The 57,671-nt window shown below is 44.7% G+C and carries 41 protein-coding genes and 1 tRNA gene (2 of these 42 running past the window's edge); 23 read left to right on the top strand and 19 right to left on the bottom strand.

The annotated features are described in order from the left end of the window. From BM265_RS01165 to BM265_RS01150, 4 genes are all read right to left on the bottom strand, one after another. Positions 1-1,245 carry the 5' portion of a hypothetical protein gene (locus BM265_RS01165; RefSeq protein WP_074959649.1) on the bottom strand. 3,456 nt of this gene lie to the left of the window's left edge, so the window shows 1,245 of its 4,701 coding nt (coding positions 1-1,245); the start codon lies at positions 1,243-1,245; its stop codon lies beyond the left edge, outside the window. A 42-nt stretch (positions 1,246-1,287) separates the two neighbouring features. Then, a complete protein-coding gene (locus BM265_RS01160) occupies positions 1,288-2,067 on the bottom strand; it encodes a hypothetical protein (protein ID WP_074959648.1) in 780 nt (259 codons plus the stop codon). A 287-nt stretch (positions 2,068-2,354) separates the two neighbouring features. Then, positions 2,355-2,696 (bottom strand): DUF6572 domain-containing protein, encoded by a 342-nt coding sequence (locus tag BM265_RS01155; RefSeq protein ID WP_074959647.1) that lies wholly within the window; start codon positions 2,694-2,696, stop codon positions 2,355-2,357. Between the two features lie 55 nt (positions 2,697-2,751). Continuing rightward, positions 2,752-4,833, bottom strand: a complete 2,082-nt coding sequence (locus BM265_RS01150; RefSeq protein ID WP_074959646.1) for an EAL domain-containing protein — start codon at positions 4,831-4,833, stop codon at positions 2,752-2,754. Between the two features lie 434 nt (positions 4,834-5,267). Here BM265_RS01150 and BM265_RS01140 point away from each other — a divergent pair, with 434 nt between their 5' ends. The 3 genes from BM265_RS01140 to BM265_RS01130 all read left to right on the top strand — a co-directional run bounded on the left by BM265_RS01140 (position 5,268) and on the right by BM265_RS01130 (position 8,878). After that, a complete protein-coding gene (locus BM265_RS01140) occupies positions 5,268-5,558 on the top strand; it encodes a hypothetical protein (RefSeq protein ID WP_074959644.1) in 291 nt (96 codons plus the stop codon). Positions 5,559-5,960: 402 nt separating this feature from the next. Continuing rightward, a complete protein-coding gene (locus tag BM265_RS01135) occupies positions 5,961-6,536 on the top strand; it encodes a phosphatase PAP2 family protein (RefSeq protein ID WP_074959643.1) in 576 nt (191 codons plus the stop codon). Positions 6,537-6,718: 182 nt separating this feature from the next. Next, on the top strand, positions 6,719-8,878 hold the full coding sequence (locus BM265_RS01130) for a substrate-binding domain-containing protein (protein WP_074959642.1): 2,160 nt from the start codon (positions 6,719-6,721) through the stop codon (positions 8,876-8,878). 148 nt (positions 8,879-9,026) lie between these two features. Here the strand turns inward: BM265_RS01130 and BM265_RS01125 are convergent, their stop codons facing one another. Continuing rightward, complete coding sequence (locus BM265_RS01125; protein ID WP_242940743.1) at positions 9,027-11,204, bottom strand: carbohydrate binding domain-containing protein; 2,178 nt, start codon at positions 11,202-11,204, stop codon at positions 9,027-9,029. A gap of 425 nt (positions 11,205-11,629) precedes the next feature. Between BM265_RS01125 and BM265_RS01115 the strand changes: the two genes are divergently transcribed. Further along, positions 11,630-13,255 (top strand): leucine-rich repeat domain-containing protein, encoded by a 1,626-nt coding sequence (locus BM265_RS01115; RefSeq protein ID WP_177219519.1) that lies wholly within the window; start codon positions 11,630-11,632, stop codon positions 13,253-13,255. Between the two features lie 265 nt (positions 13,256-13,520). Here the strand turns inward: BM265_RS01115 and BM265_RS01110 are convergent, their stop codons facing one another. After that, positions 13,521-15,581: a fibronectin type III domain-containing protein gene (locus BM265_RS01110; protein ID WP_074959639.1), complete on the bottom strand. Its 2,061-nt coding sequence runs from the start codon at positions 15,579-15,581 to the stop codon at positions 13,521-13,523. Between the two features lie 631 nt (positions 15,582-16,212). Beyond that, positions 16,213-16,773 (bottom strand): DUF6630 family protein, encoded by a 561-nt coding sequence (locus tag BM265_RS01105; protein ID WP_074959638.1) that lies wholly within the window; start codon positions 16,771-16,773, stop codon positions 16,213-16,215. 279 nt (positions 16,774-17,052) lie between these two features. Between BM265_RS01105 and BM265_RS01100 the strand changes: the two genes are divergently transcribed. From BM265_RS01100 to BM265_RS01080, 5 genes are all read left to right on the top strand, one after another. Next, positions 17,053-19,287 carry an EAL domain-containing protein gene (locus tag BM265_RS01100; RefSeq protein ID WP_081358328.1) on the top strand — a complete coding sequence of 745 codons (2,235 nt, stop codon included), beginning with the start codon at positions 17,053-17,055 and terminating at the stop codon, positions 19,285-19,287. 143 nt (positions 19,288-19,430) lie between these two features. Beyond that, complete coding sequence (locus tag BM265_RS01095; protein WP_242940742.1) at positions 19,431-21,071, top strand: ABC transporter ATP-binding protein; 1,641 nt, start codon at positions 19,431-19,433, stop codon at positions 21,069-21,071. Positions 21,072-21,240: 169 nt separating this feature from the next. Next, positions 21,241-21,915 (top strand): response regulator transcription factor, encoded by a 675-nt coding sequence (locus tag BM265_RS01090; protein ID WP_074959637.1) that lies wholly within the window; start codon positions 21,241-21,243, stop codon positions 21,913-21,915. Then, entirely contained in the window at positions 21,912-23,273 is a 1,362-nt protein-coding gene (locus tag BM265_RS01085) for a sensor histidine kinase (protein ID WP_074959636.1), read from the top strand. Before BM265_RS01090 ends, BM265_RS01085 begins: the two co-directional genes overlap by 4 nt. A 172-nt stretch (positions 23,274-23,445) precedes the next feature. Further along, a complete protein-coding gene (locus BM265_RS01080; RefSeq protein WP_074959635.1) occupies positions 23,446-25,398 on the top strand; it encodes a carbohydrate-binding domain-containing protein in 1,953 nt (650 codons plus the stop codon). 349 nt (positions 25,399-25,747) lie between these two features. On the opposite strand, the gene BM265_RS01075 is transcribed toward BM265_RS01080, so the two are convergent. Beyond that, positions 25,748-27,673, bottom strand: coding sequence for a BspA family leucine-rich repeat surface protein (locus tag BM265_RS01075; RefSeq protein WP_081358327.1), 1,926 nt, complete (start codon positions 27,671-27,673; stop codon positions 25,748-25,750). Positions 27,674-28,222: 549 nt separating this feature from the next. Between BM265_RS01075 and BM265_RS01070 the strand changes: the two genes are divergently transcribed. Together BM265_RS01070 and BM265_RS01065 are read left to right on the top strand one after the other, a co-directional pair. Beyond that, entirely contained in the window at positions 28,223-29,803 is a 1,581-nt protein-coding gene (locus BM265_RS01070; protein ID WP_242940741.1) for a glycosyl hydrolase 53 family protein, read from the top strand. A gap of 361 nt (positions 29,804-30,164) precedes the next feature. Next, entirely contained in the window at positions 30,165-30,716 is a 552-nt protein-coding gene (locus BM265_RS01065; protein ID WP_074959633.1) for a hypothetical protein, read from the top strand. Between the two features lie 160 nt (positions 30,717-30,876). On the opposite strand, the gene BM265_RS01060 is transcribed toward BM265_RS01065, so the two are convergent. The 9 genes from BM265_RS01060 to BM265_RS01020 all read right to left on the bottom strand — a co-directional run bounded on the left by BM265_RS01060 (position 30,877) and on the right by BM265_RS01020 (position 47,326). After that, positions 30,877-32,697, bottom strand: a complete 1,821-nt coding sequence (locus tag BM265_RS01060) for an ammonium transporter (protein ID WP_074959632.1) — start codon at positions 32,695-32,697, stop codon at positions 30,877-30,879. Between the two features lie 415 nt (positions 32,698-33,112). Then, positions 33,113-33,712, bottom strand: coding sequence for a cytidylate kinase-like family protein (locus tag BM265_RS01055; RefSeq protein ID WP_074959631.1), 600 nt, complete (start codon positions 33,710-33,712; stop codon positions 33,113-33,115). Between the two features lie 16 nt (positions 33,713-33,728). Then, positions 33,729-35,081 carry an ArsB/NhaD family transporter gene (locus BM265_RS01050; protein WP_074959630.1) on the bottom strand — a complete coding sequence of 451 codons (1,353 nt, stop codon included), beginning with the start codon at positions 35,079-35,081 and terminating at the stop codon, positions 33,729-33,731. A gap of 34 nt (positions 35,082-35,115) precedes the next feature. Further along, positions 35,116-35,517 carry a hypothetical protein gene (locus BM265_RS01045; RefSeq protein WP_074959629.1) on the bottom strand — a complete coding sequence of 134 codons (402 nt, stop codon included), beginning with the start codon at positions 35,515-35,517 and terminating at the stop codon, positions 35,116-35,118. Between the two features lie 197 nt (positions 35,518-35,714). After that, positions 35,715-38,852, bottom strand: a complete 3,138-nt coding sequence (locus tag BM265_RS01040) for a response regulator (protein ID WP_074959628.1) — start codon at positions 38,850-38,852, stop codon at positions 35,715-35,717. Between the two features lie 6 nt (positions 38,853-38,858). After that, a complete protein-coding gene (locus BM265_RS01035; protein WP_074959627.1) occupies positions 38,859-42,269 on the bottom strand; it encodes a transporter substrate-binding domain-containing protein in 3,411 nt (1,136 codons plus the stop codon). A 25-nt stretch (positions 42,270-42,294) separates the two neighbouring features. After that, the gene (locus tag BM265_RS01030; RefSeq protein WP_143098641.1) at positions 42,295-45,168 is read right to left on the bottom strand and encodes an amino acid permease; all 2,874 of its coding nucleotides are present in this window, start codon (positions 45,166-45,168) and stop codon (positions 42,295-42,297) included. A 35-nt stretch (positions 45,169-45,203) separates the two neighbouring features. Further along, positions 45,204-45,572, bottom strand: a complete 369-nt coding sequence (locus BM265_RS01025; RefSeq protein WP_074959625.1) for an Hpt domain-containing protein — start codon at positions 45,570-45,572, stop codon at positions 45,204-45,206. 59 nt (positions 45,573-45,631) lie between these two features. Further along, a complete protein-coding gene (locus BM265_RS01020) occupies positions 45,632-47,326 on the bottom strand; it encodes a putative bifunctional diguanylate cyclase/phosphodiesterase (RefSeq protein WP_074959624.1) in 1,695 nt (564 codons plus the stop codon). A gap of 452 nt (positions 47,327-47,778) precedes the next feature. Here BM265_RS01020 and BM265_RS01015 point away from each other — a divergent pair, with 452 nt between their 5' ends. The 3 genes from BM265_RS01015 to BM265_RS01005 all read left to right on the top strand — a co-directional run bounded on the left by BM265_RS01015 (position 47,779) and on the right by BM265_RS01005 (position 49,362). Beyond that, positions 47,779-48,537: a DUF4261 domain-containing protein gene (locus BM265_RS01015; protein WP_074959623.1), complete on the top strand. Its 759-nt coding sequence runs from the start codon at positions 47,779-47,781 to the stop codon at positions 48,535-48,537. Position 48,538: 1 nt separating this feature from the next. Beyond that, positions 48,539-49,192 (top strand): HAD family hydrolase, encoded by a 654-nt coding sequence (locus BM265_RS01010; RefSeq protein WP_074959622.1) that lies wholly within the window; start codon positions 48,539-48,541, stop codon positions 49,190-49,192. Positions 49,193-49,288: 96 nt separating this feature from the next. Next, positions 49,289-49,362, top strand: a tRNA-Arg gene (locus BM265_RS01005). A gap of 305 nt (positions 49,363-49,667) precedes the next feature. On the opposite strand, the gene BM265_RS01000 is transcribed toward BM265_RS01005, so the two are convergent. Beyond that, entirely contained in the window at positions 49,668-50,066 is a 399-nt protein-coding gene (locus tag BM265_RS01000) for a dockerin type I repeat-containing protein (protein ID WP_242940744.1), read from the bottom strand. Between BM265_RS01000 and BM265_RS19920 the strand changes: the two genes are divergently transcribed. Then, on the top strand, positions 49,999-50,184 hold the full coding sequence (locus tag BM265_RS19920; protein WP_207646939.1) for a hypothetical protein: 186 nt from the start codon (positions 49,999-50,001) through the stop codon (positions 50,182-50,184). The genes BM265_RS01000 and BM265_RS19920 overlap by 68 nt on opposite strands. A 245-nt stretch (positions 50,185-50,429) precedes the next feature. Here BM265_RS19920 and BM265_RS00990 read toward each other — a convergent pair whose 3' ends face one another. Beyond that, entirely contained in the window at positions 50,430-50,798 is a 369-nt protein-coding gene (locus BM265_RS00990) for a metal-dependent transcriptional regulator (protein ID WP_074959619.1), read from the bottom strand. 266 nt (positions 50,799-51,064) lie between these two features. Between BM265_RS00990 and BM265_RS00985 the strand changes: the two genes are divergently transcribed. The 8 genes from BM265_RS00985 to BM265_RS00950 form a co-directional block, all read left to right on the top strand. Next, on the top strand, positions 51,065-51,622 hold the full coding sequence (locus BM265_RS00985; protein WP_177219518.1) for a DUF3793 family protein: 558 nt from the start codon (positions 51,065-51,067) through the stop codon (positions 51,620-51,622). Between the two features lie 28 nt (positions 51,623-51,650). After that, entirely contained in the window at positions 51,651-52,055 is a 405-nt protein-coding gene (locus tag BM265_RS00980; protein ID WP_074959617.1) for a flavodoxin, read from the top strand. 210 nt (positions 52,056-52,265) lie between these two features. Beyond that, entirely contained in the window at positions 52,266-52,478 is a 213-nt protein-coding gene (locus tag BM265_RS00975; RefSeq protein WP_024857038.1) for a FeoA family protein, read from the top strand. 11 nt (positions 52,479-52,489) lie between these two features. Continuing rightward, positions 52,490-52,708 carry a FeoA family protein gene (locus tag BM265_RS00970; RefSeq protein WP_074834167.1) on the top strand — a complete coding sequence of 73 codons (219 nt, stop codon included), beginning with the start codon at positions 52,490-52,492 and terminating at the stop codon, positions 52,706-52,708. Between the two features lie 56 nt (positions 52,709-52,764). Next, positions 52,765-55,176 (top strand): ferrous iron transport protein B, encoded by a 2,412-nt coding sequence (feoB, locus tag BM265_RS00965; protein ID WP_074959616.1) that lies wholly within the window; start codon positions 52,765-52,767, stop codon positions 55,174-55,176. Positions 55,177-55,188: 12 nt separating this feature from the next. Next, positions 55,189-55,365 carry a FeoB-associated Cys-rich membrane protein gene (locus BM265_RS00960; protein WP_074959615.1) on the top strand — a complete coding sequence of 59 codons (177 nt, stop codon included), beginning with the start codon at positions 55,189-55,191 and terminating at the stop codon, positions 55,363-55,365. 73 nt (positions 55,366-55,438) lie between these two features. After that, positions 55,439-55,738 (top strand): DUF6110 family protein, encoded by a 300-nt coding sequence (locus tag BM265_RS00955; RefSeq protein ID WP_074959614.1) that lies wholly within the window; start codon positions 55,439-55,441, stop codon positions 55,736-55,738. Continuing rightward, positions 55,738-57,671, top strand: the 5' portion of a protein-coding gene (locus BM265_RS00950; RefSeq protein ID WP_074959613.1) for a heavy metal translocating P-type ATPase. Its footprint extends 139 nt past the window's final position; only the first 1,934 of its 2,073 coding nucleotides appear in the window; its start codon is at positions 55,738-55,740; its stop codon lies off the right edge, out of view. The genes BM265_RS00955 and BM265_RS00950 overlap by 1 nt, the downstream gene beginning before the upstream one ends.

The following is a 57,671-nucleotide window of genomic DNA, read 5'->3' as shown; positions in this document are numbered from 1 at the left end:
ATAAAGGTACATGAAATTAGTGGTATCTACTCTTTGTATAAAAGCATAAGATGCATCGGCATCGTTTGTTTCATCTGACATTCGCACATAATAAGAAGAGTTATTGCCTGCACTTACCGTTACAGGATAAGGTGATGTAACAGGAGAATGTGTTTCTGTGCCGTCTGTATTGTGGGTAATTGTATCCTCTGATACATAGTCCCGTGTCGTTTTGCCCTCAAGATCATTATACTCTCCCAGCAGCCTGTCGTACATTGCTTTCATATCTATGGTATTGCCCCATGCATTTCCCTGACCGCTGTTGCCGAAACGTCCCGAGCCGTCTTCGATCTTAGGATCATTGACCTTTACAGTTTCCAGCTTCAGGTTTCTGCGGTATGGCTCTTCACAGTAACCCACAAGGGCATAATCCGAAAGCTTATCGGTATACGAAAGCGCAGTATCAGCACTGCTGCTTATAGTGGAAGTCCCTGCCACCGTGACATTATCCATCACACCGTTAACATAGCCTGCAGCTATGCCTGCCAGCGCCTGAGTGCTGACCGTCTCTATCGCCACATCCTCGATAGTAAGATCGCTTACCGATGGTGCAGAGGAAGAAGCGGTGTAGTCTTCGGTATAGTCACCTATGACTCCGAACAGACCAACTATCTCCAGATCGCTTTTAAGCTCGTCATTATCAAGTGCATCACGCGGTATGCTGAACTTTCCGCTGCTCCATTCGTTGTTGAGTTCTGTTGTATCGTTTGAAATTTTCAAACCGCTTATGGTATAGCCGTTACCGTTGAAATTGCCCAGGAACGGATCTTCTTCATTTCCAACAGGCGGAAGTACCAGTCCGCTGGCATCTATATCACTGGTCAGCACAAAATATGTCTGCTCTCCGTCCTCATCGTTAAAGTATCCCAGATATTGCAGCCAGGCAAAATTATAAAGCTGGATCGCATTGTCGATCTGGTAAGGACCCCTACTGCTGTAACCAGTATCATTGTCATTATCGTATGAAGGATATGCTGTGTCAGGATCTTTATAATCATCAGCAGTTGTGCCTTCATCCGGTGCAGTTCCGTTTCCGCCGTTGAAATAAGCTGTCCTCACAGAACCGCGATAAGTATCAACGGGTATGTAGTCTTTTTTCTTTGCAAACCAAGCAAAAACCGATATACCCGCAGACAATGCCAGAAAGAGCGCAACGGTCACAGCAAATACAGATTTTTTCTCTTTTTTTCTATATAACATATCCATTCGCAACTCCTTTCTGTAAAGTAATATATTATTTTTACTGCCTTACTGAGGATATACCTTAATGATATCGCAGTCATTATAAACACTAACAGATTCTGTTAGTGTAAGGCTCGTTCCCTGTATGACATTTCTTACACTATCATCATCATAATTCATAAACAGCCATATCACAGATTCCTCGTCGGCTGACTGTGTAAAAGTCATAAGATCGATATTATTTGAATTATTTGAAAACTTCAACTCATCAGGGGCATTTGCTGAATCAAAATAACTGAGAGCATTGCTCCACAGATCATCAAGATCATCGTCATCAAGTATATCATCAAAATCACAGTTATCTTCAACATCACACTGAAACTTTGAGATATCGGATATGCAAAGCTCATTAGTATGACCTGTCTGGTTCCTGGTCAATCTGAGCACTGCCTGCCGTCCTGCTTCTACTTCTCCTTTAATATCTATCCTTAGAAGTACTCCTGCGTATTTATTTCGTTCGCTGAATATCATATCGTATTCACTTAGCAGAAGACCGTTTGATTCTTCAACATCAAATGAGTCTATCTCAGTGCATTTATCGGTATACAGGTCATACCTGAAAGCGCGGTACTCTACTTCATAGCCTTTGATATCCGCTGACCTTACCCCAAAACCCTCAACTCCCGCAGAGCGTGAAAATGCGAACCATGAAAGTGAATTGAATGAAAGTATTATCAATATAAAAGCAGCAGCAGCAAAAGCCATCACGATAGCAGATCTTATTATTTTGACTTTGTCCTTTTTGCCCACGGAAGGAGCGCGGTTTTTATGTTTTGATTTTACCATACGAACTCCCTCCTTCATTAATAAGGAAATATTATATTTATTATTTATTAATATATTTTACTATTAGCTCGGTATCTCCCGTTTTTATTATACAATAATTTATAGTTAATGTCAATAGTTATTGTGTATATTAACATTTTTATCGAGCTGTAAAAACTAAAACATTGCATGATTATTTGAGAATTTATAGTACAAATCACGAAAGCTATTCATAATTTCCATAAAAGAAAAGACATCCCCTTTTTCACCGGAAATGTCTTTTGCATTTATATGGGATGCTAACGAATTCAGTTGCGTTTTCCTCGTTCAATAATCAACGCAGAATTTTCAAATATCCTGCTCAGGACTTCTCCCACTTTTTCAAACATTTTAAGACAAGCATCGGGCTCCTTGAAAAGAAAACTGATGCGAAGCTCAATGCGGTCAACATCGGGATATTTTTCCTCGTACTGTTTTGAATCTATGTACCACAAATAGGTGTTGAGCTTTTGCCTCAGAAGTTCAAAATGACCAGCTGCGTCAGACCAGTCCATACCGTCAGCCAGCTGAAGTATCAGCATTTTCGTTTTTTCATTATAAGCCAGACCATCAATAGTATCTGTGTTTTTGATATTGTATTTATTATCCATTTATGTATCTCCTTCACGAAAAGCAGGAGATCGCTGCCGCGTCTCCTGCGCTGTTTTAAATATTCGGGATAAACTCCTTTTTTTCGCCGTTGATCTCGATATAGTATCTTCCGTCACCGACTTTGAAATTCTCGCCCTCTGCCGATGTGATATTATCAAGGTTTGAGTTGAGGTTGATCTTTACATCGACATTTCGGCAGTCAAAATCCGTAGTGCCCTTTGTACCGCCGAAAATATAAGCATTTTGTCCACCAGCGTCAACGTTCATTGACATATTGTGAAGCTTGACTTTGCTGTCATTGTATAGTGAACCAAGCACTGCCAGTTCATCCGACCGCACATCTGAAACAAAATTGGAATTATCTATCGTGACATTAGCATTGCCGCAAACAGAACCTACGCATACTGTTTCCTTGCCGCTGGTAATACTCTTGAAGCTCATGCCGTGAAGCAGGAGCTCAGCGTCAGCATCGCGGCTGCCAATGACAGCACCTTTAAGACAGGTGCTGATGAACTGCATACCGCAGTTTCTTATATCAAGGTCGGTGTTGCCTGTAAGCGAACCGATGACAACGCCGTTATTGCTGTTCATCTTTATTTCAAATACGCCCTGGTGAATATCTATCTCACCGCCCAGCCCTGAACCTATACAGGTCCCCTGCTGTCCGTAAGCCTCAATAATGAACTTTACATTGGCGCTGAAACTCAGCCTGCCGTGGCGCTTATCTATGGGTCCGCCAATGCCGTAGAATGAGGAATCATGAACATCTATTGCCATAGAGCCCACGCCCGTGAAGGTAAGTTCCGAACTTTCGGGTACGATTATACCGCCGTTGTGCAGGAAACAATCACCGAATATGGATAGCTCCGCTTCACAGTTCTCACCAATCTCAATGCAGGGACGGTTCTTCGTGTTAGAAAAATGTACGCTTTCAAGGGTCACCCTGCCTTTGAAACCACTGTCGATATCAAGATGGATATTGGTGTTCAGCGCAGAACTTCCGACAATGGTGATATCGCTGTTTTCCTCCGACGGGAGTATGCGTATACACTTGTATCCGTGCCTTTTGATCTTATCAAGCAGCACTCTCTCAGAACTTTCTACCCTGTAAACATGGGTGAGCTTTCCATCCTGACGCTGCTGCTGATAGCGCTTTATCTCCTGCTTTATCTCGTAGGGTATAGAAGTTATGAGCTCAGGAGAAGGTCGTGCGGTGTAATAGCCCTGAATAAGGTCAACGCCCATGAGTATCACTGTTTTCATTTCAAGACCTGTTTCAACGCCCTCAGCAAGGGCAAGTATGTTATTATCATGACAGAATTCGATTATATCACGGACAAAATGCCGCTTTCTGGGGTCGCTGTTTATCTCGCTCAGCAGCGAGCGGTCTATCTTCACGAAATTAGGCGTGTATCTCAGCAGATTGCGCACATTAGAATATCCCGTGCCATAGTCGTCAACAGCTATCCTGATATTCATGTTGCGGTACCTGTCCTTCATTATACCAAGCTGTATCTCGTCAGCCTCGGCACTCTCAGTAAGCTCAACTACCGCAGAATCAGAATTTTTGCTGAGAAGTTTACTTATCTTTTCAGCGTCAGATTCACCAAGTCGAACATTTGGGATACTATTTATAAAAACAGCCTTGCTGCCAAGCTTGTCCTTCTCACTTTCAATTATATTAAGCACATTTAAGAAAGTCGCTTTTTCTATATCCTCAAGTCTGTCGCTCAAGCCCGCATATTTAAGTATGTGATAAGGTGTTATCGAAGGATCGGCGGCTGAACGCATAAGGGCTTCATAGGAAAATATCTCGCCGTCAATGGCACTGACGATGGGCTGAAAATAATATTTCAGAAGATTTCCGTTGATTATCTCCTCTACCTTTTGAAGCTCGGATTTTTCGTTATCCGTCAGACAAGCGATACGACGAGATCTCAGTGCATCTCTGTTTTCAGCATCAACAGTGAGCATCTTTCCGCCGAGACGGTACAGCTGTACTTTCAGATCGGATATGTCCTTATCACCGAAACAACGTACACCTTCCTCTATAACATTTTCAAGATCAGCCTCACAGCGCACGGCAGATAATTCTCCGAAAAGTTTCGCAAGTGCAGCAATATCTTTTTTGTTCATACACGCCCTCCTTTCTTGTCACACTTTGTTTCAGGATTTATTATATTTTAACAGAAAAATGCAATAATGTCAATATCAATCTATGAATATTATAAAATTATAAACTATAAAAACGCAATATTCGATGAGAAGATCTACAGATCCAACTCATGCAGAAAAGCTGTCCGCAAAAATTACCTTGTAAATTTAAAACACATTTCTTTCGGGAAATTTTTTATAAAATCATCATTTTCAGAGCTTATTGTAACTAAAAAAATGTTTGTTAATTTCTAACATTTGTCTAAATCAACAAAATTGGTTCATAACCCTTGACGAGGACGTTTTTTTGTGCTAAAATATGCAAACGAGAGAAGCGAAGAGTTAAAATGTAAGCTTGTGAACCGAAAATTTTAGTAAGTCGAGATTAGAGAGAGAGTTTCACAGGAGATGATTATATGAACAAAAACGAACTTATGATGAATCACCCGAGTGTCGAACCCGACTGTTTCAGGAGAGGAAAACTGCGTATCCACGCTGAAAAAACAGACGAGCTCAAAGGCATAACAGAAATATACATGAAAGCACTGAGTGAGATAGGAGCATGGGATCTTGCAACAAAGAAATTAAACAAGAGCAAGGTCGACATAGTAAGCTTCAAGTACAACGGCACCATCGCTTTCATGCACGCAATATCAAAGCTTCGCTTCCCTGCAAGGTATACTGTCAGCACCGAGTGGGACATATGACCTTGGTCGAATATTGCGCGTGTCTAAAAATTTTGGAGAGATATCGGGCTTTAAAATACCGTAGGTGTAAAGGCACCTGCGGTATTTTCATTACTGACTTATGCTTTACTTTTGAAGAAAAAAGTGCTATAATTGACAAGTGCTTCCTAAACGTGTATCCGATATAAACTAACTTTTGTTTTGTTAGAAAATGAGCCTGTTTATTTCCGAGTTTCTGCTTGAATATTTTATTAAAATAACTTACTTTTACCAAAATATTAAATCGCGGATTGTTGCACAGTTCAAGGGAATGCATTTTTACATTCACATTTAAAATGTTGGAAATATTTGCCTGTAATATTTTTATACAGCACAATATAATTATAACATTGTTTCTTATTTATTTCAGGAGGAAACCTACTGATGTTTGAAAAATTAATTGAAATGGATGGACAGCTTCTGCTGTGGATACAGGAAAACCTTCGCTTCAACGCGTTGACACCTTTCGTTAAAGGTATTACCTACTCGGCTAATGGTGGTGCCATTATGATAATCGCTACGCTGATACTCATGATAATTCCGAAGACCCGAAAGCTTGGATTTTTATGCGCTGCAGCTCTGGTTGTGAATACCCTGATATGCAATGTGATACTGAAAAACCTGGTGGCGCGTGTACGGCCTTATGAAGTTGTTGACGGACTGAAACTAATTATCGGAAGACAAAAGGACTGGTCATTCCCATCGGGACATTCCTCGGCAGGATTTTCCATGAGCACGGTGTTATTCCGTGAGACCCCGAGAAAAATAGGCATACCGGTGCTGATTTTCGCACTGCTGATATCACTGTCGCGGCTTTACGTCGGTGTACACTACCCCACTGATGTCATCTGCGGTATTATACTCGGTGCACTGACAGGATTCTTCACCTGCACAGTTTACCACCGCGCGATCGCAAAAAATCAGATCCGTCTGCACAGAGGCGAACCCGTCACAAAATGATATGATATTTCAGCCCCGAGGAAATTCTCCCCGGGGCATTTTCAATAGCATACTTGAAATGTCTAAAAAATCCATTTCTTTTTCTGTCATTTAACTTCATCGTATTGCATTTTTTTGACAAATGTTGTATAATGTCAATATACATTTATCGTCAGCTGATGTACCGCAGGAGGTGTTCCGCCTTGAAAAAGCGCAAAATATTCGGAGTAGTTGCCGCAAATGCCGCTGATACAGAACAGCGCGAGATACTCAGAGGTATCATAAAAAAAGCACAGTCGATGAATATTGACATTGCGGTGCTCTCAAATATTTATAATCCGATGGTTACAGATGAAATATTCAAGACCGAGAACAAGATCTATAATCTTATACGTTCCGATGAATACGACGGCATAATACTGTTATCCGAATCGATCATAAACCCAGATATCCGAAAGTTACTAGTGGAAGAACTTCAGAAAAAAGACCTGCCCATGGTTGCTATCGGTACAGAGCTTCCTGATTTTGACCTGCCCGCTTTACAGTATATCAACACCTCCGACGAGACAGACATCGAAGATATCTGCGACCATCTGATAAATATCCACGGCTTTAAGAATATACATATTCTTACAGGCAATTATGAGCTTTCGGTTTCACATAAAAGGGTCGAAGGGTACAGGCGTTCTCTTGAAAAACATGGCATACCCTATGATGAAAATAAAGTCTTTTTTGGTGATTTCTGGATGATATCAGGTCATGCCCAAGCCAAGAGGTATATCAATGGTGAGCTCCCCTATCCAGAAGCACTTATCTGCTGCAACGACTACATGGCTTACGGTCTGCTTGATGAATTTCTCGAATGCCGCATCGATATCAACGAAAAAATGTCAGTTATCGGCTATGAGTATATCCGCGACAGATACTGCCACGTCCCTCTGCTGACTACTTTTCAGCGCAACAGATACGCACTTGGCATAATGGCTGTTGAACTTCTTACCGAAAAAGCAGGTATCCGAAATAACAGACTTTTATCAGAAATACCGCGAGGTCAGTTGATCTACGGAAATACTTGCCCATGCAAGGCGAAAATAACCGATATCCGCTCGGATTTCAAGACTGCTCAGCACAAAAACAGGTACGATTTTCTCGACCTTTTCAACCAGCTTGAACACAGCCTTATCGAGTGCAGGAACATCGTCGAATTTGTAAAGAAGATACACGAATTCAGCTCGCTGATACGCGATGTTGACAAGCTGTATATGTGCCTTTACGAAAACTGGTACGACTCTTCCGAAAATTCCTCTAATATGGTAAGCTACAATGTTCTGCATGACGAAGAACCTTTCGTGTTCTATAAAAACAATATCTCAGCAGTTTTCAGGAACGAAGCCGCACCATATTATTTCTGTCCTCTGTTTTTCTCCGACAGAGAACTGGGCTATGTAGCGCTGAGTTTTCGCGGACCAGATACTTTTGACCATTTTTTCAGGAACTGGCTGAAGACTGTTGCTAACTGTCTTGAATTTCTTCGCATGAAGAACGATATAAAATTCTATCTGCAATGTCAGGATATCTCGGAAGAACGCGAACCTCTGACGGGTATGCTGAACGAGAACGGTCTGAGAAAAGTCTACCACGATGCAGATAAAAGCAATCTCTGCCTGGTTGCACTGAGAATAGGGACTATACGCACCTACCCTTACAGCGCCTCACAAAACGAGCAGATAAATTCCGTACTTGATGCAGCAGAGGCCGTGCGGGAGTTCAGCGGCAACCATATATGCGGCAAGATAAACGAGGACACTTTTTTCTGCCTTATGCGGGATATCCCCGATACTGATGTGCTTACAAAGCAGCTCTCAGCAGTACTTTTGCACCACACCGCTTACATGAAGATAAACGGTCTGGATTCCTATGTCTGCGCGGCAATTCCCTGCGAGGACAACGACTATATTCAGCTTAAAGAAAAATGCTTCGCCAAAATGGCTGAAATGACAGATATGTTTTCATCAAGACGCACAAAGCCCCACTATAAAAAACTCAACAAACTCCGCACACAGTTCTATAATGACCCGCTCATCACCTTTGATTCTGAGGAAATTTACTCGCGTTTCAAAGGAAGTGCAGGATACCTGCGAACCATATTCCGCAAATGCTACGGCTTCACTCTTCACGATGACTGCATAAACGCTCGCATAGCGGCGGCAAGGTATTACATCACCATGTCGAATCTTTCAAATGCTGAGATAGCCGAAAAATGCGGGTACAAGGATCTCAAATACTTCCTGCGGCAGTTCCAGCAGGTCAGCGGATATACTGTACTGAAGTACCGATCAATGTGGTCTTATACAAAACAATAATATCAAAAGGGAGAACGTGATAATTCGTTCTCCCTTCTTTTTTTCAATAAAACAGAAGAAAGAATAACATTGAACAAAATGGGATAACACTTTACTCGTTATTCTTTCTTCTTAGATTTTTTCTATTTAGTTCAGTGGATCAAGCACATTAAACAACAGTTACAATAACTGCATTCTTGATAGCATTATTTACATCCCATGTACCGTTGACCTTTGCAGCGATAGCTACCTTGTAGCTCATGCCGGGTGTCAGGTTCTTAGGAGTTACGTAAGATGTAGAAGAACCGGAAATAGACTGAGTCTGGATTCTCCACTTGCCTGCCAGATATACTGCGATACCGTAGTTCTGAGCATTCTGAACAGGGCTCCATGTGAACTGGATCTGATGATACTGAGCGCTGTAGTTTACCTGGATATTCTTAGGATAAGTATCACCGGTAGTTGTCTGATTATTGTTATTATTGTTGTTATTGTTGTTATTCTGATTTACCTCAGGAACACCTGCGCCGGGCAGAGTCTTGCCTGCGGGTGCGCATATAGCCTCATCGATGTAGAAGTTAGTTGTGGAATCCTTGGTCTCTACATAGATAACAGGATTCTGTGCATCAGAGGGGATAGTGTAGTTGGTGTTGGAGAGCTGCAGGTACTTACCCTTAGGGCAAACACCCTCAGCGATAGACGAATAATGCTGCTCACCGGAAGCATCCTGATAATTCAGCTTGAGGTAGAATGTATCAGTATCGTCACCGTCAAGCTCAGTAACGTTTACGGAGAAGCTGTAAGCCTGACCGGCCTTTACTGCGTAAGGAAGTGAACGCTCAGCGCCCATCCAAGCACTTGTACGGTTTGTAACTACCAGAGCCTCAGAACCCTGATAAGGTGTTCTGCCGGACTTCATAACTTCGGTGCTGCCGTGTGCCTGCCAGTTAACGTCATCCTCGAATGTGTCGTGGAAGTAGTAACCGTCAGAATCAAGACCTGTGTTGGGGTCGGTATTGTTATTGTTGCCGGGATCAACAGTTGTAGAACCGCCTTCAAGAGTAACTACGAAAGTAGAAACGCTCTGTGCAGGGAGCTGTGACCAGAAAGTAGTTCCGCCGTTGTCGATCGTAAGGTTGTCGGTCTTAGCAAGGTTCTCGCTGCCGGATGTACGCCATCTGTCAATATCGATAATGTTCTTGCCAAGTGAGAACTGCTGAGAATAGCCGGAAGTGGTATTATTGATAGCAACGATAGTTACCTGATTCTTATTGTTCTTGTATGCAGATACCCAAACGTTAGTAGAGGGCTGCTCAGTGATATCTATACGAACATCGCCGGGTCTGACGAACTTAGAGTACTGTGCGAAGATATAACCACGCTTTGACATCTTGTGTGTATCTTCACGGATGATGCTGTAGTTACGGCGAAGAGGCCATACAACATAAGCCTGCATTCCGCCAACTACCATTGAATCATGAATGCTTACAGCCTGCTTCAGGTTATCAGGCCACTTGTTTGAATCGACATTGCTGTCTGGAACATATACTTCTGTCATCCACAGCTGTTTGCCGCAGCTTTCAAGTGCCGGGAAGTCCATCTTACTTCTGGGTGTGCCATAGAAGTGAGTTCCGAATATGTCACAGTTTGCAAAAGCCTTTGAGTTATTAAGGATCTTTGAGTAGTAGTCCTTACCATTGTTATATGCGCCATACTGGAATGATTCGGGCGACATGAGCTTTGTGCTGGTTATCTGGTCGCCATAGTTTGCAATGAAGTCAGTAGTCTCGTCCGGTGTCCAAGCTGTCCACTCCTTAGCGTAGTCAGGCTCATTCTGTACAGAGATAGCATACAGATCAACGCCGTTCTGCTTCATGTATTTACCGAAATCATTAAGGTGCTGAGCGTATGCTCCATAATTCCTTTTAGGAAGATGGAGCTTACCGCCGTAAGCAGAGCCGTTTTCAGCCAGACTTGCGGGTGGCTCCCAGGGTGAAGCGAAAATGGTGATACCTCTCTTAGCGGCATACTGTGCTGTCGGGAGTACCTTGTACCACTGGTTTTTATCAGGGTTTACGTATACTCTCAGAATTGTACAGCCCAGCTGGTCATTACCGTTTTCAAAAGCGATAGCACGATCTGCATCAGTCAGATCGCCGTACCACTCAACGTGGTTGATACCGCCAAAACCGTCGATCTTCTGATAGGTCTTGTTCAGGTTGGCAGTACACATACTTGCAGCATTTGCCTCAATAGTCACATTAGACAGAAATGCTGACTGTGAAAAAAGCAGAGCGCCCGCAGCAAATGCGGAGGTCAGCTTTTTAACACTGGTGTTGATTTTCATATTAAACTCCTCCTTCTGATTGTGTATAAAAACAATCAAAACCCGCGCTTATTAAATAAGCACATATCCCATTTTGTTATTATATTATACTAAATTTATCCCAAGAGGTCAACTCACATCGTGGACATTTGGTGTAAAAAGTGGATATTATTTGTTCAATATTTTTATCTTTTTATCATATCCCATACATATCTATAAGATAGTACAGATAAAAGGAAATGGCGGACTACTAATTTTATATTTCATTATATACAAAGGTTGCTTGACGATTATGAACAAATATGATATAATGTTCAAAATGCTATTGGAAATTGAATTTTTAATTAACATAGAAAGAACTGGCAATTATGCAAAAGTGCGTTACAATTCCACAGGTTAAGCGTACTTGTCTTTCTTATTTCAATATCAACACAAGCGTAACTCAAATGGATAGTCCCTTTTTAGATGTGCTTTTTTGCTGTAAAAAGGTAATTGCAGGTATGCTGTCTTTAGCTCTTGTAGCAGGTGCTGTGCCTGCGAGCGTTGGAGGCTTTTTGACAGGAGGCACGGCTATTGTGGCAAGTGCAGCAACGGAAGTAGCTTCCGGCGACTGCGGTACAACAGGTCATCAAACCGAAGTAACATGGACACTCGACAGCGACGGTGTGCTTACGATCAGTGGAACAGGTCCTATGGCGAGTTATAGCCAGAAAAATATGCCTTGGGAAAATTATAGAAAAGATAAAACACCCAAAATAACAAAAATAGTTGTAGAACCCGGTATCACTAAAATAGGTGATTATGCATTTTATAATTGCACATCATTAAATAAAGTTACTATTCCGAACACTGTTACAAGCATAGGAGCTTCTTCATTTAAATGGTGTTATTTATTAGACTCTGTTTATATCCCAAATTCTGTTATATCCATCTACAGTAGCGCATTTAACGGTTGTCAAAATCTTAAAACTGTTAATTTTGAAGATAGAATTGCATCATCGCTTTCTATTGGCAGTGGTTGTTTTGTTTCCTGTAACGAATTAGCTACAATTACCCCCTCTGGTTTAATGTATAGTTCAGGCGGAAAAACATATAGCCTTTCTGAAGATGCACTGAGAAGTGGTAATATCACTATTCTGCCGAACGTCACACTTGCTTTGGTTCCTGCTGTAGAAGCAACCTGCAAAACAAACGGAAACAGCGCATATTACGAAGGCTCAAACGGAAAGTATTATACGCTTATAAACAATGAATATGTTGAGATCGAACCAGACTCCTGGATCATCCCGGCAACAGGTCACACCTACGATGAGACTTCACCCATGTGGACATGGATAAGGAACGGTGACACCTATGACGTTAGCGTGAAGTTCAAGTGCAAGAACTGCGGTGATATCGTAACTCCCGAAGAAACACCGACACTTACTATTACTGAAAATGACGGTATCAAAACATTCACTGCCTCTGTAACATATAATATTATTGAATACCAAAGCACCAAGAACGAGTCAACAAGCTACACAATCACTATCAACGGTAATGAAAAGCAGTATAAATACGGTACACAGGTTAAGGCAGTAGCAAATGTTCCCGCAGGCCAGTATTTCGAGGGCTGGTATGAGACCGGTACAGATAACAAGATCAGCGGTTCGAAGACTTACTACTTCTATGCTACCCGAAATATGAACATTGAACCGAGGTATTCAGATAATATAGTTACGGCACAACCTGTTCTTACTATGAATATTTCTGATAGAGAGGATATTGGAAATGGTAAGAATAAGGTATCATTCACATATGATTGGGAACTGCCCGACGGCTATACACTTGAAAAAGCTGCGATCGTAAGAAGCTATGAAGTAGCCGAGCCCAATATCAGCACATCCGACACAAATGTGCATTATACAGCTCTTACAAATGCAAGAGGAACATACAGGATCAATCTCACGATGGGTACCGTAAGTGCTGCTAAGACCCTTCGTGTCTGCGGTTATATCAAGTACAAAGATAATAACGGAGAATCGCATGAAGCTTATACAGATGTATTGACTTCTGCTCCGTTAAATCAATAAATAGATCGGAGAAATACTAATGGAAAAGAAAATGCAGAAACCCGAAATGGAGATAATTCACTTTGAAACAGAAGATGTAATTGTTGCATCAGGCGGAGGGACACAGGAAGATTATATTACTGATCCTTGATCCCTGACAAATAACATAACCTAAGACCGGCAGTCCCCGAAGGAACTGCCGGTCTTTATATTGCTATTGAATTTGTATCATCCTAATGATCAAATCGACTAGTGTGAAACCTCTTTTGTGCGTAGCAATATGTCCTTAGTCTACAGATAGAGCGTACCTACATTTAAATTCTATTGGAGACATGAAGTCAAAACCATCGAAGTAGATAGCGCACAAATTTTCGTCCTCACTGATTATTGTGTCTTCTGATAAAGAAACTGTGTATTCCTTACCTTCAGCATTTGTTATTTTCAGACAGGAGCTAAGATCACCGATACCGGGAGTTTTCTGCCTGATACCGAACTGCATAGAACCGCCGTTAGGTGCCAAGATATGTCTGGGCAGAGTTTGCTGAGCGGTATTGTTCTTGTTGCTGTCAAAGAACTCGAAGTACTGTGAATCACCGGGAACAGCGCAACTGATATCCCAAGTCTGCTGTTCACCGCTGTAGTTGTAAAGTGTTATCCAGTACTCATTATCTTCAAGGCTTAGCTGATCGGCAGCCGAGGGGACGGAAACTGTAACAGCGTGTGCGGGAGCCTGTGCAGTCACCCATTTGCCGTTAACTTTTGCTACTACGACTGTCTTGTAAGAACCGCTCTGCACCTTAGGTGAAGTCCATGTGCGGACATTGCTGTCCAGCTGCTTAGCGATCTGCCACTTGTTTGCGAGGCAAACTGCTACTGCATATTTCTCAGCACCGGGAACTGCTTCCCACTTGTAGCCTATCTTTTCGTTGATGACCTTGGTCTGGAATTTGGGATAGAGGTTTGTGACTGTATCCTTCGGGGTAACTGTTATGGCATTGGAGAAATCAGTGATCCACTGTCCGCTGGATTTTGATACAACTGCAACTTTGTAGCTGCCGCCTGCCTTCAGGTTTTTAAGTACATAAGATGTACCTGTGCCATGATCGAGAAGCTTCCACTTGCCGTTAATATAGCCTGCAACACCGTACTCTTCTACACCTTCTACTTCTGTCCAGCTGAGCTTTACTGCGCCCTGACCCTTTTCATAGGAGATCTTAGGTGCGGTATAGGTTAGCTTTGGTAGAACTACAATACAGTGGTTCTCCCATGACTCGTCATCGATGGTCACTGTCGCAACATAGTTAATGAAGCCTGTTTTGTTGTAAGTAGCCGGATATACATTCTTTTCTACGACCGTGCCGTCTTCATCGATCACCTTTGCACCGCATTTCTTGCACTTCACGGTAAGGTGGGCAGAAGTATGATCGTTGTTCCATGTCCATTCGGAATCGTCCAGGTCGTGACCGAGTGCTTTGACAACGGTATCAGCTTGAGTTATCTCATTTTTGCTCTTTTCATCGGCGTAAAATTTGTTATTGATCGGATCAAACCAGAATTCAGTATTGCCGTCCTCGGTGCAGGTGGGATCTTTGGCATCGACGTGAATGATGCGCTCTTCGTAGTTTCCCATATCGCCGAATCTTATTTTCTGGGAAATACTTATCTGCACATTTCCCTCAAGATCTTCATATAGTGTAACGAACTCATAAGTCGGTTCTGCTCCGGGATAAACAACTGTGGATTTGCAAAGGAGCAGATGGTTCGTACCTGCTACCACCTGACTTCCGAGATATGCTATCGGTCTGATATCTACGCCTCCACTGCCTTCCATTTTCTTATTGAATAAATCCAGAACATCTTTATGAGCTGAAAGTGATGTATCTCCGTCATTTACAGCATAGCCGCCGGTGGCTCCCTCAGCTGGGCTTCTCAATACCGTTGTCCACCCGATGATCTCAGCTCCGCCCTTAAGATCCTCGTAGATGTATATCAGCTGATAAGAGGGTCTTGCCTTCGGAGCGACAGCCTTGACTTTGCATAACATACAGTAATTAGTACCTGCCACGCACTGCCTTGCAAGTACTGCAACAGGGGTGTATGCAACGCCGTCGATGTTGCTGGTCGCCTTTTCCAGAGCATCAATAGCATCAGGGTTGTTTTCGGGCGATGTACTGCCTTTTACGACCTCCCAGCCGCCTGTTACACCACCGCGACCATTAGTATAGGTGATCTCAGTTTGGTTATTACTTTCTGCACTTGCTGCAACAGCAGGCAGACAGCCTGCAATGCACAGAGCAGCGGTCAGACCCGCCAGTGTACGCTTCATAACGTTATGTTTCTTTTCCAATTTGATTACCTCCGTTTTCAATTGATCTTTTTTTATACGCCAGAATGTTGTCAGGGCAACGCCGTGCGATCACTTCATAGTTGTTCCTATTGCAAAAGTTATATATCGGTTCCGCGGATTTTTGCCGCCAACATAATATATACGTTTCGTGGGAATGATTATTTTGATGTGATCTTTCACAAATATATGGGGCATCGAATGTGCGTGCTGCACAAAATCTGCAAGCAGATGGTGTACAAAAACGTTATCCGATGGTCGTGCGGTGCTGCCTTGGTTTGTTCATCTAACATTAATGATTATATTACAGTTTTTCAGACAGCGCAAGCATTTCTGCTGAACTTTTATTATTCCAGAAATGAATTTGTAGAAATTAAACATTCAGGATATTGTAAGTTAGGCAAAGGTGACGAGCGTCAGTAGCCATAAAATGGCTTATTTTTCCAGTTTTTTTACATCTGAATTCGGCAATTGCAGACAGTGGAGAATAAAAGAGAAAGATCACAGTTTATGGGCTGTGACCTTTTTATCTTGTCTTTCTTTCCAATGATGAACTATTATAAATAGTATGTGATAAGACTTGTCATGAAATCAGATCGGGATAAAATATCAAAGGAAACTTCTCATCATCTGTTTACAGATTTTTTGCAAAGTCTATCCTATGACCAATACTTCCTGCGCTATCCTTTAGCTTCTCCAGCGTTTGGATATCGGTAAGAAAGATCACATAGCTGTCGCTGTCAATATCTATACCGCCTATGCAGAGTTTTCGATCTTTGAGCTGTTCGTCAAGCTTATCAAGCCAGATAGTAATGTCATCATCGGCAGAAAGATCATTCTCATCAAAATTTACGTTTTCATCGGCAACAGAGTCAAGCTTACCAAGATTGAAAATAAGATCTTCAAGTTCACAGCTGAAATCAAGCTCCGCTGCATATGCGTTATTTATCAGAATATCCACGCAGCCTATCCACATAAGAGTATCGGTGTCGGTATCATCGGGAGAAATCCCGCGCTCGGAATACGGAGCTGCGTTTTTAACAGCGTAATCTTTTGGGGAACTTGTACATTCGGCGATCTGTGCTGCTATATTTTCCTTGTCTTTGCAGATCGTCCTGAAAATTTCAGCTATTATCTTAGAATTGTCCGCGCTGTCGTTGGCTGTCTTTTTCTTAAATTTATCAATTAATCCCATAACTACTGTCCTTTTACATATTTATTAACTCTGTTTGGCTTTAATGAGCAGGCAAAATTCTACTCTTTTTCTGTGATTATACATCATCATCGATGAAAAGTCAAGTTTAAGCGAATCAGAAATAATATAGCTTAAAATATTTTATTTTCTTGTACAAACGGTTGACATTTTATGTAATTTAATGTATAATTGTTAATAAACAATATACATCTGGCTCGTTTGTAAAAAATAGAGTGGAAATCAAAAACAGGTCTGCGGACCTTGTGTGGAGGTTTACAGATGAGAGATATTTGCAAAATACTTGGTTTTTCAAAATTATATAAAAAGTATATAATGTGCCTTATAGCCATTATCACAGTATTTACGGTAATGCTGACTTCCGTTTCGCCTTTCAGGGTCTGTGCAGATGGAAATATTCGTAAGATCACTGTAGGCGTACCTGCAGATCGATGTCCTATCTTTTACTGTGATAAGGAGACAGGCGAGGTTGTTGGGATAGGTGTGGATCTGATGCGAATTGCTTCGGAAGAAGCTGGATTTGATGCTTCTTTTAAGGTTATAGGGGAAAGCACACTTAAAGAAGCTCTTGATAATGATGAGTACGATGTCCTGCTTCCCTTCGGAAGCCCGATTTCAAGCGCTTCGGGCAGTTCCACGGTCGTTTCTGATAATCTTTTTCAGACACCATTTACGCTTGTTACCGTAAACAACAGAAAGCCGCCTCAACTGAATGAGCTTAAAGTAGGTATGCTTAGTTCACTGTCAGGCGGGGCAGACACTGTCAGTCAGCTTTACCCCGGAATAGAGATCAAATTCTTTGAAACGATGGACGAAAGTGTGAAAGCGCTCCGCCGAAAAGAAGTAGATGCTCTCCTGCATAATTCCTATGTGTGGAGCTATGTTCTTCAAAAGCCTTCATATTCTGATCTGACGGTACAGCCGTCAAATATGTTTTCAATGGATTTCCGTGCAGGCACTAAGGATACTCCCGAGGGCAGGAAACTGATCGCACAGCTCGACAAGGGCATATCAGCACTTCCCGATACTCAGCGGCAGGCTGTTATACTTGATTATACAGGCAGACGGCTGTACCAGTATGATGTTTATGACTATTTATATGAGTACGGTGTTGTTATCCTGCTGTTTTTTCTGCTCATAGCATCTTTTGTCACTATAGTTATCCTGAAAGCCAGAACATTCCGTTTTGATCAGGAAGAAAAAATGCGCCGTGTGATGGACTATGACCAGCTTACAGGCGTGCTTAGCCTGAAGAGTTTTCGCAGCAGGGTGGAAGAACTGCTTCGCAGTAACCCCGATGTTCCCTATGTTATCTCATATAATAACATACAGAATTTCAAATACATAAATGACAGTCTGGGCATGAAAGCGGGAGACGAACTGCTGTGCTTCTGGGCGAAAAAGTCAATGGAGAATATGAGCGATATTGACGCTTTCTGCCGACTGGAAGCAGATCATTTTGCCACACTTCGTCACCTTGAAGGTGATGGTCAGCTGTCTGAGGATGTTAAGAAAGTTTTTGAACCTGTAAAGAATTATTTTACAGATCAGGGACGCGAGATACATATTCGTATAAGTACAGGAATTTATGCACTGACACCTGAGGATCATAAAGATGTAAATGTGGATCAGATGATCGATTATGCGCGTGTTGCAGAGAAAAAACTTCGCGACGGGCATAAGGACGGATTTGAGTTTTATAATACCGAGCAATGGAGTCTCGGAAAACTGTTTGCTGAAGTGACGGGACGTCTTCCTGCGGCGCTTCGGTCGGGGGAGATAATGGTCTGGTATCAGCCGCAGGTTAATTACGAGACAGGCGAGATCACAGGTGCAGAAGCGCTGTGCCGCTGGAAACATACCACAAGGGGATGGATATCTCCCGGGAAATTTGTTTCCGCCCTGGAAGAAGCAGGACTTATCTATGATCTTGACTGCTTCGTATGGGAGAAAGTCTGTTGTGATCTTCAGCGCTGGAACAGGGAGGGTAAGCGCATGACAGTCTCGGTTAACCTGTCCCGCGCCGATCTGGCAAAGAATAATAATGTCCCTGACTTTTTCTTAAAACTGATCGAGAAGTATGATCTTACTCCCGATCAGCTACATATTGAGATAACCGAAACGGCATATGTGGAAAGTCCCGAACTGCTGATCTCAACCACACAAAAGCTGAGAAAGTACGGATTTAAAGTTGAGATGGATGATTTCGGCAGCGGATATTCCTCTTTGAATATGCTGAAAGAGGTTCAGGTAGACCGCATCAAGCTTGATATGTATTTCCTCACCGAAACAGGCGATACGGAAAAGAGCCGCGTCATCATCAGTCACATAATTAAAATGACAAGGGCACTTGGAATGGATATAATAGCTGAGGGTGTAGAAAAGGAGGAGCAGGCTCGTTTCATTTATGAGCTGGGCTGCTGTTCTATGCAGGGATACTATTATCACAAACCGATGCCTGCAGAGGACTTTGAGCATTTGTTGGGGATGGGGTAGTTTTTCCTCGAATTGATTTAATGGTTATGCCATATTTTCCATCTCCAAACAATAATAGAACGAAAAGTAAAATGATGAAAAATAACGCAATTTAATGGCTCTATGCCGTCCCCAAAAAGAAAAAATTTTATATACTTGCCTTAATGTCTGTGCAGGCTTTGCTCGGCGCAAGCGGTGTGCTTTATGCCCTGCTGCTGCGGAATATCGTTGACAGCGCAACAGCTCATAACAAGGCAGGATTTTGGCACTACGTCCTGCTGACCGCACTGCTTGTTCTTGCGCAGATAGGAATGCGGGCTGTCTTGCGGTGGCTGAATGAGCTTTCAAAATCAACTTTTGAAAATATCTTCAAGTCTCGGCTGATGCGGAATATCCTGCGGAAAGATTTTGCAAGCGTGAACGCTGTCCATTCGGGTGAATGGCTCAATAGGCTGACGAATGACACTGTTGTGGTCGCAAATGCTTATGTAGAAATATTGCCCGGTCTTGTAGGAATGATCGTCAAGCTGATAAGTGCCGTAGTCATGATGATAATTCTCGACTGGCGGTTTGCCTGTGTTCTTCTGCCCTGCGGATTGCTCCTTATCGGTTTTACCTACGCTTTCCGAAAGGTGCTGAAAAAGCTGCACAAGCTGGTTCAGGAACGTGACGGAAAGCTGAGAATATTTCTGCAGGAGCATATTGGCAGTATGATGATGATACGCTCTTTTGCAGTTGAAACGCAGACTGAGGACGAAGCTGTCGGTAAAATGCAGGCGCACAAATTTGCGCGGATGAAGAAAAACCGCTTTTCAAATTTCTGTAATATCGGCTTAGGTATAGCCATGAACGGAATGTACCTTTTCGGCGTATGCTACTGCGGTTATGGGATACTGCTTGGCACGATAAGCTACGGTACGCTGACTGCGATAACACAGCTTATCTCACAGATACAAGCGCCCTTTGCGAATATTACAGGCTATCTGCCGAGATTCTACGCCATGACAGCAAGTGCCGAAAGGCTTATGGAGATCGAAAACTTCTACGATGACAGTGAAAAACAAGCACTCGATATTGATACGATCAAGAAATACTATTCCGATAAACTGCGGTCATTTGGGCTGAAAAATGCAGATTTCACATATTATCCTGCGGTAGATAGTATCAAGGATCTGACAAAAGACAACCAGCCGATAGTACTGAAAAATATCAGCATTAAGATACGCAAAGGTGAATATGTAGCATTTACCGGACATAGCGGCTGTGGAAAATCAACGGTGCTGAAACTGCTCATGAGTATTTATAAATTGGATCGCGGTGATCGTTATCTGCTTGATACGGACGGTGAAAAGCCATTATCAGCTGAATGGCATAGGATGTTCGCCTATGTTCCTCAGGGCAATCAGCTGATGTCAGGAACTATCCGTGAGGTCGTTTCATTTGCTGACAAGTCTGATATGCATAATGATGAACGTATCAACAGGGCTTTGCATATCGCCTGTGCCTATGATTTTGTTTCGCTGCTTGACGATGGCATCGATACTCTGCTAGGCGAACGCGGCACAGGATTATCCGAAGGACAAATGCAGAGGATAGCAATAGCTCGTGCAATCTATTCAGACTGCCCGATACTGTTACTTGATGAAGCCACTTCCGCACTCGATGCCGAAACAGAAAAACGTTTGCTTCAAAATCTTCGGTATATGACGGATACAACTGTGGTCATTGTTACGCATCGTCCGGCGGCATTGGAAATATGCGACAGGGTGATAGATTTCGGTAATAATGTAACAGACACTAAATAAATCGTTTCCGACTCATCATCTTCAAATATGTTGTACCGTAAACTCATAAATACATCATTGAGCCTTATAAAAGGCATAAGAGCTGAATAAATCCAAACATTTGACTTTTCCAAAACTATCTGATATAATAGCGACAACACGATAGTATAATAAACTGCGGAGGTGTGATATGAAAATACTTATCGCGGAGGATGAAAGCTCGCTGAATGAGGTCATAACCAAAAAGCTGAAACAAGAAGGCTTCTGCGTTGACAGCTGCCTTGACGGTGGCGAAGCGCTTGAAAGGCTGCTTTACAACGATTACGATATGGCAGTGCTGGATATCATGATGCCTGTACTCAGCGGCACTGAGGTGCTGACGGATCTGCGCAGACAGGGTAAAAACACTCCGGTAATTTTCCTGACTGCTAAAGATACGGTGCATGACAGGGTGACAGGGCTGAACCTCGGAGCAAATGACTATATCGTCAAGCCATTTTCCTTTGACGAGCTTATCGCCCGAATCATGGCGGTTAGGCGAACCGTATCAGGGAATATCTCAAATCAGATCACACTTGGGATCCTCACCATTGATATCGACACACATATCATAACTCTGAATGGCTGTGAGATTACACTAACCGGCAAGGAATACGAACTTCTGGAATACATGATGATGAACAAGGGTCATATACTCAGCAAGGCTAAGATACTCAGCCATGTATGGGGTTATGATTACGAGGGCGGAGAAAAGATAGTTGAAGTGTATATGAACTATCTCCGCAAGAAGATAGACGCAGGCAGAGAGAAAAAGCTGATACATACTGTAAGGGGCATAGGATATGTCATGAAGGAGGAAGTATGAAATGCATCTCGCTAAAGCTGAAGCTTTCACTGTGGTTCACGCTGATACTCACTATAGTCTGTGCTGTGATACTGATATTGGTGATGCGGATATATCAGTCAACAGAGAAAAAACTGCTTCTCCAGACCCTTGATAATGCCACAGATTCAATGGTATACAAAATGAGAGGCGACTGGAAATACCGAAAGGATATGGAAACGGGAAAGCTTGATGACCACAACTTTCTCGTCGATGATGTTCAGCTGATGGTGTATAATAAAAAGGGCGACCATATCGCAGGTGTGTTCCTCTATCCCGAGCTTGATGAGATTACAGTACACGAAACTGACAAGCCTGTACGCACTGAACTTGACGGCAGGGACTATTACTACTGGGACAAAAAGACGAGAACCGTCCGCGGCAACGATATGTATGTAAGGGGTATAATAGCGGCAGAAGATGATCTTTTCGGGAGCCTGACCTCCCACATAACGATACTTATCGCCCTGCCTGTACTGCTGGCAATGGCTTTCGGCGGCGGTTACTTTATAACGGGAAGATTTCTAAAGCCCGTGAGAGATATCCGCAAAACTGCCGAGGAGATACGTTCAGGCGGGGATCTTTCCAAGCGTATCGGCACAAGCGGCAACGGCGACGAGTTAGACGAACTGGCAAATACCATCAATACAATGTTCGATAAGCTGGATAAAGATTTCGATGCACAAAAACAGTTCACATCAAATGCGTCCCACGAGCTGCGCACACCTGTTTCTGTGATACTGGCTCAGTGTGAATACGGCTTCGATCATTCAGACAGTGCCGAGGAACTTTTGCAGGTGGTTTCATCAGTGCAGGAACAGGGATACAAAATGTCAGGACTTATTAAACTTCTGCTGATGTTCACAAGGATAGACCAGGGCACAGAGCATTACCCGAAAGAGGAGACTGATCTAACCGAGCTTGTACATTCCGTCTGCGAGGATATGCGCATAATCGCGGATAAAAATATCGCCGTCACCGAGAAGCTTGACCCTGTAACAGCGTATGTGAACCGCGAAATGCTGACTCTGCTCACCGTTAATCTGATACAGAACAGTCTTAGGTACGGCAAGGAGAACGGCACGGTTAAAGTCGGATTATCCGAAAGCGGTAATATGGCTGTGCTTACCGTCGAGGACAACGGCATCGGCATATCGGCGGAAGATCTGCCGCATATCTGGGAACGCTTCTACCGCTCCGACAGATCGAGAAGCTCCAAGGGACTTGGACTTGGGCTTGCACTGGTAAAACAGATCGCAGGATTCCACGGCGGAAAAGTCGAAGTAGAAAGTACCGAAGGAATCGGAAGCCGCTTTATTGTTAAAATTATCAAACAGTAAATAAAAATTAAATATTTCGCAAAGATGCTTTTTTCTAACCTTATTTTAACCTTTACAGTCTATACTGTGGTTACGGTTTAGGAAAGAGCATTTTTTCGTGGTGTTTTGATGTACCGCAGAAAAAACTTTCAAACGGAAGAACACAATAATAACAGACAGGAGTGTATAACTTATGAAGGCAAGACTTATGATGAAAAGAGTATCGGCAGCAGTGGCTGCGGCAGCGATGGTATGCAGTACGGTATCCCTGGATGCTTTTGCATACAGTGGCTCGTATGACAATTCATTTACTTTTACCAACAGCGGTATAAGTGCTTCAAATGCGGCAGGTTCAGGCTACAAAATAAACGGAACTGCCCTGACCATAAATGAAGCAGGAACCTATGTGGTAAGCGGTCAGTGCGTTGAAGGAAGCATCACCGTAAAGAAAGGCACCACAGGTGTTGTGCTTATCCTTGATGAGCTGACACTCACCTGCTCATCCACCGCACCTGTTTCAGTAAATAAGGGTGCTGAGGCAGAGATAGTTATAAACGGCAAGAATACTCTCACCGATTCGGAAAACCCCGCAAACGAGAACTCATCTGACACGACCGTAGCAGATGCTTTTGAGGGCGCAGGCATCAAGGTCAAGAGCGGTTCTTCACTTACTCTCACAGGTACAGGAACACTCACCGTCAACGGAAGCAACTGCAAAAACGGCATAAAGGGCGCGGCTACTTCAACAGTGACTGTGGGCGAAAGCGCAAATGACAGCTTCACACTGAATGTGAATGCGGTAAACAATGCCCTGGCAGCTGACGGCGAACTTATTATCAACGGCGGTAATGTCAATGTGACATCTTCCGATGACGGAATAAAGGCTTCCCCCGATGATGAAGACACAGAATCGAAAGGAACTGTGACTATTAACGGCGGCAAGATAAGTGTAACCGCATCTGATGACGCCGTACACGCCGAAGAGGTGAACGTTTTCGGCGGAAATCTGACTATCAATGCAGGCAACGATGGATTGAAAGCCGAAAACGCACTGACTGTGGGCAAAGCAGACGGCAGCGGTCCAGAAATAGATGTAAAGAAGGCTTACGAAGGCTTTGAGGGTGCGACTATCACTCTCCGCGGCGGCAAGGGCAGCATTCTTTCCTCAGATGACGGTATGAATGCGGCTAACAGCGAGCTTAAAAACTTCACCTATGAGCTGAATATCTCAGGCGGGGAATGGTATGTAAATGCCGACGGTGACGGAGTTGATTCCAACGGAAACATGAGCATTTCAGGCGGATATACCGAGATATTCGGTGCTGCAAACAACGGCAACGGCGCACTTGACATCGGCGACTTCGGCAACTCACTGACATATACAGGCGGCACAATAGTGGCTGTGGGCATGAACGGAATGGCAGTAACACCCACATCGGGCAACTACATAGCTTTCGGCACCTCCGGCATGGGCGGCGGTTTTGGCAGACCCGGCTCACAGTCCGGTCAGAGCAGCTCATCCTACAGCATAAGCAAAGGCGCATCAATCGCAATAAAGGACAGCAGCGGAAATACCCTGTATGAGGCAACTGCTGTAAAAAGCGCAAACCACGTTGTATTCGCTTCAGAATCACTGAAGTCTGACGTGACCTACACGCTGTATGTGAATAATCAGAGTGTAGCAACAGCTACCCTTACCGCGGGCTCAGGTCAGCAGCAAGGCGGCGGTCAGCCCGGAGGACAGGGTCAGTGGCAGCCTGGTCAGGGACAGTGGAATCCCGGACAAGGTCAACAGCCCTGGCAGCCCGGACAGCAGGATAATCCTCCCGATCAGCCTACCGAACCGGAAGAACCCGAGACCGATCCAACAGCAAATTATCCTAAGGTAACTAAGATAGAATACAGCGAAAAATATCACCAGTTCAGACTGACATGGGACGCTGTTTACGGCGCTGAAAAGTACGGCGTTGCCGTATATCTGGCAGGCAAATGGAAGGTAGTAGATCAGAATATCACCACCACTACATTCACATCCCCGAAGCTGGCAGCAGGCCAGACCTACAAAATGGTAGTCTGCGCTAAAATAAACGGCAGCTGGGATATCAGCAAGATAAACAGCAGAGCGTTTACTGTAACTGTAAAGTGATGGACTGACTTAGAACATTGGATATAAAGAACTGGATGTATCACTGAACTTTTACAGAAATGATCTACACAATAAAACCGACAGTTTCATATACGAAGCTGTCGGTTTTTTTACAATAATCACGATATATTACACATTGATTTTTCTCATTCATTATGACAGTCTAAACGCTGACAAGCAAGCTCCATAATGCCTATCCGACAATAAATTGCTTGTAATTGGCAATTCCTGGATACTGACAGTGAATACGCTGCCACCAAAATATTTCCGCGGTGAGTTCCTTTGCTATGCATAAAAACAAAAGAGTCTATACGTTTTGCGTTCATCACATTATATCAGTATCAGCCTATCACTTTATTGTAACAGTCACAGCATTTTTGATAGCATTTGTGATATCCCATTCGCCATTCACTCTAGCAGCTATTGCTACTTTATAAGTCTTACCGGGTGTGAGATTCTTGGGAGAAGTGTATGTAGTACCAGTAATGTTCCGTGTCTGTATGCTCCACTTTCCTGCCAGATATACAGCTATACCATATTTGTCAGCGTCTTCGACTTTATCCCATGTGAATCTTACCTGGTGATATTTTTCGCTGTATGTTACCTTGATATTTGTAGGGTAGGTAGGCTTATATTGTTTGTAGGTGTTCTTACCGCTGTTTTCGATAACTGCATATTCTCCGTCTCCACTGATTACAGTTGTAGGTTCATTGGCGTTTACCCAGCCTTTGTTGTTAATAAGCTCTGCTTCTTCGGTGATTTTTCTGAAATTCTCACCAAGGGCAAGGGAACTTAGTTTACTAGAAAAACTAAACATACAACTCATATATTTAACATTGCTTGTATCAAAGCTACTCAAATCAAGTTTGGTCAACATAGGACAGTTATAAAACATTTGACTCATTTCTGTTACCTTACTTGTATCAAACCTGCTTACATCTAGTAAAGTTAGGTTTTTACAGTGTGCAAACATGCTAAGCATATCGGTAACATTACCTGTATCAAATCCACTCAGATCAAGCGCGGTTAGACTAGAACAGAAGGCGAACATATAACGCATATTAGTAACATTGCTTGTGTCAAATCCTCTTAAATCCAGTAAGGACAATCTTGAACAGCCATTAAACATAAACTGCATAGTTGTAACATTTGATGTATCAAATGAACTTATATCAAGTGCTATAAGGCTGGCACAACCACCGAATAGGTTTTCCATATTTGTTATCTTGCTGGTATCAAAACCACTTAGATCCAGTGAGGTCAGGCTGGAACAGCTATTGAACATACAATTCATGTTCTCAACCTTGCTTGTATCGAATCCGCTAACGTCAAGTGTTGTCAAGTCATAACAGAAACGAAACATCCATTCCATGTTTGTAGTATTGCTAGTATCAAAGCCGCTTAAGTCAAGTGATTTCAGCTTCTCACATTCATAGAACATACAATACATCGATGTTACATTATTCGTTTTGAAATTGCTTACATCAAGTTCTGTCAGACAGTAGCAGTTAGAAAACATACTATTCATATCTGTAACACAACTTGTATCAAATCCACTTAAGTCTATAGCAGCTAGATTCGAACAATTCATAAACATGCAACTCATATTTGTAACATTTTTTGTATCAAATCCACTTAAGTCCAGCGCTGAAAGTTCGGAACAGCCACAGAACATTAGTTTCATGCTTGTGACTTTGCTTGTATCAAATCCGCTCACATCAAGCTTGGTCAGGCTGGAACAGTTAAAGAACATTTCAGTCATATCTCTGACATAACTTGTATCAAATGAACTTACATCAAGATTTTTAAGTTTATTACAACCGTAAAACATAGAAGCCATACTAACAACATTGTTTGTATTGATTTCTCCAATACTAATAGTTTCCAAATTGATGCAGCCGTCAAACATATTACTCATATCAGTTACATTGCTTGTATCCATATATAAAAAGCTAATATAAGTACAATTATAGTATCCATTAAAAAGATTATGGCAATTTTCAGGAAGGTCCGTTCCCTGTTCCGCTCTAATAGATTTAACCTTTTTTTTATATTTAAACGATCGTATAACATCACCACTTACTTTACCTTTCAGCGTCAATTCACCCTTTGTTTCATCAAAAGAATAACAACTGCCCTCGATAACACCACTCGGCGCTGTAGATCCATCTAACTGCGCTGTTATGGCGTGTCCAATCACTGGTGTACCATAGCTGACAACACCCGCAGTCATACAAAACGCCATCACTACTGCTAAAACTTTTTTCATCTTCATTTTAATGACCTCCTGAATTATCAATTTGAAAATTGCAATATATATCAATATTTCCCAGAATATGATAGCACAGATAATTATCAATGTCAATTATTTCGATACATTTTCTTAATCATTCGTTGCATATTTATAATAGATAATCATATTAATGTATAATTTGACAGAGCATTTATTCGATTATCATGGGATTGTTTCAAAACATTGCTCTAATATAAATTCAACTTCATTTCGTCATGTTTGTATATTATATAAATATTAAGAGTTCGATAACCAAAGACTATAAATACACCAAATTTCATTGTGAAACATATGCGTATTTTTATCATAATCAATATAGTATATTGTCATGGTTTGCCATCCAAATCAAACACATCCCCTCACAATACTGGCACAACCTAACAAAATAACAGTAATATTATTTTATAATTTGCCCCAGATTCTACGCGTTCATCAAATTAAGTTGACAAGTGATCGGAAAGTTGATATAATATAACTGCAAAAATGGTAATTATATCGAATAATATTATAGGGAGGACATATAAGACTGTTATGAAAACAAAAATATTTCAGCGAGCAGTAAAGGTTTGCGCAGGTTTGACTGCATCTGTTATGATGCTGACATCATCTGCATTTATAATCCCAACATCTGCTGCCACTTATAACAAAAGTGTCACATTCAATTCTTTCCCCGCATCTGTAAATGGCGGCGAACCGATACGTGGTGTTGACATTTCATCCATTCTCTCAATTGAGCAGGCCGGTGTCGTTTTCCATGACGACAACGGTAAGGAAGAAGACATTTTCCGTGTGCTCTACGATCATGATGTAAACTACATACGTGTACGTGTATGGAATGAGCCCAATGACGGAAAAGGTCACAGCTACGGCGGCGGAAACAACGACGTGAATGCTGCCTGCGAGATCGGCAGACGTGCTGCTAAATACGGCATCAAGCTGTTGGTGGATATTCAGTATTCCGATTTCTGGGCGGATCCTTCCAAGCAGACACGCCCGAAATACTGGGCACCTCACGATCAGTATACTCTTTCGGGAGAGATATACAAATGGACGACCTGGATGCTGAAAGCTATCACAGAAGCCGGTGGAGATATAGGCATGGTGCAGGTCGGAAACGAGACCGAGTGCTTCTTCTGCGGTGAAAAAGATATGTATAAGATCTGCGAACTCTTCGCAAGCGGTGAAAAAGCAGTTCGTGACTTCGACAGAAATATCCTTATCGCCCATCATTTTGCGAATCCTTCCCATGTGGATTACTTCAACTGGTACGCAAAAGTCATGAACGAATGCCATCTTGATTATGATGTATTTGCAACTTCCTACTATCCATACTGGCACGGCTCGCTGAGTAACCTCACAAACGTGCTGAAGACCATCGGCGATACTTACGGCAAGTATGTCATGGTTGCTGAAACGGCATATCCCTATACTTCCGACAATGGCGATTCATTCGGCAATACTATCTCTGCATGGTCAAGCGGTGTAGATCTGAACTATGATATTTCCGTTCAGGGACAGACACAGGCTGTTACCGATGTATTTCAGGCTATCGCTAACTGCGGCAATAAGGGCATAGGTGCATTCTACTGGGAACCTGCATGGCTTGGTGTCAGCGGTACTTCCTCGCAGCAGAGTGAAAAATGGGATAAGTACGGCTGCGGATGGGCATCATCTTACGCCTCCGAGTACGATCACGATGTAACCTCAGCAGGCGGATCATCTTTTGATAATCAGGCATTGTTTGATTTCAATGGCTACCCTCTCGAATCCCTGGATGTATTCACTCGCATTTACCCCAAAAAAGATAAGCCTTACGTCGAGAAAGACCCCGATATCACATATCCCACAAACATCAATGTTTCATACAACCAGCAATATCACCAGGTAAGATTTACATGGGATAAGGTCGAAGGTGCTGACAGATACGGTATAGCTATATATCTTGCAGGCAAGTGGAGAATACAGACACAGAATATCACAGGCAATATTTACACTTCTCCCAAGAACCTTACCCCCGGATTATCCTACAAAGTTGCTATCGCAGCAAGAGTAAACGGCAAATGGGATACCATAAACGCCATCAAAAATGCTGTGTATGTTACTATAAAGTGACAGGCAAGTAATACTCCAAAAACAATTACATAAAAATAAATGCTCCCCTTTTGTAAAGCAATTTGCAAAAGGGGATTTTATTGTCTTTTGGAAAGCATATATGATCCAAGGCAGAATTTAAAATTAGGCTATTATTCCAAGTTTGAACAGAGTGTGATCAAACAACGTTTACCTATCCTATCTGTCTGCTAAAGATCATTTAGTTTGATCATCCGTATACGCTCGTCTGATATCTCCTCAAAATGCCAAAACCGTTTTTAGTAATTGACTTACACTATATTTCATGCTATAATTGTCAAAACGTATCCTAAAGCAGATATACTATTATAATATATAAAGCAAAAAAGTCAGGTGATAGAAAATGAATACAAAGATATTAAGCACGCCATTCGGTCATATCGAAGTCATAAAAAACGGTACAGCAGTTGAGTTTGAGGTAATACAGGGGGCGGATAGTTTTGACTATTATCCGCTCAATGACGTAGCAAGACTTTATCCATCGGGATTATATACTATTATTATACCGATAGAAAACTCTACTGTCGGCGACACATACTTCATCAGTTATTCAACAGGCGAACTCAGATCCGATGGCGGCGGTGAAAACACAAAGAACGCTATATGCGAAAATGACGGATATGTATTCGGGTTCGGGTGGGCTGATACAGAAGACATTGAAGAAGGCTACAAGTTTTGGTATCCCGAGTTATATGCTGACAGAACAAGGATACTTCCCTATTCCGAAAACGGTATCATCGGAAGCGGTATAGAGTTTGAGATAGTACCCGATGCAAAATATGAAGATCTTGATGAACGTATCGTTCAACAATCGAAAGAGATAAGGATAATTGCTGCATGGGCAGAATCAAATTTACCATATGCATGGGATATGATATCTTTTATCACCTGCTGAAAAATCAGTATAAAAAAATGACGATTACCAAAACGATGACCGTCATTTTTTTGTTTGTAGTTAACAACATTAGAAATTGCACTTTGAGAACGAGTGAAAGTCCGATATATGCTTTTGCGAAGTTCGCAAAGAAGCAATTTCAATGTTGTTAACTATATCATCAGGTTGCAGGAGCTTCGTCATCAAAGTTCTGAAGAGCATCGTAGCCCTGTTCGCCTGTACGAACCTTAACTACGTTCTCTATCGGGTAAACGAACAGCTTGCCGTCGCCGTAGTTACCAGTGTACAGTGCGGAACGCGCTGCATCGATAACTGTGTTTACAGGTACTGCACATACAACTATCTCAGCCTTTACCTTAGGCAGCAGGTTCATTTCTATGCTTGTACCTCTGTAGTAGTGACGCTGACCGTTCTGCATACCGCAGCCCAGTACGTGGGTGATGGTGATACCTGTTACATCTATGGATTCCATAGCCTGGATGAAATCCTGTAATTTCTGTTCCTTGAATACTACAACGATCTTTGTCATCTTGGGCTGACCTTTTGGTGAAGGAGCAACGTAGCTCTCAACTTCAACTGCCTTTTCAACAGATACAGGAACGATAGGGGGAACATCTCTGCCGACTTTCTTAACGCTCTTTGCATCGTCCTTGGTGTAGCCGTATACAGAAGCTTCGTTCATGGAAGGTGCAAAGTCTGCATAAGAGGATACCAGACCATGCTCTGTGATATCCAGACCAATGATCTCTTCCTGCTCGGAGGCTCTGAGACCGATGGTGTGCTTGATGATAAGGAATGTTATTGTTATGGAAACTGCTGACCATGCTGCAACACTTACAAATCCCAGGAGCTGAAGACCAAGCTGCTCAAATCCGCCGCCGTAGAACAGACCCTCAGCCTTGATGCCGCCGCACTCTATCTGGATAGCGTATCCGGGAGCGCTCTCTGTTGCGAAAAGACCAACTGCGATAGTACCCCAGATACCGTTCATCATGTGAACTGCAACCGCACCAACTGGGTCATCGATGTGGAGCTTGTAATCAAGGAACCATACGCCGAAGCATACCAGGAAGCCGGAAACGATGCCGACCATTATTGAACCGAAGCAGTCCATAACGTCGCAGCCTGCAGTGATACCAACCAGACCTGCAAGAGAAGCGTTCAGACACATTGAAACATCAGGCTTACCATACTTCAGCCAAGTGAAGACCATTACTGTTACAGTTGCGATAGCAGGAGCAACTGTTGTTGTCAGGAAGATGGAATCAAGCTGACCAACGCTGGAAGCAGCTGCGGGGTTGAAACCGTACCAGCCGAACCAGAGGATGAATACACCCAGAGCACCGATTATCAGGTTGTGACCGGGGATAGCGTTTACCTTGATCTCGCCGTCCTTTGTCTTGGTGAACTTACCGATACGGGGTCCGACGATCTTAGCGCCGATCAGTGCACAGATACCGCCGACCATGTGGATCGCACATGAACCTGAAAGATCGTGGAAGCCCATCTGAGCCAGCCAGCCGCCGCCCCAGATCCAGTGAGCTTCTATCGGGTAGATCAGAGCACTGATGATACCCGAATAGATGCAGTAAGAGAGGAACTTTGTACGTTCTGCCATAGCGCCCGAAACGATGGTCGCTGTTGTTGCGCAGAACACAAGGTTGAATACGAACTGATCCCATGCAAAGCTGTCATAGCTTGTGAAAATATCAAAACCGGGCTTACCGATAAGACCTGCGGCATCTTCGCCCAGCAGAAGTCCGAAACCGATAGCGATGAATGCAACTGTACCGATACAGAAGTCCATCAGGTTCTTCATGATAATATTACCTGCGTTTTTCGCTCTTGTGAAGCCTGTTTCCACCATTGCAAACCCGGCCTGCATAAAGAACACCAGCGCAACCGCTATCATGAACCACACACCGAAGACTGTCTTATCGGTGCTTTCGCTTACTTGCCGTAAAACTTCGTTTACGTCCATTACTATTACCTCCAAAACGCAAATGGGGTACAGGAAACTTATTGCTTCCCTGTACCCCATTGCACAGATTATTATAAACAAAAGGACTGCAAAGTGTTTTACTTTGCAGCCCCGTTGCTGTTTATGTGCCTAAGTATACACCATGATCTGCGATTTGTCAAGTGGGTCAAAGCAGTTTTGTAAAAACGAACATTTTTTATGCACACTTTAATATTTCACAATGTGAAAATCGATGAATTTACATTAATTCCCTGAAAATTACATTTTGCACAACCGTCGATTTCATATTTAAGCAATATTTTACAAGCTCACAAAATGATAAAATCAAAGAGCCATACTCTCACAGATGGAGAATATGGCTCTTATGGTCAGTAATATTTCAGACGTATATGCCTGTTCAGCCCGAAAAAATATCTTATTTCAGCGCTTCAGAACGGGCGTTGATATAGTCTGCCAGCATATCGACAGTCTTATCGATGCCAAGCTTTGTGCTGTTTACGGAAAGGTCGTAAAGTCTGGAATCGCCCCACTTACCTGTTACATGGTAGTTGTGGTAGCGTTTACGCTTCTTGTCCTTTTTAGCGATGAACTTCTCCGCATCTTCGCGGCTGAGCTCATAAACCTGCATTACACGCTCGATCTTTGCATCCATATCGCCCAGTATGAACAGCGATACCAGTCCGGGGTACTTTTTCAGCTTTGTCTCCGAACATCTTCCCACTACCACGAAAGACTCACCGCTTGCAGCTTTTTCATCAATGATGTTGAACTGCATCTCAGCGATATTGTCCTCGATGGAATTGCTATATCCGTTTACTCTTCTCGAAAGAAGCTTCATCTTGGGGACTTCATTGTACTTTTCTACCTGTTCAACTGTCATGCCCATTTTCTCAGCTATCTCGGTTATGAGATGTCTGTCATACAGAGGCAGACCGAACCTCTCTGCCAGTTTCTGAGCAATAACGCGCCCGCCGCTTCCGAATTCACGGCCGATCGAAATAATGATCTGAGACATAGATTGACCTCCTCACTTAGACATATCTTACAAAGAGATATATCGTTGAAATTGTTAGAACTATAACTGTGGCAGGCGCAAGCTTTTTGCAGTAACGTCCCCAGCTTATGGGGTGACCGTTCTTAGCTGCAACAGATGTGCCCACAACATTAGCAGAAGCACCGATAGGTGTTGCGCTTCCGCCGATGTCCGTACCGATAGCCAGTGCCCATGCCAGCGTGCTGATAGGTGTTCCCGATGCAGCAGCAAGGTTCTTGATGACAGGCACCATAGTGGCAGCAAAGGGGATATTATCCACAAACGCACTTGCAATTGCAGATACCCATACGATGATAGCTATCATCAGCCTTACATCGCCGCCGCTTATGTTTTCGATGAACTGCGCGATCTTATCAAGTATATTTGTTTCTTCCAGACCGCTTACAACGATGAAGAGTCCGATGAAGAAAAGCAGTGTCTTGTAATCCACCTTTTTAAGTATCTCGGATGCGTGCTTAGCGTTAGCGATAAGAGTAATGATACCGATGAACAGACCGATAGTCGCAACCGTAAGGTGAGTTGTGCCGTGGGTGATGAGAAGAACTACCGCACAGCCGAAAATAATGCTGCTTACGATAAAATCCTTCTTGTTGGTTATAGCCTCGGAAGGCTTGGGAAGCTTGGAAATATCAACTTTTTCGCCATCCTTGGTGACCAGCTCTTTCCTGAATGCCAGATAGAGGAAGATGATCGAAACAACAAGACTGATGCCTGCCGCGATACCTGTATTCATCAGGAAATCGAAGAAAGAGAATCCCAGAGATGTACCGATGATTATATTGGGGGGATCTCCGCACATTGTTGCGCTGCCGCCCAGGTTAGCGCAGAATATCTCGGAAAGTATCATGGGTATGGGGTTGAACTTCAGAAGATGCGCAAGTTCCACCGTTACTGCTGCAAGGAACATGATAACGGTTATGCTGTCGATGAACATCGAAAGCACTGCTGCAAGTATTGTGAATGTCAGAAAGACGGGGACGGTCTTGCATTTTACAAGAAATGCTATCTTCATGCAGAGCCATCGGAAAAATCCTGCTTTCGCCATACCTTCGACCATCAGCATCATGCCCGCGATGAATATTATCGTCGCCCAGTTGATGCCCGCGCTTTCGCTTTCCTCGACCTGATACCAGAAATCCTTTTTAAAGAAATCTCCCAGGGCGAGGGTTCTGACTATGGCAGAGCCGTTCCTCATGCACAAGCCGAATACGACCACAAGCGTGAGAAGACCGCTGCCAAGTGTAACATATTGCCTTTCGATTTTGTCAAGTACGATCAATACGAACATACCAACAAAGATGATAACGGCAAATGTCTGTGCTGCTACCATTTATAGACCTCCTAAACCGCAGATATACCGCAGTTCATATTTTATAGAATACATACCGCTCATCCACGCTCTGACCATGCTGATCGTGTATGTATTTTATCATGGATTTATGTGCGATGCCCACTTTTGCGGACATCTTACAGATAAGCGCCGAGATCATCAGTGCCGCAGACAAAACAAAAGAACCACCGCATATGCAGTATACCGAGAATACTGGGTCATTTGCCCCTGTGAGTATATCGCAGACGGTAATTCTTGTATTATCTGAAAGCAGAGAACTCTCTGCACTTATAATATCAAATTTATAACTATGACCGAAACAGCTGTTGAAACTTTCCTGCTGAAAACTTCTGCTGTTTTCCGAAATAATAATTATCAGGAAAGAACAGATAAACAGCGTAAAAATAAAGCGCCAAGACATTATTTTCTGCTTCATGATCTTTCCCTCCTGTCGTAGAATCAAATCAACACAGGTAATTATTATATCACAAACATAATTAAAAGTCAACGAACAAAATATTTTAAAAATAAGAATTATACGTTGCACTTACCATAAAAACCGCACAAAAAGAATAATGAATGATGGGGCAACGCACATCGGCGCTACCTCGATCATTCATTATACTCTGTATATTATACATTTTTACCCAATGATCTTTCAGAATCAAAGATCAGTTCTCCAAGTACTCTGATGAGATGTTCTGCCTCTACAGGCTTATTCAGATGTTCGTTCATTCCCGCCTGAACAGAAAGCTGAACATCCTCATCAAAGGCGTTGGCTGTCAGTGCGATTATAGGTATGCGCTTTGCATCTTCCCTGTCCATAGCACGTATTACTCTCGCAGCTTGAAGACCGTCCATCTGCGGCATACGAACATCCATCAGTATCGCCGAGTAGATGCCTGCAGTGCTATTCTCAAACAACCGGACAGCGGCTTTTCCGTTGGCTGCATGATCCACCTTGATATTCTCCATCTCAAGCATATCTGTCAGTATCTCCGCATTGATATCAACGTCCTCTGCCAGAAGAATGCGCCGCCCTGCAAGCCTTGCTCTCTCCTTTTCCTTGAAGATGCGCAGGTCGCTCTGCCTTGCAATTCGTCCCAGATTTTCCAGCAGATTTGAAGTAAACAGCGGCTTTTCAAGACAGCTGTACACTCCGACTTTGTTGGCTTCATCACGGATATCGTCCCAGCTGTACGCAGTCATCGCCACAACGATGCAGCTCTTGCCGTATCGGCTGAGTATTTCCGCGGAAGTCTCAGCTCCGTCCATTCCGGGCATATTCCAGTCCGTCAGCACGATGTTATAAGGCTGACCATTCTGAGACTGTTCCTCCATCATGCGCAGTGCTTCAACTCCACCTGTGCAGATATCCGCTTTAATATCCATCTCAGAAAGTACCATCTGCGCGTGCTCTGCCTCAATATGGCTGTCATCTATCACCAGTATGTACAGCGCCTGCGGGTCGATCTCACCTTTCTGAACATTTTCCGTACCATCGCCCCGATGTATTGTAACCATCACCGAAAACTCAGTACCTTCACCCTTTTCCGAACTTACGCTTATAGATCCGTTCATCATCTCAACGAGTCTCTTCGTAATCGCCATGCCAAGTCCACTGCTGCCGAACTTTGTTATGCTCTGTTCACTCTGTGAGGAAAAAGCGTCGAACACTTTTGAAAGATAGTCTTTATCCATGCCGATGCCCGTGTCTTTTACTGCAAAGCTTAAGGTTACCTTATCCTCGTGCTCTGCCTCTTTTCTGACTGTCATCTTGACACTCCCGGGTGCTTCCGTGAACTTCACAGCATTTGACAATATATTCCAAAGTACCTGCCTTAGCTTCTTATCGTCGCCGATATAGCTGTCCTCCGGCTCATCAAGAATCACACAATCATATCTGAGTCCCTTTTTGCCACACTCCGATTCCATCTGCACGTTAAGCTGTTCCAGCATTGCCCTCAGTGAGAACCTGCCTTCATTTATCATATTCCGTCCAGATTCGATATTGCTCATCACCAATATATTGTTGATGACCGACAGCAGATGATGTGCACTGGTACCTATCTTTTCAAGATATTTCTTAGTTGCTGAATCAAGTTCCCTGTTTTTCAGCGCAAGGTTCTCCAGCCCGATTATGGCATTGATAGGCGTGCGGATCTCGTGACTCATTCCCGCAAGAAAAGCCGTCTTCGACCTGTTCGCCGTCTCAGCAAGATCAAGCGCAGTAGTCAGTGCCTCGTTCTTCGCCATAGTCTCGCGCATCTCCGAGTCAACATCTTTAAAGCCCACTATGATATGCTCCTCGTCGTTCTCCATGCGGGATATTTTCATACTGTAATATACAGTTCCGTCCTCTGCGATTTTACGGTAATTCATCACAAATGTATCCCTGCAGTTCAGAGCTTTCATAAGGTTCTTACGGTTCATGGCTGTGAGAAAAGCTTCTTTGTCCTCACTGAAAACACTCTCGCACAGTTCGATTTTACAATCGCTGAAAAAGTGCCAGCCCCTGCGCACCTCTGAAAGGGTGCTGCCGCTCTCTCCTCCACGGTATTCTATAAATTCCTCCGAATCTGTATTTACACAGAACATCTGTGTGTAATCACGTGCTAGGGTCTGGGCTATGTGGTTGTACAGCCGTCCGGAATTCACAGCGTTCTCGTAGGCTTCCTTAGTCATAGCGTGTTCGCGGCGTATGCTGACAAGGTCGGTAATGTCCTGACACATTCCCACAAGACAAGTCCTTCCCGTGGAATCCTTGAATCTTATCTTTGTGGTCTGAAGCTGCTTCGGCTTGCCTGCTGCATCGAATACTTCTTCATATAAAACATAAGGCTTGCTCATTGAGAGGGCTATCCTGTCGTCCTCAACAAAGTGTGCGGCTGTCTCCGCATCAAACATCTGAGCATCGGTAAGACCCACAACTTCATCAGTGGAATCCTTGCGGGCGTACTCCGCAAAAGTGCGGTTGCAGGCAAGATACTTTCCTGTAGAAGCATCCTTCATAAAGGTCATACCGGGCATATTGTCCAGCAGAGATACGAACCTGTCTCTCAGCTCGGATATCTTTTCAGCCTCCGCCAGTTCTCTCTTGCGGTCCTCCTTTTCATCGTTTACGACAAAAGCGTGGAGCAGACAAGTTCCCAGCATATAGGCGATGGAGTACAGCGGCAGATACGGGAACCACACCTGTATCAGCAAAAATGCTGCCATGAATAGACCAAAGGACGCAGATATCCTGAACCGTGTTCCCTCTTCGTAGCTGTAACCGCCCCTTATCATCGATGTAAGAGCGAATCCGGAAATTATCAGCAGGAACAGTATCTGACATACCAGCATGATATTTCTGGGCAGCAGGGGCTTATACACACTGCTACTGTCCACTGTGAAAAGCACGGGCTTGAAGATGTTTGTGACTGTCAGTAATGTTATCACACCCGCTATGCCCTTTCCCATGTATTTCAGGAAACGTCCGAAGGGGCTTTTTTCGTTCAGGTAAGCAACATTGTACTCAGCCCAGAATGATATGCCCGCCGCCATGGCTATGAAATACAAAGTAGTATCGACAAACAGCGCTTTTGAAAGCTTCTGGCTCTCAAGTATACCCCATAATATGTCGGTAATATAATATATCAGCACCGCAAACAGGAACTTTCTGTAAACGTTCCATGCGGGCTTATCATACAGCTCACCTGACCACAGTATATCCCAGTTGACAATCAGCAGTACCAGAGCCGCCAATACACCGATCGCAGAATAATACATATATGCTTAACCTCTCTGCTTTTTCTTCTCTTTCAGATAACTCTTGTTTTCATACATTCTCTGATCTGCACGCTCATATACCTGAGCCACCTTTTCAGCATGATCGTAACGCGCCATTCCCAGCGCCACAACGATGCCGTCATTCAGCACGGCTTCCTCGTTATGATCATTCACTATCTTTACAAGCTCCTCTATGCGTTCATAGTCATCGCCCTGTGAAAGCACTGCGAACTCATCTCCGCCCACACGGAACACAGGACTGCGCTTGAATGTGGTACATATCAGCCTGCAGGCATCTCTGATGTACTGGTCACCTGCTTTGTGTCCCTGAGTGTCGTTGACTTTTTTCAGGTCATTCAGGTCAAGTATGGTTATGGCAAAATCAGGGGCACGGTTCATCTCTATCTGGGCATTGAGCCTTTCTTCGTATACACGGTAAGCGTTCCTGTTCTTGACACCTGTCAGTGCATCGATGTTTGCTTCTATCCTCGCCTGTGCAAGACGTCTGCTGTATTCTTCCTCCTGACGCACCTGTGCATCAATATCGTTGACTCCGACTATCAGACGCCTGCCGTCCTGTTCTTCAACAAGTGCGGCTTTCAGCTGAACATACCTGGGTTCATCGTTCATCATAAGACGGTAGCTTATGGTGAAAATGCCGTTCTTACGTACTTCTTCCATGGCATTCTCCAGTGTCAGCGCCGTGAATACCCTGTTCTTGTCCTCTGCATATACTACCTTTATGGAATTCTCCCTGAGGTCGGATAAGAAATCCTCACCCTCCGCAGGCATACCGAACACATCAAATACTGCTGATGAACTGTATTCGCGGTATTTCCCTGTTTCGGGCTCAACTATGTAGATACACAGAAATTCACCCGCCAGAGCGCTTACTCTCCTGTAGGCTGTCTGTTCTTCCTGCATACGCTGTGCCGCCTGCCTGTGTCTCATCTGCTCATCGATGTCCGTAAGGCTCAGCACCATGAACCTTTCATCGTCCTGTATACGTGCAACTTTCATATTCACATATCTGGGCTCACCGTCTGTCATCAGTCGGTATGTCATCATGAACAGATTGTTCTTATCAAGGGCAGCTACGAGAGTTTTCCTGTCCATAGCTTTGAGAACTTCTTCCCTGTCCTCAGGATACACATTTATCTGTGTCGCATCGTTGCCCTCTTCAAAGAAATGCCAGCCGCGCCGTACTTCACAAAGACTTCCGTCCTTTTCGTCGGAATGGTACTCGATAAATTCTTCGGTGTTGATATCAACATAGAACAGACTTACGAAACCACGTGCAAGCGCCTGGGCGATATGTGTGAATATCAGACCGTTGCTTCTTGCCTTTTCGTAGGATTCCTTTGAATTCACCTTGCCGCGGGAGATACGCAGGCTGTCAGAAACGTCCTGATATATCATCAGTATGCAAAGCCTGCCGTTAGCGTCGGTATACTTCTGCTTCGTCACCTTGACATTTACAGGATTGCCAAACACGTCCTCCATTTTATCATAGAAGATGAGTGGCTCATCCATGGACAGCACCATATTGTCGTCCTCATCAAAGCCTGTTACCCTTTTATCATCAAACAGATCCGAAGCTTTCAGCCCTATGACCTCCGATGGGTCTTTCTTGTGTACATAATCCGCAAACATCTGGTTGCAGGCAAGGTATTCGCCTGTATTGGCATCCTTTGTAATACATATGCCCGGCATATTGTCCAGCAGTGAGGATATGGTCTGCTGAAGTTCCGCAAGGTGCTCCGCCTTTTCCAGCATTTGCTTCTGCCTGCTGGCCAGACGCTCAGCTCTCAGTCTTCTTATAAGCTGGAAAAGTATTATTGAGAACACTAACGTCAGCACTGCTACTGTTATCAGCCAGTTGTCTTTCATAAACTGCATGAAAGATACTTTTTGATCTGTAACCATATACGAAGCAAGTGCGCTGTTGACCTCGTTGCTTTTGGTGGTCAGCACCGCTTTGTTCATAACGGCATAGAGTTCAAGGTCCGATCTTTTTACCGCAAAGGATAATTCCATCAGCTCACCCGTTGGTACGGAGTGCAGTTTGCTTTTCTCCAGTTTATCCTCTTCGGGGGGCACCCTGAAACTGCTGAGAAGCACACAGTCAGCTTCACCTTTTTGTATGGCATCATAGCAAGCCTGAAGTCCGTGATAGAATTTCATCTCACTGTCGGGATAGTTTTCCTTGATGAAGCTTTCGGGATTTATCATGTTCTCGTTTACTGCGAAAACTATTTGGCTATCAGAAGATAACGTCCTGCTGTCAGATTTGCGCATAACTGCCTGCATCTCGGAATCCATTGCGGTATCCGTCAGCATTATCCCCGACTGTTCGGCATCATAACTGCTCATACAGAGAGGGAAAACACAGTCTATCTCCCCTGCATCAAGTGCTTCAAGGGCTGTTGTAAGCGAATCGTAGGGTATGGTCTTGAATTTAAGGTTAGGGCTGTTGAGGGTATTCTCCGCGTGTGTCAGATAATCTTTAAGGGCACCTGTCAGCTCCCCTGTTTTCTCATCTTTCCAGCAGAAGGGAAAATAATCCTTTCTGTAACCTATACGTATCTCACCGTGTTCTGCCAGCCAGTCCTCCTGATCGGCCGAAAGCAAAGCATTTGTTGTATTATAGTATACTCTTTCCTTGGATAATCTCTCGTTGAAATAAGGGTCATCGTCCTGTATATGCGCCAGAGCCGTGTTGAGCTCTTCAAGAAGATCGGGGCGGGACTTGCTGACCGCATAGTAATAATCCGAACCGCCTATCCTTGTGACGGGGACAGCATCTCTGTTGTAATCATAGGTGAATACCGTGGCAATGCCGTCTATCTCTTTTCTGACGATCTTCTCCATGGATTCGTCTTCGGTGTCCGTCAGCGGTATTACCTCAGCGGTGATTTCGTTCTTTTCCAGCCATTCGTTCAGCAGTTCTTCCTGAAAGCTGCCTTTGTTAACGCCTATCTTCTTGCCGTTGAAGGTAGTAAGGTCATTGGCTTTGATCTCTGTGTTGTCCGAACCGACATAGATATAGTAAGCCTCGGTGCCCATGGGCAGGTCGGGGAAATACATGAACTCCTCTCGTTCGGGGGTGTGACTCACGTCACTCAAAAGATCTATCTCGCCATTTTGAAGCATCTCAAACAGAACGGGCCAGCTGCCCTCAACGTACTCGTAAGTCCAGCCTGTGTACGCTGAGATCTTCTGGTGATATTCATAGTCAACTCCACAGCGCCTGCCGAACTTGTCATAATAGCACATGGCAGAATCAAACCAGCCCACACGGACTTTCTTCTGTTCATTTGTATCTGCAAATGCCATCAATGGCAAAACTATGTTAATAAGGATAGCTGCCAGGAGGACCATTGCTGTTATGTGTTTATATCTTTTTTGTAATATCAAGGTAAACCTCCTGTCAGCTATCAGGCTACGCCTTATCAGCAGCTGATATCAGGCGAGCCATTGTGTCAAACATTTTTTCGGGTTCTATGGGCTTGAAAAGATGGGCGTCCATGCCCGCTTCAAGGGAGCGTTCTGCGTCTTCTTCAAACACATTTGCCGTCATTGCTATGATGGGTATCGCTGCCGCATCGGGGCGTTCCAGCCCGCGTATCATTCTCGCCGCTGTAAGTCCGTCCATTTCGGGCATACGCACGTCCATGAGTATGGCATCAAAGTGACCCTCTTCGCTTTCACGGAACATCTCCGCAGCTTCCCTGCCGTTCTTGGCGTGTTCGGATTCAATGCCCTCCAGTTCAAGGATATCAGCCAGTATCTCCGCGTTCTGTTCGATGTCCTCAGCGATAAGCACTCTGCGGCCCGTAAGGATATCCGCTCTCCTGCCTATGTCTTCGTCAGCAGAAACATCAGCTTCTTTCCTGTCGGAAGCTCCCAGCTTTACGGTAACGGTAAATACAGAGCCCACGCCTTTTTCACTCTCTACAAGTATCTCTCCATCCATCATCTCAACGTACTTTTTGGTGATAGCCAGTCCAAGACCGCTTCCGCCGTACTTGTTTGTGGTGGTGGCATCTTCCTGTGAAAAGCGCCCGAATATCTTGGGGATATATTCCTTATCCATGCCTATGCCTGTGTCCTTAACGATGAACCTCAGGGTGCATATTCCCTCAGCACGATATATCTCCTCAATGGTAAGGGTCACGCTTCCCGATGTTTCGGTGAATTTTACCGCATTGCCAAGAATATTTATCATTATCTGCCTGAGCTTCAGGTCATCACCGATATAGTATTCACTCATATCACCGATGATATCGCAATTGTAGTTCAGTCCCTTGTCCTGACACTGACCGTTTATTATGATGTTTATCTGATCCAGAAATCCCCTGAAAGAGAATTCCTCGCTTTTAAGCACCATACGACCGGATTCGATGCGGCTCATATCCAGGATATCATTTATTATCCCCAGCAGATGATCAGCGCTGGCTCCTATCTTTTCAAGGTGTTCTCTAGTTCTCTGGGGAATATCGGGATCACGGAGGGCGATGGTATCAAGACCTATTATAGTATTCATCGGCGTACGTATCTCGTGGCTCATATTTGAAAGGAAGCTGGTCTTTGCACGGCTGCTCGCCTCTGCAAGGGCTTTTTCCACTCCAAGCCGCTTTTCACGCTTCTGAAGCACGCTGTATATCTTTAACAGATTGAACAGCGAAAAACATATCAGCGCTATCTGTACGGCGCTGGCATTATCCAGCGAACGTCCCATACTCTTCATCTCATCGTCTATATGGTCTTCGTCAGACTCGTTCTCCTCTACTGAATAGTATTCTTTCAGTACCTCTTCGGAACGTTCCAGGGCTTTATCTGTGGTCTGACGGAGCCACACGCTTGATGTGAATATGATAAGTCCAAGCAGGACTATCCATGCAACTATGGAATGACCCATTCTGCCCTCGTTGTCACCGTTCAGAAAAGTACGGAAATACACGAAGCCAAGTATGCTCCAGATAGTCAGTATCAGATAGGATTCAACCGAAAGGGTGTTTATCGCCAGAAAGTTAGGTATCAGAAATTCCAGCGCAAACAGTATGGATATGACCACTCCCGCCAGACCTACAAGTGCTCTTTTTCTATCTTTAGTTTCACGAGCCAGCCTGAAAGCCGATGCCGATGCAAGGGCATAGGCTATGGTGGCGCCGACGGTGGTAACATCAACTATCCAGCTGATGGCTGTTCTTCCGAAGAACGGCAGTACCAGGGATATGGCAAGTATGGATATCACAGCATTTTTAGGCACATGACCATTGCTCTTTCTGCCCACCCATGCGGGGAAAAGCCCGTCATCGGCAAGGGAGCACATGAGCCTGCTGAGGGCTATGTAATTTCCTACCAGGCCTGTGAATATTGCACCCAGTGCCGCCGCACCAAGTATGAAAGTACCCTTATCGCCCAGAGCTTTGTGTGCTACAAAAAACGTGGGCAGAGAAGCATTTCCGCTGTATTTGTCAAGTGAGCCTATGTAATCCGTCCATGAACCGCAGTCATCGGGCAGAGCCTTTACCGCCAGCAGTACAAGGAAAACATAAGCCGCCGCCGCAGTTATCAGGGAAGTAAGCATTATACCGAAGGATTTTTTCAGAGAAAACTTAGCTTCCCCGGCTGAATGTGTGATGGATTCAAAGCCTACGAATGCCCATGGGGCAAGGGCGAATATGGTGAAAACTCCACCTGAGGGAGATTTATCGGGGGCATAGGGCGGGTCATACCCACCTGTGCAGTTACCCGATGACAGCGCCGCCCCAAAGCATATCACAACACCCACGAAAAGCACCGCCGCCATAAGCACCTGCGCCGATGCCGAAAACTTTCTTGAAAAGCACACCGCCGCCGCAGTAACCAGAGCCAGCCCCGAAAGTATTATCTCGCCGATGTATATCTCATATCCCGCTATGGAATAAAGGTATCCGAAGCGGAAAGTATCGCCCAGCACTGTCCTTGCTATAAGGGGCAGAGCCGTGGCATTAGCCCATATGATGGCGATATACGTGATTATCATGAACCACGCCCCGAGAAATCCAAGGTCGTAGCCGAAAGCCTTTTTGGTGTAGGTATATATACCTCCGCAGTCGGGATAGCGGTTCATCAGGTAGTGGAAATTCACTGCCAGCACCAGCATCACCAGTCCGCCGAGACCAAGTCCGATGGCTGTGCCCACAGGTCCCGCTATGGGCAGGAATGTCGTGCCGGGCATAACGAATGAGCCCCAGCCCACACTGCACCCGAAGGACAATGCCCACGCCCCTAAGATACCGAGATATTTTTTATTGTCCGATCTTTCCATGATGCTCAGACCTCTCAAAACGGCTTGCAGAAAGTTCAGCCTTCTTCGTATCTCCTTATGCGGTCAGCCGTTCTTTTGTAAGCTTCACCTATCTTTTTTATCCTCAGTTTTACTTCATCGTCTGTAAGTCTTCTGGAATTGCCGGGACGGAATTCCTCGGCTATCTCCGAAGCCATTCCCGCAAGATCCACAAGACCCAGATTAGCGCAGACGCCTTTCATGGCGTGAGCCGCTTCAAATATCTGTGCGGGCTCCATACGCTCTCCCGCATCCACCAGACCCTCAACTACGGAATTCGTCCTCATCTTCCTGATATGCTTGTCTATCAGCTTTTCCATGCGGAGCACCCGCATAGCCTGGTCATAATCTCCGCCTATCTCATAATACAATTCCTGTAACGTCATAAAACTCAGCCCCTTGATAAATTTATCAGACCATAATTTTACAGTATACAGCGCCGACCTCAGCCAACGCTGCGTTCACGTTCTTTTTCGATAAATACTTCAAATTCATTGGCAGGGACAGGTCTTGAAAAATAGTATCCCTGTACAAGGTCGCAGTCCGCGTCCCTGAGGAGTTTCAGCTGACCCTCTGTTTCAACGCCCTCAGCAACTACGCTGAGCTTGAGATTACCTGCGATATCAAGGATAAGCTTCATCAGCCTCAGGTCTGTTTCGCTTTTCTCGATATTCCGCACAAAGGACATATCCATCTTCAGCACATCTATGGGCATTGAGGACAGCATATTCAGCGAAGAATACCCCGCACCGAAGTCGTCCATCTCTATCTCAAAGCCTATCTCCCTGAGGGAATGGATAAGGTTGAGAAGCCTGTCCGCGTCCTGTGAATAGGCTGATTCAGTCACTTCCAGCTTGATATCGCGGTAATCAAGATCATTTTCCGTGATGAGCCTGCAAAGCCTTTCCGTCAGGTCGGGGTCGAAGATATCAGCACGGGATATGTTCACCGATACAGGCAGTGTTACGCTGAACTTTTTTCTCCACTTCGCCACCTGCTTAGCGGTCTCCTCCCATACATAGTTATCCACCAGGGTGATGAGCCCGTTGCCCTCAAACAGGGGTATGAAGGTACCAGGAGATATCATGCCAAGATCAGGGTGCTCCCACCGCACCAGTGCTTCTGCGCTCCTGAGTCTGGGGGGTTCACAGCGTATATCGTATTTGGGCTGATAATACACACGGAACTGACCGTCCGCCAGTGCATGGCGCAGGTCACCCAGAAGCTTCTGGTCGAAAAGCTCTTTTTTCAGGATATCCTCGTTGTATATCCTCAGGGGGTTATGGAAATCGCTGCGAGCCATTATACAGGCGGTACGCGCCCTGTCGAAAAGGATAACGGGTTCAGCGTCCTCGGTACGCTCGTCCACGCCCATTCTCAGGTGTATCCTGACCTTGGGTGAGAACTCGTCCATCTTAGCCTGAAAGCTGTCCAGAAGCGCCCTGTGATCGTCACAGTGGATACAGTATATAGCGAATCTGTCCGCATCGAAACGGCTGGCGATACCTTCTTTTTCTCTGAGAAAATCCCTTATGATCTCCCCCAGTGTCATGAGCGCCCTGTCACCGAATTCTCTGCCGTGGAGTGCGTTCAGGGTATGGAAGCGGTCGATGTTCAGCACGATAGCCTCCATCTTCAGTTCAGGGTGATACCTGTACAGACGCTCGGCGTATTCATAGAAGAAATTTCTGCTGTAAAGACCTGTAAGCCCATCCTTTTCTGCCGATGATATGAGCCTGCGTCCCTCAAACAGCTCGATTATCCTTGCAACACGGGCAAGTATGACCTCGTGTACGTCAAAGGGCTTTGTAATGAAATCAGCAGCCCCCAGCCTCAGGGCTTCAAGCTCTGCTTCCTCGTAGGAGGTCATGACTATCACGGGTATGCCGCGGAGCTCTTCGTCGTCCTGTATGGTAACCAGCACCTCATAACCGTCCATCACAGGCATGATAAGATCAAGCATGACTACGGATAACTCATTTTTATGGCGGCGCATAAGTGCTAAAGCCTGCGCTCCGTTTTCCGCGAAAATGATATCATAATCATTCTCCATGATAACTTCCAGAGCATCTCTGTTGATCTCCTGATCGTCCACGATAAGAACTTTCTGCGGGCGCTGAATATTTTTTGACCTGATCATGATATTTCCCTCTTTTCTGCTTACTCTTTAGTTTTAGATCATCTTACTATGCGATGGTGAAAGCTCCCGCAGGACACCGTATATGCGCCTTTTCATGCGGTATACAGAGCATTTTCATACAGCAGGAAACTTTCCGCAAATATACTTCTTCATACTACCATATGTTATTATAGCATATATTAGTTCGTTTTTCAATACTTATTTTAAAAAAGATGATAAAATATCCATCTTATTTAGATATTTTTGTTTAAAATCTTAAATATAAAGTACAAACCATGTACATACTCCCCTCAGACAAAGATAATACTATTATAAAGGCAGAACATTCTCAGTGATGTCCATGGGCAGAAGCATTATTCGCTTTATGGTCTTTACATTTGCCGTTAGATGTGATATAATATTTAAGATATTGCAGTAATGGGCTCGCCCCATAAGACACGGAGGTTATGGCTATGGCTGAAAATACAGTTAACAACGATAAAAAAGAAGGTAATGTTCTTGCGGGCTTTGTTCTCTACAAGGACGCTAATATGGACTGGGCAAGATTCAAGAAGTCACTGAAAGATGACTGGGACATCGAAGTTGATGACGAGGTCAAGGACAATGCGCTGGTATTCCACACCGATGGCATGGTGGTGGCTTGCTCACTTATGCCCAACCCTGTACCAAACAACGAAGCTGAGGAGTGCGCTAAGAACAATATCCTTTGGAAAGACGGTGCGGCTGAGGTGGCAAAGCATCAGGCTCACGTAATGATGGCTGTTATGAACAAGTTCGATGCTATGGATCAGGCTCTGCTTTTCGCGAAGATAGCTTACAGCCTGCTGAAGCTTGACAACGCTATCGGCATATACAAGAACCCCACGGTATACGAAAAGGAGTTCTATATGAACTTTGCCGAGACTATCAAGAATGACGAGCTTCCCGTGCCCATACTGCTGTATACGGGTATGTATCTGGCTAAGGAGGGGCTCTGCGCTTTTACATCGGGCATGACTTTCTTCGGCATGAACGAGCTGGAAGTCATCGACAGCAAGCAGCAGCCCGACCAGGTGATAAGCTTCATGTTCTCGATAGAAGAGTATGTCCTCAGCGAACACGTTGAGCTGAAAGACGGCGAGACCATCGGCTTCAGCGAGGAGCAGAAGCTGCCCATCAGCGTGGGTGACGGTGTCAGCGTTAAGGGCACAACTGCTAAGATAGGTTTCTGATATGGATTTCACAGGATTCAAGGCAGCGGTCTTTGACCTTGACGGCACTCTCATACGCTCAAAGGGTGTATGGAGCGAGATAGACCGCCTGTTTTTCAAAAAGCGGGGCATGGAAGTCCCCGAGGGTTACTATGAAGCTGTTTCCACCAAGGATTTCAGGGCGGCTGCCATTTACACCAAAGACCTTCTGGGGCTGGAAGACAGCATCGAGAGCATAATGCAGGAATGGCACGATATGGCGGTGTACGAGTATACCCACATCATCGGCGAGGTGGACGGTGCGGCTGATTTTCTGCGGTATCTTTCGGGCAAGGGTGTTAAGCTGGGTCTGGCTACTGCAAATTCTGCGGCGCTGTATGAGCCTGTGCTGAAAAGGCTGGGTGTGCTCTCCCTGTTTGAAAGCTTTGCCACCACCGAGGAAGTAGGCAGGGGCAAGGGCTTCCCCGATGTATACGAGCTTGCCTGCGAAAGGCTGGGTACCACATCAGCCGATACAGTGGTTTTTGAAGACCTGCCCGAGGGCATACGTGGTGCAAAGCTGGGTGGATTTGCTTCGGCTGCCTGCCTGGACGAACTAAGCGACGCTGAAAAGGCTATAATGCTGGGAGAAGCAGACATCTGCTTTGATAATTACAGAGAGCTTCTCGCAAAGTAATGAACAATAGATTAACAGATATCACGTATTTTGTTAAACTTCAATTTTGCTATTGACAACTCGCCTATATAATGCTATAATATTAGAGTTGATTGAGCGCCAGTAGCTCAGCTGGATAGAGTGACTGGCTACGAACCAGTAGGTCGGGGGTTCGAGTCCCTCCTGGCGCATACAACGATAAAGCCCGTTGACATGGCGAAAACGTTATGTTTACGGGTTTTTCTTTTACTTTTAAACTGCTTTTTGGGCAGCTGTAAGTGCAGATTTGCAGGCAAAAAATCACACGGGATCGTGGTACGATGAGAGAGGCTTTTTCATAAATATGCAAATAAAGAAGCGGAGGGTTTTGCTCTCCGCTTCTTGTTATAATCTCCTTATCTTACTTCTGTTATTTAAACGATCAATGCAGAAAGCACCCCTTTCATTATAAAAGAAGTGCTCTCTGCGTCTGTATTAAAGGATTTGGTTTGAATGCTTACTTTATAAGATTTTTGCCTTTTACATGAGCAGCGATACGAATAATATCAGTAACGTTTACATTACCGTCCTTGTTCACATCTGCTGCCTTCATGCCTTTTTCGTCAAGAATCTTTTTGCCCTTTACATGAGCTGCAACCTTTGTAATATCTGTGACATTGATGTTTCCATCACCGTTTACATCGCCCGGTGCATAGTCTGAGGATTCTTCACTTTTCTTAGTATAAGTGAATACCAGATCATTCTCGTAGCCCTTTACCTTTACAGTTATATTGAAGCTCTCGCCCTCGGCAAATACATCGCTTGCAGTGTCAAGTGTGCCGTCTTCCTTGATGATCACAGTTGCTCTTCTGCCGCTTGCGGAATACTCTTTCTCGTTTACGACAACGGTGGTGATGTTCTTGATATATGCTTCAAGCTTTTCAGCGGTAAAGCCCTCTGCTGGTAATGGACTTGCTCAGGCTTTCAAGGAGGAGCAGGACGAGGAACGTGAGAAGCTGGGTTCAAAGTGGTAAGACTATGACAGACTGTTCGTATAGTGGGACGGGCATCCCATGAATATAGGCTGCACACAGTATACACATGACAGCCGAATCGATCATTATAATAAACCACACAAATAGTAACCATACAATTATAAAACCGCCCTATACAGGCACTATCGCATGGGGAGGTTTTAATATTTCTGTTTAGAAAAGAGATCGAATCAAAATAATGCCATTAAAATCTACTTCTGTCCATGTCATTTTCTGTTTTTGATCTATCCCCGGGAAAGCACATAATTTATGAGCTTTTCCATAGTTTCCTCATCAAGCACCGAGGATATCATCATGCTGGCTTCGCCCGCTTTCTTGGGGTCTATCCCCACTTTTGAAGTTAAGTGATCCTGCAATATCACACAGGGTGTAAATAGACCGTTAGCCTCGGAAACGCCCTTTTGTGTCAGTGTTATCTGACGGTATGACTCTTTGATTATCAACTCTTCCTCGATGAGTTTCTTGCACATCTTCACTGCACTTGCCTTTGCAACGTGGAGATAATCCGCTATATCAGTGATGCGCACACGCTCGCCGTTCTGCCCCAAAAGATAGATGGTAATAAGATATTTTTTCTGCTGTTCGGTCAACATTATTTATTCCCCTTTATAGTTAGACTTAATTAACCACAAAATATAATATCACCTGTAAAGGTCAATGTCAATGTTTTGATAATTGTCAGTTAGTGAATTCTAACTATGTTACAAATAGTTAGGTTAGTTCTTGCAAACTTTTATTATTTTCTACAAACTTCTCCCACAAATGAATAATATCCTTGACTTTACAAAGAATAGAAAGTATAATATAAGCAGTTGGTTAGCTGATACTAACCTTAATTAGAAAGGAGAAGCCTATGCTTGTGCAGGATACAAAAAAACTCGAAAATGTACTTGCCTTCCACGCAGCACCTACGCTTATGGGTATGAAGTGCGGCAGTCTGCCCACGCTTTCGGCAGAGGAATTTGACATTGATGAGCTGTCTCAGCTTTTTGCAGAAAGCTATTTCGGTTCGAGGATAGGCGCACGTTTCATAAGCAGGTGCAGTCATCGGACTATCATATATCTATATGATAAGTATCTGCTTGAAGCTGTGCTGTCCGACAAAGCGGTGAGAGTTTTTCTTTTTGGGTACGGCTATGATGTATCATGGGACACAGATCAGTGCCTTGACAGATTATGCGAAAGGCTCTCCGAAAAGGACTTTCCCCACGAGATAGGAGTATTTCTAGGATATCCGCTGGAAGATGTAAAAGGCTTTATAGCTAACTGCGGACAGAAGTGCAAACTGTGCGGGGTGTGGAAAGTCTATGGTGACGTTGAACGCGCCAAAGAATTATTTGAATGTTACAGACAATGCAGAACAAAACTGTGCCGAGAACTTGCTCAGGGACGTTCCTTGCAGGTCTGCGTAGCATAAAAAGTCAGTATCATTGGAGGTAATACAAATGAAAACAGCAGTAATTTACTGGAGCGGAACAGGCAACACCGAGGCTATGGCTAATGCGGTTGCAGAAGGAGCGGGAGTATCCGCTGTTCAGGTATCGGCATTTGACGGTGATGTCAGTGAGTTTGATGCCCTTGCACTGGGCTGCCCTGCTATGGGTGCCGAGGAGCTGGAAGACACTGAATTCGAGCCTTTCTTCTCCGGTATTGAAGGAAAGATAAGCGGCAAGAAGATCGCTCTCTTCGGATCTTACGATTGGGGTGACGGCGAATGGATGCGTCTCTGGGCTGACAGAGTTAAGGCAGCAGGCGCAGAAATCGTTGACGGCGAGGGACTCATCGCGAACAACACCCCCGACGATGAAGCTCTTGCAAAGTGCCGCGAGCTTGGTAAAAAGCTTGTGTAAACTTTCCTGTTCATCTTTTTTTCGTGAAGGCTGCCGTTCAAAAACACGGCAGCCTTTCGGTTAGTTATATCTAATAAAATACACGATTTACTTTGGCTAACTCTATGTTTAACACGACAAAGTGAGCTTAATAATATTGACTTTTGTGAGTTAGTGATGTATAATTTAATCAAAAGTTAGGTTATTCTAACCATTGTAAAGGAGGTAAATATGATGCCGTTGGTATCTGCAAACGCAGGCGAAAGCTACACTATCGCACGCATCGGAGGAACGAATGAAGTCCGCAAGCATTTAGAGGACTTGGGGTTTGCCGTTGGGGGAAAAGTTACGGTGATATCCGTCATGGCGGGTAATCTCATAGTTAATGTCAAGGAAACGAGAGTGGCAGTCAGCCGCGAATTAGCTATGAAAATAATGGTATAGGGGGAGAAGATATGACACTGAGAGACGCAAAGATCGGTGATACCGTAACCGTGAAAAAGCTTACGGGAGAGGGTGCTGTCAAGCGCAGGATAATGGATATGGGACTGACGAAAGGAACTTCTGTTACCATTCGTAAAGTCGCACCGCTGGGTGACCCGATAGAAGTAACAGTCAGAGGTTATGAGCTTTCTATCCGCAAAGCTGATGCGGAAATGGTCGAGATAATTTGACCATATATTTTTTGCACACAAGTTAGTTTAATCTAACATTTTTAGGAGGAAGAATTATGAGTATCAAAATAGCGCTGGCGGGCAACCCGAACTGCGGCAAGACCACGCTTTTCAATGCGCTGACAGGCTCGAACCAGTTCGTAGGCAACTGGCCGGGCGTAACTGTGGAGAAAAAAGAGGGCAAGCTGAAAAAGCACAGCGATGTTATCGTCACCGACTTGCCTGGCATCTATTCCCTTTCGCCATACACGCTGGAAGAAGTTGTGGCGAGAAATTATCTGATAGATGAAAAGCCCGATGTTATCCTTAACATAATCGATGGTACCAACTTAGAGCGAAATCTCTATCTGACAACACAGCTGACCGAACTTGGTATACCCGTTGTCTGCGCCGTGAATATGATGGACGTGGTCAATAAGAATGGTGATAAGATAAATATTTCAAAGCTGTCCGAAGCAATAGGCTGCAAGGTCATGGAGATATCTGCACTGAAAAACGAGGGTATTTCCGAAGTGGCAGAAGCGGCTATATCTGCGGCAGACACCAAACACGACGGACCCGTTCACCGCTTTGATGCGGCTATCGAACACGCTCTTGCACATATCGAAGAAGCCTGCGTCCATGATCTGCTGGAAGATCAGCAGAGGTGGTACGCTATAAAGCTGTTTGAGCGGGACGATAAAGTCATCGAAAAGCTGGGCATCAAGGGTGAAAAGCTGGCACATATAAACAAGGATATCGAAAAGGTGGAAAAAGAGCTGGACGATGACAGCGAGTCCATAATCACCAACGAGCGCTACAACTACATTTCAAGTATAATCGACAGCTGTCTTGATAAAAAGAACAAGGGAGCATTAAGCACTTCAGACAAGATAGACAGAGTTGTTACCAATCGCTGGCTTGGTCTGCCCATATTTGCGGCTATAATGTTCGCAGTGTACTGGATAGCTATGGTAGGCGTGGGCGCACCGCTTACCGACTTCACCAATGATAATATCTTCGGTGAGGACGGTTTCCACCTCTTTGGCAAAGGTACAGCTGAATACGAGGACGCAGCCGAGGAATACGCTGACGCACAGCTGATTATCGACGGCTATGATGCTTACGTTGAAGCAAACGGAACACCTGCAGACGAGTTTACATACGAGGTCGAGGACGAGGAGACCCTCGAGATCTCGGAAGAGACAGCGACTATCGCGGACTACGAAGAAGCTCTCGCCACCGTTGAAAAAATAGGCGACGAGCCTGATCCCGCTGACTACGGCTGGTATGTTCCTCCCGTTCCCGCGCTGGCTGAAAAGGCACTGGATAAAGTGGGCGCGGCAGGCTGGCTTAAAGGCCTGATAATCGATGGTATCATTGCAGGCTGTGGTGCAGTTCTGGGATTTGTTCCACAGATGCTGGTACTTTTCCTGATGCTTGCGTTCCTTGAAGCCTGCGGTTATATGTCCCGAATCGCCTTCGTGCTTGACAGAGTTTTCCGCAAGTTCGGACTTTCGGGCAAGAGCTTTATTCCCATGCTGGTGGGAGTTGGCTGTGGTGTTCCCGGAATAATGGCGAGCCGTACCATTGAAAACGAGCGTGACAGACGTATGACCATCATGACCACCACATTCATTCCCTGCGGTGCGAAAGTTCCTTTCATTGCCATGATAGCGGGTGCTATCTTCGGCGGTTCTGCATGGGTGGCTACCTCCGCATATTTCATCGGCATGGCGGCTATAATAATCTCCGGCATCATGCTGAAAAAGACAAAGATGTTTGCTGGCGACCCTGCACCTTTCGTAATGGAACTCCCTGCATACCATCTGCCCACTGTTAAGAACGTTCTGCGTTCCATGTGGGAGAGGGGCTGGTCTTTCATCAAAAAGGCAGGTACCGTTATACTGATCTCGCAGGTAGTTGTTTGGTTCACAAGCAGATTCGGTTTTGTTGACGGAAGCTTCGGTATGCTGGAAGAAGACGAACTCAGCGCTTCCATACTCGCAAAGATAGGAAGCACTATCGCGTGGATATTCACACCTCTCGGCTGGGGCAACTGGCAGGCGGCTGTGGCATCTATCACGGGACTTGTGGCAAAGGAGAATATCGTCGGAACCATGGGTACGCTCTACGGCGGCGGGGACAAAACGGTTTGGCAGGAGCTTGCAATTCAGTTCACAAGCATCACGGGATATTCATTCCTGGTGTTCAACCTGCTGTGCGCACCCTGCTTCGCGGCTATCGGTGCTATCAAGCGTGAGATGAACAACGCCAAGTGGACATGGTTCGCTATTGGCTATCAGTGCGGATTTGCTTATGCGATCGCATTGATGATAAACCAGTTCGGCGGACTGTTCACAGGCAGTGCAAATATCATCGGTGTGATATTCGCAGCAGCAGTACTTGCAGGCATGATATATATGTTGGTCAGACCCTACAAGGAAGCGACCAAACTGACGTCAAAACTGGCAGTCGGCAAGGCATAAGGAGGAATATTTATGGAAGTGTGGCTCAGTGAAAATATCGGAAATATCATCGTCATCACGATAGTTGTGGTTATACTCGCACTGGCTCTGCGGTCGGTCATCAAAGACAGATTGTCGGGCAAAGGCGGCTGCGGTTGCGGCTGTGCGAACTGTGCTATGCACGGCAAGTGCCATACTGCTAAGAAATAATGTTAAAGTATGTTCGGGGGAGGAAACTCTCCCGTTCATCATATTAAGTTCTGTATAGAAAGGAAGTATCACTATGTCAATTTGGGTCAAAGCAGGATTATTCGTTGGAGGTATGGCAGCAAGCACGCTGGGTGTCAAGCTGCTGACAAGCAAGACCGCCAAGAAAGTTTACTCTCACACAACAGCGGCAGTTATCCGCGGCAAGGACTGTGTAATGGAGGGCGTTACCAAAGTCCGCGAGGGCTGTGACGATATCGTTGCAGACGCTAAGGATATCAACGAGAAGCGTGCCGACGAGGATATTATCGATATCATCGAGGATTGCGCCGACACCGCTGATGAAAAATTTTCTGACGAGGAGAAGAAAGACTGATGAAATGTCAGATACTCCACAGTTCCCGTAACCGCCTGCGTATACATATCATGCGTTCACATATGACTCTCCGTCAGGCGGATATGCTGGAATACTATCTGCGGGCAAAGCCCTATGTCACAGATGTAAAGGTCTATGACCGCACAGGCGATGCGGTGATAATCTTCACCGACAGGTCGCAGGTAATAAAAGCGTTAGCTGATTTCAGCTACACCGACAAGAATACCGCCGTCCTCGTACCCGAGCATACAGGCAGAGAGCTTGACCGCGAGTTTGAGGACAAGCTGTTCTTCATGCTGGCAAGGCGTTACATCTTCAGGCGGCTGATACCCGCACCGCTGAGAATGGTGCTGTCGGTCATCAAGGCGGCGAAATACGTCCGAGAAGCGCTTATCTCTCTGTCAAAGGGTAAGATCGAAGTCAGCCTGCTGGATGCTGTTGCCATAACGGTATCCCTCATAAGGCGCGACAGCAAAACAGCTTCAAGCGTTATGTTCATGCTGGGTCTGGGCGAACTTTTAGAGGACTGGACACACAAAAAGTCAGTTGACGATCTGGCGAGAACAATGTCACTTGGCGTAGAAAAAGTATGGCTGAAAACAGGCGAAAGCGAAATGCTGGTACCTATCAAGGATATCAGCGAGGGCGATGAGATAATCGTCCGCACAGGCAGCATGATACCGCTTGACGGCAAGGTCATCTCGGGTGAAGCTGAGGTCAATCAGGCGACACTGACAGGTGAGGCACTTGCAGTTCACAAATCTGCAGGAAGCTATGCATATGCAGGCACGGTAGTCGAGCAGGGCAGCTGTGTCATTCAAGTGGATAAACTCACGGGCAGCGGAAAGTATGACCGCATAGTCAAGATGATAGAGGAGAGCGAAAAACTCAAATCCGAAGTCGAGAGCCGTGCGGCACATCTTGCGGATAAGCTGGTGCCTTATTGTCTTGGCGGCACACTGCTGACATATCTGCTGACGAGAAATGCCACAAAAGCGATATCAATACTCATGGTGGATTTCTCCTGTGCGCTGAAACTGGCTATGCCTATATCTGTGATATCGGCAATGCGAGAGGGTCAGACTTACGGCATGACAATCAAGGGCGGCAAGTTCCTTGAAGCCGTGGCTGATGCTGATACCATCATTTTCGACAAGACGGGAACTCTCACCCATTCAGAACCGAAAGTCGCTAAGATAATAACTTTCGGTGAAAACGATAAGGACGAAGCACTCAGACTGGCGGCTTGTCTGGAAGAACACTACCCCCACTCAATAGCAAACGCTGTAGTAAAGGCTGCAAGCGACAGAGACCTTGTCCACGAGGAGCTCCACAGCGAAGTCGAGTATGTAGTTGCACACGGCATTGCAAGCTCGGTTAGCGGTGTAAAGGTTGTACTGGGAAGTTATCATTTTGTGTTTGAGGACGAGGGATGTACTCTACCCGAAAACGAGCAGGAAAAATTCGACAGTCTGCCCGATGAGTATTCGCATCTGTTCCTTGCGGTAGGCAGAGTGCTTGCGGCTGTGATATGCATCGAAGACCCCATACGCGAAGAAGCAAAGGAAGTTCTTTCACAGCTGAAATCTCTTGGAATAAGCAAGATAGTCATGATGACGGGCGACAGTGAACGTACCGCAAAGGCAGTTGCGGCTAAAGTGGGTGTTGATGAATACTACGCCGAAGTTCTTCCCGAGGACAAGGCTGAATATGTCCGCCGCGAAAAACACGAGGGCAGAAAAGTCATCATGATAGGTGACGGAGTAAACGATTCTCCCGCCCTATCCGAAGCCGATGCTGGCATAGCAATTAGCAGCGGTGCCGCTATAGCCCGAGAGGTGGCAGATATCACCATATCGGCAAATGACCTCACCTGCCTTGTTACCCTGCGGCAGCTTTCCGGAGCTTTGATGAAGCGTATAAATTCCAATTA

The organism is Hominimerdicola alba (genome assembly GCF_900112155.1).
In the GTDB taxonomy this organism is placed as follows: Bacteria; Bacillota; Clostridia; order Oscillospirales; family Ruminococcaceae; genus Hominimerdicola; species Hominimerdicola alba_D.
This window is presented reverse-complemented; position numbering and strand designations above follow the sequence as displayed.

What these genes read in the sequence shown, in the direction of transcription:
- BM265_RS01160 (WP_074959648.1), bottom strand. Translation starts at nt 2,067, where the DNA reads ATGGTAAAATCAAAACATAAAAACCGCGCTCCTTCCGTGGGCAAAAAG.
- BM265_RS01155 (WP_074959647.1), bottom strand. Translation starts at nt 2,696, where the DNA reads ATGGATAATAAATACAATATCAAAAACACAGATACTATTGATGGTCTG.
- BM265_RS01150 (WP_074959646.1), bottom strand. Translation starts at nt 4,833, where the DNA reads ATGAACAAAAAAGATATTGCTGCACTTGCGAAACTTTTCGGAGAATTA.
- BM265_RS01140 (WP_074959644.1), top strand. Translation starts at nt 5,268, where the DNA reads ATGAACAAAAACGAACTTATGATGAATCACCCGAGTGTCGAACCCGAC.
- BM265_RS01135 (WP_074959643.1), top strand. Translation starts at nt 5,961, where the DNA reads ATGTTTGAAAAATTAATTGAAATGGATGGACAGCTTCTGCTGTGGATA.
- BM265_RS01125 (WP_242940743.1), bottom strand. Translation starts at nt 11,204, where the DNA reads ATGAAAATCAACACCAGTGTTAAAAAGCTGACCTCCGCATTTGCTGCG.
- BM265_RS01115 (WP_177219519.1), top strand. Translation starts at nt 11,630, where the DNA reads ATGGATAGTCCCTTTTTAGATGTGCTTTTTTGCTGTAAAAAGGTAATT.
- BM265_RS01105 (WP_074959638.1), bottom strand. Translation starts at nt 16,773, where the DNA reads ATGGGATTAATTGATAAATTTAAGAAAAAGACAGCCAACGACAGCGCG.
- BM265_RS01100 (WP_081358328.1), top strand. Translation starts at nt 17,053, where the DNA reads ATGAGAGATATTTGCAAAATACTTGGTTTTTCAAAATTATATAAAAAG.
- BM265_RS01095 (WP_242940742.1), top strand. Translation starts at nt 19,431, where the DNA reads ATGTCTGTGCAGGCTTTGCTCGGCGCAAGCGGTGTGCTTTATGCCCTG.
- BM265_RS01090 (WP_074959637.1), top strand. Translation starts at nt 21,241, where the DNA reads ATGAAAATACTTATCGCGGAGGATGAAAGCTCGCTGAATGAGGTCATA.
- BM265_RS01085 (WP_074959636.1), top strand. Translation starts at nt 21,912, where the DNA reads ATGAAATGCATCTCGCTAAAGCTGAAGCTTTCACTGTGGTTCACGCTG.
- BM265_RS01080 (WP_074959635.1), top strand. Translation starts at nt 23,446, where the DNA reads ATGAAGGCAAGACTTATGATGAAAAGAGTATCGGCAGCAGTGGCTGCG.
- BM265_RS01075 (WP_081358327.1), bottom strand. Translation starts at nt 27,673, where the DNA reads ATGAAGATGAAAAAAGTTTTAGCAGTAGTGATGGCGTTTTGTATGACT.
- BM265_RS01070 (WP_242940741.1), top strand. Translation starts at nt 28,223, where the DNA reads ATGAAAACAAAAATATTTCAGCGAGCAGTAAAGGTTTGCGCAGGTTTG.
- BM265_RS01065 (WP_074959633.1), top strand. Translation starts at nt 30,165, where the DNA reads ATGAATACAAAGATATTAAGCACGCCATTCGGTCATATCGAAGTCATA.
- BM265_RS01060 (WP_074959632.1), bottom strand. Translation starts at nt 32,697, where the DNA reads ATGGACGTAAACGAAGTTTTACGGCAAGTAAGCGAAAGCACCGATAAG.
- BM265_RS01055 (WP_074959631.1), bottom strand. Translation starts at nt 33,712, where the DNA reads ATGTCTCAGATCATTATTTCGATCGGCCGTGAATTCGGAAGCGGCGGG.
- BM265_RS01050 (WP_074959630.1), bottom strand. Translation starts at nt 35,081, where the DNA reads ATGGTAGCAGCACAGACATTTGCCGTTATCATCTTTGTTGGTATGTTC.
- BM265_RS01045 (WP_074959629.1), bottom strand. Translation starts at nt 35,517, where the DNA reads ATGAAGCAGAAAATAATGTCTTGGCGCTTTATTTTTACGCTGTTTATC.
- BM265_RS01040 (WP_074959628.1), bottom strand. Translation starts at nt 38,852, where the DNA reads ATGTATTATTCTGCGATCGGTGTATTGGCGGCTCTGGTACTGCTGATT.
- BM265_RS01030 (WP_143098641.1), bottom strand. Translation starts at nt 45,168, where the DNA reads ATGGAAAGATCGGACAATAAAAAATATCTCGGTATCTTAGGGGCGTGG.
- BM265_RS01025 (WP_074959625.1), bottom strand. Translation starts at nt 45,572, where the DNA reads ATGACGTTACAGGAATTGTATTATGAGATAGGCGGAGATTATGACCAG.
- BM265_RS01020 (WP_074959624.1), bottom strand. Translation starts at nt 47,326, where the DNA reads ATGATCAGGTCAAAAAATATTCAGCGCCCGCAGAAAGTTCTTATCGTG.
- BM265_RS01015 (WP_074959623.1), top strand. Translation starts at nt 47,779, where the DNA reads ATGGCTGAAAATACAGTTAACAACGATAAAAAAGAAGGTAATGTTCTT.
- BM265_RS01010 (WP_074959622.1), top strand. Translation starts at nt 48,539, where the DNA reads ATGGATTTCACAGGATTCAAGGCAGCGGTCTTTGACCTTGACGGCACT.
- BM265_RS00990 (WP_074959619.1), bottom strand. Translation starts at nt 50,798, where the DNA reads ATGTTGACCGAACAGCAGAAAAAATATCTTATTACCATCTATCTTTTG.
- BM265_RS00980 (WP_074959617.1), top strand. Translation starts at nt 51,651, where the DNA reads ATGAAAACAGCAGTAATTTACTGGAGCGGAACAGGCAACACCGAGGCT.
- BM265_RS00975 (WP_024857038.1), top strand. Translation starts at nt 52,266, where the DNA reads ATGATGCCGTTGGTATCTGCAAACGCAGGCGAAAGCTACACTATCGCA.
- BM265_RS00970 (WP_074834167.1), top strand. Translation starts at nt 52,490, where the DNA reads ATGACACTGAGAGACGCAAAGATCGGTGATACCGTAACCGTGAAAAAG.
- feoB (WP_074959616.1), top strand. Translation starts at nt 52,765, where the DNA reads ATGAGTATCAAAATAGCGCTGGCGGGCAACCCGAACTGCGGCAAGACC.
- BM265_RS00960 (WP_074959615.1), top strand. Translation starts at nt 55,189, where the DNA reads ATGGAAGTGTGGCTCAGTGAAAATATCGGAAATATCATCGTCATCACG.
- BM265_RS00955 (WP_074959614.1), top strand. Translation starts at nt 55,439, where the DNA reads ATGTCAATTTGGGTCAAAGCAGGATTATTCGTTGGAGGTATGGCAGCA.